This is a genomic window from Agromyces allii (assembly GCF_009749385.1).
Classification (GTDB): Bacteria; Actinomycetota; Actinomycetes; order Actinomycetales; family Microbacteriaceae; genus Agromyces; species Agromyces allii.
On the sequence record NZ_WBIN01000007.1, the window covers coordinates 1 to 55,367 of the forward strand.

General features: G+C 70.0%; 52 protein-coding genes and 1 tRNA gene (1 of these 53 running past the window's edge). 18 read left to right on the plus strand and 35 right to left on the minus strand.

Annotation, left to right across the window (positions count from 1 at the left end; translation table 11 throughout):
• Positions 1–17: 17 nt before the first annotated feature.
• Complete coding sequence (locus GQR16_RS09780; RefSeq protein WP_211373481.1) at positions 18–3,416, minus strand: PQQ-dependent sugar dehydrogenase; 3,399 nt, start codon at positions 3,414–3,416, stop codon at positions 18–20.
• Positions 3,417–3,959: 543 nt separating this feature from the next.
• Here GQR16_RS09780 and tatA point away from each other — a divergent pair.
• Both tatA and GQR16_RS09790 read left to right on the plus strand, forming a co-directional pair.
• Positions 3,960–4,298, plus strand: coding sequence for a Sec-independent protein translocase subunit TatA (tatA, locus tag GQR16_RS09785; protein WP_157414965.1), 339 nt, complete (start codon positions 3,960–3,962; stop codon positions 4,296–4,298).
• 2 nt (positions 4,299–4,300) lie between these two features.
• Complete coding sequence (locus GQR16_RS09790) at positions 4,301–4,756, plus strand: twin-arginine translocase TatA/TatE family subunit (protein ID WP_211373482.1); 456 nt, start codon at positions 4,301–4,303, stop codon at positions 4,754–4,756.
• Here the strand turns inward: GQR16_RS09790 and GQR16_RS09795 are convergent.
• The 9 genes from GQR16_RS09795 to GQR16_RS09835 all read right to left on the minus strand — a co-directional run bounded on the left by GQR16_RS09795 (position 4,702) and on the right by GQR16_RS09835 (position 13,264).
• On the minus strand, positions 4,702–5,541 hold the full coding sequence (locus GQR16_RS09795; protein WP_157414966.1) for a YidC/Oxa1 family membrane protein insertase: 840 nt from the start codon (positions 5,539–5,541) through the stop codon (positions 4,702–4,704). The genes GQR16_RS09790 and GQR16_RS09795 overlap by 55 nt on opposite strands.
• Before the next feature lie 99 nt (positions 5,542–5,640).
• Entirely contained in the window at positions 5,641–5,931 is a 291-nt protein-coding gene (locus GQR16_RS09800; protein WP_157414967.1) for a DUF6412 domain-containing protein, read from the minus strand.
• 166 nt (positions 5,932–6,097) lie between these two features.
• Entirely contained in the window at positions 6,098–6,361 is a 264-nt protein-coding gene (locus GQR16_RS09805; RefSeq protein ID WP_157414968.1) for a GlsB/YeaQ/YmgE family stress response membrane protein, read from the minus strand.
• Between the two features lie 70 nt (positions 6,362–6,431).
• Entirely contained in the window at positions 6,432–7,916 is a 1,485-nt protein-coding gene (locus GQR16_RS09810) for an aldehyde dehydrogenase (NADP(+)) (RefSeq protein ID WP_157414969.1), read from the minus strand.
• A 104-nt stretch (positions 7,917–8,020) separates the two neighbouring features.
• Positions 8,021–9,022: a proline racemase family protein gene (locus GQR16_RS09815; RefSeq protein WP_157414970.1), complete on the minus strand. Its 1,002-nt coding sequence runs from the start codon at positions 9,020–9,022 to the stop codon at positions 8,021–8,023.
• Between the two features lie 198 nt (positions 9,023–9,220).
• Positions 9,221–10,138 (minus strand): dihydrodipicolinate synthase family protein, encoded by a 918-nt coding sequence (locus GQR16_RS09820; RefSeq protein WP_157414971.1) that lies wholly within the window; start codon positions 10,136–10,138, stop codon positions 9,221–9,223.
• On the minus strand, positions 10,135–11,736 hold the full coding sequence (locus tag GQR16_RS09825; protein ID WP_157414972.1) for an NAD(P)/FAD-dependent oxidoreductase: 1,602 nt from the start codon (positions 11,734–11,736) through the stop codon (positions 10,135–10,137). Before GQR16_RS09825 ends, GQR16_RS09820 begins: the two co-directional genes overlap by 4 nt.
• On the minus strand, positions 11,733–12,056 hold the full coding sequence (locus tag GQR16_RS09830; protein WP_157414973.1) for a (2Fe-2S)-binding protein: 324 nt from the start codon (positions 12,054–12,056) through the stop codon (positions 11,733–11,735). Before GQR16_RS09830 ends, GQR16_RS09825 begins: the two co-directional genes overlap by 4 nt.
• Positions 12,056–13,264 (minus strand): NAD(P)/FAD-dependent oxidoreductase, encoded by a 1,209-nt coding sequence (locus tag GQR16_RS09835; RefSeq protein ID WP_157414974.1) that lies wholly within the window; start codon positions 13,262–13,264, stop codon positions 12,056–12,058. The genes GQR16_RS09830 and GQR16_RS09835 overlap by 1 nt, the downstream gene beginning before the upstream one ends.
• 111 nt (positions 13,265–13,375) lie before the next feature.
• Here GQR16_RS09835 and glsA point away from each other — a divergent pair, with 111 nt between their 5' ends.
• Positions 13,376–14,644: a glutaminase A gene (glsA, locus tag GQR16_RS09840; protein ID WP_211373483.1), complete on the plus strand. Its 1,269-nt coding sequence runs from the start codon at positions 13,376–13,378 to the stop codon at positions 14,642–14,644.
• A 283-nt stretch (positions 14,645–14,927) separates the two neighbouring features.
• Positions 14,928–15,275, plus strand: a complete 348-nt coding sequence (locus GQR16_RS09845; protein WP_157414975.1) for a hypothetical protein — start codon at positions 14,928–14,930, stop codon at positions 15,273–15,275.
• A gap of 40 nt (positions 15,276–15,315) precedes the next feature.
• Here GQR16_RS09845 and GQR16_RS09850 read toward each other — a convergent pair whose 3' ends face one another.
• Complete coding sequence (locus GQR16_RS09850) at positions 15,316–15,672, minus strand: Imm8 family immunity protein (protein WP_170298453.1); 357 nt, start codon at positions 15,670–15,672, stop codon at positions 15,316–15,318.
• Positions 15,673–15,763: 91 nt separating this feature from the next.
• Positions 15,764–15,958, minus strand: coding sequence for a hypothetical protein (locus GQR16_RS09855; RefSeq protein WP_157414977.1), 195 nt, complete (start codon positions 15,956–15,958; stop codon positions 15,764–15,766).
• 242 nt (positions 15,959–16,200) lie between these two features.
• Here GQR16_RS09855 and GQR16_RS09860 point away from each other — a divergent pair, with 242 nt between their 5' ends.
• The 3 genes from GQR16_RS09860 to GQR16_RS09870 all read left to right on the plus strand — a co-directional run bounded on the left by GQR16_RS09860 (position 16,201) and on the right by GQR16_RS09870 (position 18,643).
• Positions 16,201–17,373 carry an ATP-binding protein gene (locus GQR16_RS09860; RefSeq protein ID WP_157414978.1) on the plus strand — a complete coding sequence of 391 codons (1,173 nt, stop codon included), beginning with the start codon at positions 16,201–16,203 and terminating at the stop codon, positions 17,371–17,373.
• A 172-nt stretch (positions 17,374–17,545) separates the two neighbouring features.
• Complete coding sequence (locus GQR16_RS09865) at positions 17,546–18,169, plus strand: AbiV family abortive infection protein (RefSeq protein WP_246200739.1); 624 nt, start codon at positions 17,546–17,548, stop codon at positions 18,167–18,169.
• Positions 18,170–18,346: 177 nt separating this feature from the next.
• Positions 18,347–18,643, plus strand: a complete 297-nt coding sequence (locus GQR16_RS09870; protein ID WP_157414980.1) for a hypothetical protein — start codon at positions 18,347–18,349, stop codon at positions 18,641–18,643.
• Positions 18,644–19,084: 441 nt separating this feature from the next.
• Here the strand turns inward: GQR16_RS09870 and GQR16_RS09875 are convergent, their stop codons facing one another.
• Positions 19,085–19,468, minus strand: a complete 384-nt coding sequence (locus tag GQR16_RS09875; protein WP_157414981.1) for a CPCC family cysteine-rich protein — start codon at positions 19,466–19,468, stop codon at positions 19,085–19,087.
• A gap of 1,072 nt (positions 19,469–20,540) precedes the next feature.
• Here GQR16_RS09875 and GQR16_RS09880 point away from each other — a divergent pair.
• Positions 20,541–21,020: a hypothetical protein gene (locus GQR16_RS09880; RefSeq protein WP_157414982.1), complete on the plus strand. Its 480-nt coding sequence runs from the start codon at positions 20,541–20,543 to the stop codon at positions 21,018–21,020.
• A gap of 154 nt (positions 21,021–21,174) precedes the next feature.
• Here the strand turns inward: GQR16_RS09880 and GQR16_RS09885 are convergent, their stop codons facing one another.
• A complete protein-coding gene (locus GQR16_RS09885) occupies positions 21,175–21,714 on the minus strand; it encodes a GNAT family N-acetyltransferase (RefSeq protein ID WP_246200702.1) in 540 nt (179 codons plus the stop codon).
• A gap of 419 nt (positions 21,715–22,133) precedes the next feature.
• On the opposite strand from GQR16_RS09885, the gene GQR16_RS09890 reads away from it, so the two are divergent.
• On the plus strand, positions 22,134–22,553 hold the full coding sequence (locus GQR16_RS09890) for a hypothetical protein (protein WP_157414983.1): 420 nt from the start codon (positions 22,134–22,136) through the stop codon (positions 22,551–22,553).
• Positions 22,554–22,692: 139 nt separating this feature from the next.
• Positions 22,693–23,787 carry a class I SAM-dependent methyltransferase gene (locus GQR16_RS09895; RefSeq protein ID WP_211373484.1) on the plus strand — a complete coding sequence of 365 codons (1,095 nt, stop codon included), beginning with the start codon at positions 22,693–22,695 and terminating at the stop codon, positions 23,785–23,787.
• Here GQR16_RS09895 and GQR16_RS09900 read toward each other — a convergent pair.
• Together GQR16_RS09900 and GQR16_RS09905 are read right to left on the minus strand one after the other, a co-directional pair.
• The gene (locus GQR16_RS09900) at positions 23,769–24,245 is read right to left on the minus strand and encodes a hypothetical protein (protein WP_157414984.1); all 477 of its coding nucleotides are present in this window, start codon (positions 24,243–24,245) and stop codon (positions 23,769–23,771) included. The two genes, GQR16_RS09895 and GQR16_RS09900, sit on opposite strands and share 19 nt — an antisense overlap.
• A 57-nt stretch (positions 24,246–24,302) precedes the next feature.
• The gene (locus GQR16_RS09905) at positions 24,303–24,650 is read right to left on the minus strand and encodes a hypothetical protein (RefSeq protein ID WP_157414985.1); all 348 of its coding nucleotides are present in this window, start codon (positions 24,648–24,650) and stop codon (positions 24,303–24,305) included.
• A gap of 454 nt (positions 24,651–25,104) precedes the next feature.
• Here GQR16_RS09905 and GQR16_RS09910 point away from each other — a divergent pair, with 454 nt between their 5' ends.
• On the plus strand, positions 25,105–25,446 hold the full coding sequence (locus GQR16_RS09910) for a SecDF P1 head subdomain-containing protein (RefSeq protein ID WP_157414986.1): 342 nt from the start codon (positions 25,105–25,107) through the stop codon (positions 25,444–25,446).
• Positions 25,447–25,531: 85 nt separating this feature from the next.
• On the opposite strand, the gene GQR16_RS09915 is transcribed toward GQR16_RS09910, so the two are convergent.
• The 3 genes from GQR16_RS09915 to GQR16_RS09925 all read right to left on the minus strand — a co-directional run bounded on the left by GQR16_RS09915 (position 25,532) and on the right by GQR16_RS09925 (position 28,480).
• Positions 25,532–26,296 carry a GntR family transcriptional regulator gene (locus GQR16_RS09915; RefSeq protein WP_246200703.1) on the minus strand — a complete coding sequence of 255 codons (765 nt, stop codon included), beginning with the start codon at positions 26,294–26,296 and terminating at the stop codon, positions 25,532–25,534.
• On the minus strand, positions 26,286–27,758 hold the full coding sequence (locus tag GQR16_RS09920) for an aminopeptidase P family protein (protein ID WP_343032905.1): 1,473 nt from the start codon (positions 27,756–27,758) through the stop codon (positions 26,286–26,288). The genes GQR16_RS09915 and GQR16_RS09920 overlap by 11 nt, the downstream gene beginning before the upstream one ends.
• A gap of 125 nt (positions 27,759–27,883) precedes the next feature.
• Positions 27,884–28,480 carry a GNAT family N-acetyltransferase gene (locus tag GQR16_RS09925; protein ID WP_157415200.1) on the minus strand — a complete coding sequence of 199 codons (597 nt, stop codon included), beginning with the start codon at positions 28,478–28,480 and terminating at the stop codon, positions 27,884–27,886.
• 171 nt (positions 28,481–28,651) lie between these two features.
• On the opposite strand from GQR16_RS09925, the gene GQR16_RS09930 reads away from it, so the two are divergent.
• Complete coding sequence (locus GQR16_RS09930) at positions 28,652–29,572, plus strand: helix-turn-helix transcriptional regulator (RefSeq protein ID WP_157414987.1); 921 nt, start codon at positions 28,652–28,654, stop codon at positions 29,570–29,572.
• Positions 29,573–29,713: 141 nt separating this feature from the next.
• On the opposite strand, the gene GQR16_RS09935 is transcribed toward GQR16_RS09930, so the two are convergent.
• From GQR16_RS09935 to GQR16_RS09945, 3 genes are all read right to left on the minus strand, one after another.
• Positions 29,714–30,118: a (R)-mandelonitrile lyase gene (locus tag GQR16_RS09935; protein ID WP_246200705.1), complete on the minus strand. Its 405-nt coding sequence runs from the start codon at positions 30,116–30,118 to the stop codon at positions 29,714–29,716.
• Positions 30,119–30,170: 52 nt separating this feature from the next.
• Positions 30,171–31,157 carry an aldo/keto reductase gene (locus GQR16_RS09940; RefSeq protein ID WP_157414988.1) on the minus strand — a complete coding sequence of 329 codons (987 nt, stop codon included), beginning with the start codon at positions 31,155–31,157 and terminating at the stop codon, positions 30,171–30,173.
• 90 nt (positions 31,158–31,247) lie between these two features.
• On the minus strand, positions 31,248–32,294 hold the full coding sequence (locus GQR16_RS09945) for a zinc-binding dehydrogenase (RefSeq protein ID WP_211373494.1): 1,047 nt from the start codon (positions 32,292–32,294) through the stop codon (positions 31,248–31,250).
• Between the two features lie 123 nt (positions 32,295–32,417).
• Here GQR16_RS09945 and GQR16_RS09950 point away from each other — a divergent pair, with 123 nt between their 5' ends.
• On the plus strand, positions 32,418–32,783 hold the full coding sequence (locus tag GQR16_RS09950; protein WP_170298454.1) for a DUF2255 family protein: 366 nt from the start codon (positions 32,418–32,420) through the stop codon (positions 32,781–32,783).
• Between the two features lie 19 nt (positions 32,784–32,802).
• Here the strand turns inward: GQR16_RS09950 and GQR16_RS09955 are convergent, their stop codons facing one another.
• The 9 genes from GQR16_RS09955 to GQR16_RS09995 all read right to left on the minus strand — a co-directional run bounded on the left by GQR16_RS09955 (position 32,803) and on the right by GQR16_RS09995 (position 48,071).
• Positions 32,803–34,248, minus strand: a complete 1,446-nt coding sequence (locus GQR16_RS09955) for a DUF2252 domain-containing protein (protein ID WP_157414990.1) — start codon at positions 34,246–34,248, stop codon at positions 32,803–32,805.
• On the minus strand, positions 34,248–35,387 hold the full coding sequence (locus tag GQR16_RS09960) for a DUF998 domain-containing protein (RefSeq protein WP_157414991.1): 1,140 nt from the start codon (positions 35,385–35,387) through the stop codon (positions 34,248–34,250). Before GQR16_RS09960 ends, GQR16_RS09955 begins: the two co-directional genes overlap by 1 nt.
• Positions 35,388–35,515: 128 nt before the next feature.
• Positions 35,516–38,182, minus strand: a complete 2,667-nt coding sequence (locus GQR16_RS09965; RefSeq protein WP_157414992.1) for a family 78 glycoside hydrolase catalytic domain — start codon at positions 38,180–38,182, stop codon at positions 35,516–35,518.
• Positions 38,179–39,312, minus strand: coding sequence for a family 43 glycosylhydrolase (locus GQR16_RS09970; RefSeq protein ID WP_157414993.1), 1,134 nt, complete (start codon positions 39,310–39,312; stop codon positions 38,179–38,181). Before GQR16_RS09970 ends, GQR16_RS09965 begins: the two co-directional genes overlap by 4 nt.
• Positions 39,313–39,332: 20 nt before the next feature.
• The gene (locus GQR16_RS09975; protein WP_157414994.1) at positions 39,333–41,630 is read right to left on the minus strand and encodes a glycoside hydrolase family 3 N-terminal domain-containing protein; all 2,298 of its coding nucleotides are present in this window, start codon (positions 41,628–41,630) and stop codon (positions 39,333–39,335) included.
• 70 nt (positions 41,631–41,700) lie between these two features.
• Positions 41,701–42,705, minus strand: coding sequence for a Gfo/Idh/MocA family protein (locus tag GQR16_RS09980; RefSeq protein ID WP_157414995.1), 1,005 nt, complete (start codon positions 42,703–42,705; stop codon positions 41,701–41,703).
• The gene (locus tag GQR16_RS09985) at positions 42,702–43,913 is read right to left on the minus strand and encodes a family 1 glycosylhydrolase (RefSeq protein WP_157414996.1); all 1,212 of its coding nucleotides are present in this window, start codon (positions 43,911–43,913) and stop codon (positions 42,702–42,704) included. Before GQR16_RS09985 ends, GQR16_RS09980 begins: the two co-directional genes overlap by 4 nt.
• 107 nt (positions 43,914–44,020) lie before the next feature.
• A complete protein-coding gene (locus GQR16_RS09990; protein ID WP_246200708.1) occupies positions 44,021–45,418 on the minus strand; it encodes an MFS transporter in 1,398 nt (465 codons plus the stop codon).
• Positions 45,419–45,530: 112 nt separating this feature from the next.
• Positions 45,531–48,071, minus strand: coding sequence for a glycoside hydrolase family 2 TIM barrel-domain containing protein (locus GQR16_RS09995; RefSeq protein WP_157414997.1), 2,541 nt, complete (start codon positions 48,069–48,071; stop codon positions 45,531–45,533).
• A 191-nt stretch (positions 48,072–48,262) separates the two neighbouring features.
• On the opposite strand from GQR16_RS09995, the gene GQR16_RS10000 reads away from it, so the two are divergent.
• Positions 48,263–49,222: a LacI family DNA-binding transcriptional regulator gene (locus GQR16_RS10000; protein ID WP_170298455.1), complete on the plus strand. Its 960-nt coding sequence runs from the start codon at positions 48,263–48,265 to the stop codon at positions 49,220–49,222.
• Here GQR16_RS10000 and GQR16_RS10005 read toward each other — a convergent pair.
• Complete coding sequence (locus GQR16_RS10005; protein ID WP_246200710.1) at positions 49,219–49,953, minus strand: YqjF family protein; 735 nt, start codon at positions 49,951–49,953, stop codon at positions 49,219–49,221. The two genes, GQR16_RS10000 and GQR16_RS10005, sit on opposite strands and share 4 nt — an antisense overlap.
• A gap of 235 nt (positions 49,954–50,188) precedes the next feature.
• On the opposite strand from GQR16_RS10005, the gene GQR16_RS10010 reads away from it, so the two are divergent.
• Positions 50,189–51,028: an alpha/beta fold hydrolase gene (locus GQR16_RS10010; RefSeq protein WP_157415000.1), complete on the plus strand. Its 840-nt coding sequence runs from the start codon at positions 50,189–50,191 to the stop codon at positions 51,026–51,028.
• A 58-nt stretch (positions 51,029–51,086) separates the two neighbouring features.
• Here GQR16_RS10010 and GQR16_RS10015 read toward each other — a convergent pair.
• Positions 51,087–51,176, minus strand: a tRNA-Ser gene (locus tag GQR16_RS10015).
• A gap of 90 nt (positions 51,177–51,266) precedes the next feature.
• Positions 51,267–52,469 carry a flavin-containing monooxygenase gene (locus GQR16_RS10020; protein ID WP_157415001.1) on the minus strand — a complete coding sequence of 401 codons (1,203 nt, stop codon included), beginning with the start codon at positions 52,467–52,469 and terminating at the stop codon, positions 51,267–51,269.
• Between the two features lie 107 nt (positions 52,470–52,576).
• Between GQR16_RS10020 and radA the strand changes: the two genes are divergently transcribed.
• Complete coding sequence (gene radA / locus GQR16_RS10025) at positions 52,577–53,938, plus strand: DNA repair protein RadA (RefSeq protein WP_157415002.1); 1,362 nt, start codon at positions 52,577–52,579, stop codon at positions 53,936–53,938.
• Between the two features lie 202 nt (positions 53,939–54,140).
• On the opposite strand, the gene GQR16_RS10030 is transcribed toward radA, so the two are convergent.
• Entirely contained in the window at positions 54,141–54,560 is a 420-nt protein-coding gene (locus GQR16_RS10030) for a dehydrogenase (RefSeq protein WP_157415003.1), read from the minus strand.
• Positions 54,561–54,723: 163 nt separating this feature from the next.
• Between GQR16_RS10030 and GQR16_RS19590 the strand changes: the two genes are divergently transcribed.
• The gene (locus GQR16_RS19590; RefSeq protein WP_170298456.1) at positions 54,724–54,885 is read left to right on the plus strand and encodes a hypothetical protein; all 162 of its coding nucleotides are present in this window, start codon (positions 54,724–54,726) and stop codon (positions 54,883–54,885) included.
• A 49-nt stretch (positions 54,886–54,934) separates the two neighbouring features.
• Positions 54,935–55,367, plus strand: partial view of a fatty acid desaturase family protein gene (locus GQR16_RS10035; protein WP_157415004.1) — the 5' end (the start) only. The gene runs 704 nt beyond the window's last position; the window shows 433 of its 1,137 coding nt (coding positions 1–433); its start codon is at positions 54,935–54,937; its stop codon lies off the right edge, out of view.

Below are 55,367 nucleotides of genomic sequence, written 5' to 3' on the forward strand. Positions count from 1 at the left end.
GCGCGGCCCCCACAGGACTACTGGCGCACGGTCAGGCTGGCCGTGTCCGTGCTCTTGGCCACGCCGGAGGACCCGTCGTATGCCGCCTGGATCTGGTAGGAGCCGACTGCGAGCTTCGGCAGGGTGACCACGACGTGACCGGACGCGTCGAGCGTCCCGGTGACCGTCGCGACCGTCGCGGTGCCCTTGCGCACCGTGACCGTGACACCGCCGACGGGGACGATGCCCGTCGTCGAGTCGACCTGGATCTCCGCCTTGGCGGCGACCGCGGGCTTGACCGGGTCGGGCGAGACGGAGACGTCGGTGATCGACTTCGTCTGCGCGACCGTGAGTCGAGCCGTGCCGGCGGAGGTCTTGAAGACCTCGTCGGCGAGGTAGCTCGCCCGGATCGTGTGGGTGCCCACTGCGAGGTCCGCCGGGAGGGTGATGGTCGCCTTCCCGTCGGCGTCGAGGGTGCCGCGACCGACTTCGGTCTCGCCGATGGTGAGCTTGACCTCACCGGACGGCACGCCGCCTTCGCCGGTCACCTGGACGGACACGGGGGTCTCGTCGCCGTACGACGCCCGCGAGGAGCCGAGCGTCACGAGCGTGCGGCTGTCGACCGTGGGCTCGTTCGGCGCGTCGAGGTCGACCTTGAAGCTGACCTGTCCGACCGTCGAGACGTTGCCGCCGGTGTCGGTCGCGCGGTACCGCAGGTCGTACGTGCCCTTCGTCTGGAAGGTCACCCCGTACTGCTGGTTCGCGGCCAGGGCGGTCCACGTGGAGCCTCCGTTGGTGGAGTACTGCACGCTCGCGAGCGCGCCGTTGTCGGCGGGCTGCACGGCGAACCGGACCGGCTCGTTGAACACGCCGCCGACACCCTTCGGGGTGCTCGGGGTGAGCGTGTGCGCGACCGTCGGCGCCTTGACGTCCGCCACGCCCGGGCCGACCATCTTGATCGAGTCCACGGCGAGTTCGTTCGCCGAGGTCACGAACAGCTGGCCGCTGCCGGTGGGAGCCGTGAAGTTGATCGACACGTCCTTCCAGCCGGCGCCGCCGGGGATGGTCGCCGACGCGAACGGTGCCGCGGTGGCGCTGCCCCATCGGAGGTCGACCTTGCCGGCGCCGTTGGCGCGAACGACCGCTCCGGTGATCCCCGAGAAGCTCACGGGGTCGTAGCGGAGGAAGTCGGTCACGCCGCCGTCGGTGCCGAGGCCCCGAATGGCGGTGCCGCCCGACGCGGTCTCGTCCTCGTAGACGACGACGCCCTTGCGCTGAGTGGCGTACTCGGCTTCCTGCGTACGCGGGTTGAGCCGGACCGAGGCCTCACCCGTCGCTGCCGGGAGCCCGTTGGCCCCGTTGTCCGAGTAGGTCACGACGACCGCACCGTAGAGGTTGGCGCCGGCGCCGTGCTCGGGCGAGTTGGGGTCGGTCTTCCAGGCGCCGGTCGCTCCGGTGCCCGTCACCTCGGGGTGGGCGTGCTCGTCGTGGCCGAGTCCGTAGGTCCACGCGACGCGGTTCGATGCGGTCTCGGTGCCGTCTTCGGCATCGGCGGTGGTCACCTTGTACGGGACCGCCTGACCCCAGTCGAAGAAGCCGCCGTTCTCGGGGTACTGCACGGTGACCGCCGGTGCCTGGTTGCCGACCGAGACGACCTTGCTGGTGAGGCTGAACTTGCCGCCGGCATCCGTCACGCGCAGTCGTGCCGTGTAGGCGCCGAGCTCGGTGTACGTGTGGGTCGCCGTGGCGCCCTCGTACTCGAACGTGCCGTCGCCGTTGACATCCCACGCGTAGGTGAGCGCGGAACCCTCGGGGTCGGTGCTCGTCGAGGCGTCGAACGCGACCTGCACGGGTGCGGTCGAGGACGAGCCAGGCGTCGCCGTGAAGCGCGCCTGCGGCGCCTTGTTGCCCTGGGCGTAGTCGATCCGGTACAGACCCGCGTCGGGGTTGGCTCGGAAGAAGCCGTCGCCGTAGTCGAGCACGTACATCGACCCGTCGGGGCCGAACTCGATGTCCATCGGGTTGTCGTGGATCGGCTGCGCGGCGGCGGTGAGCGCGGTGTTCGGCAGGAAGTCCTGGATGTGCGTCACCTCATCGGCGTCCCAGTCGACCGTGAAGGCCGCGATGTAGTCCTGCGAGAACTCGCCCATGAACGCCTTGCCGTCCCAGTACTCCGGGAACTTCGCGGTCGAGGGGTTGTCGGCGTCGTAGTGGTACACCGGTCCGCCCATCGGGCCCTGGCCGGAGCCGGTTCCGAAGTTGACGAGCTCGTCCCACGGCTGGTCGCCGGGGTTGTCGCCGTAGTACAGCGTTGCGGGGCGGGCCGCCGGGATGGCGGTCAGGCCGGTGTTCCAGCGCGAGTCGTTGACCAGGTTCGCCGGGTCGAAGAACGCACCGGGCGTCGAGGTCGCGTAGTCCCAGTCGTTGTAGGCGAAGTTGTCGCCGGTCACGTAGGGCCATCCGCCGTTGTGCGGGTCGTCGAGACTCGTGGTGTTCCACTCGACGAGGCCCATCGGGCCGCGACCGGCGGTCGAGGCGACCGCCTTCGTCGCGTCGGGGCCGTAGTCGCCCCACGAGAGCGAGTTCGTCTCGGGGTCGACCTCGATGCGGAACGGGTTGCGCACGCCCATGATGAAGATCTCGGGCTTCGTCTTCTCGGTTCCGGGCGCGAACAGGTTCCCCTCGGGGATCGTGTACGTGCCGTTCTCCTCGACGTGGATGCGCAGGATCTTGCCGCGAAGGTCGTTGGTGTTGCCTGCGCCGCGTCGTGCGTCGAAGCCCGGGTTCATGTTCGGTGCGTCGTTGTTGGGCGCGAAGCCGTTGGCGCCGGGCGTGCTGGCCGGCGTGTTGTCGCCGGTGCTCAGGTAGAGGTTGCCGTCGCCGTCGAAGTCGATGTCCGCACCGACGTGGCAGCACTGGCCGCGCTGCACGGGCACGTCGAGGATGACCTGCTCGCTCGCGAGGTCGAGGCCTTCACCGGTCCACTGGAAGCGGGCGAGGCGGTTGACGCCGACCCATTGGTTCCAGTAGCTCGAGTCCGCGCCGGCCGGCAGCGAGTTCGGGGCCGATCCGGTCGGCGTGTCGGCCACGCCGTCGCCGTTCGCGTCTCGGGGGGCGTAGACCAGGTAGACCCAGCCGTTCTCCTCGAAGTCGGGGTCGATCGCGACCGTCTGCAGTCCGTCCTCGGAGTTCGCGTAGACGGGCAGGGTGTTGGTCACCGTGGTGGTGCCGGACGCCGGGTCGGTCAGTCGCACTTCGCCGTTGCGGGCCGTGTGCAGCACGGTGCTGTCGGGCAGCACTGCCAGGTCGATCGGCTCGCCCACGTTCTTCGTGAGGAGGATCTTCTCGTAGTTTCCCCAGTTGAGCGCCTCGGTGGCGCCTCCCTCGGATCCGTGGTCGACACCGTCGTGCGCGAACGCCGGCGTGCCGGTGATCATCAGCGCTCCGGCGGTGAGCGCGATGACGGGGACCAGGAGTCCTCGTCTGCGCGAACGCCTGCGGGTAGAATTCATCGTTGAACAGCTCCTGTCGGTTCTTGCCAGTCAGGGTTGTCTCACCGGGTCATCACCGCCGCTTCGATCGGTTTCAGGTGGTGGCCCGGGTCACATGTCAGTCGGTGGCTCTCATGGCCACGGGTGCGTGCTTCGCTCCCCTTTCGCTCGTCGTCGAGTCGCGGTGTCGTTCCGGACTTCTTCGTCTCGTCACGGTGCCCCCTGGGTCCCGTCTCGCGCTTGCCGGTCGCACGCTCTCCGGCATCGCTCAGCCGTCATCCTGTCCGAAGTTTCGCCGTTGGTCAATCAAAAGATGAATGAATTACGGTCAAGATAGTTAACTCGGTGCGCAGGCTTGTCGAACCTGCGCGCGCACCTATAGGATCCTCCGCAACAGGACGTCGTGGTCTTCATCGACGCGTGCCGTCCGTTCCGAATCCATCGACGCGGGGCATCAGCCGCCGCATCCGAGCCCGAAGGAGAGCCCAGATGCTCCAAGGACTGACCGGCTGGCACCTCGTGATCGTCGTCGCGGTGATCCTGCTCCTGTTCGGCAGCACGAAGCTGCCCGCCCTCGCCCGCAGCCTCGGCCAGTCGGCCCGGGCGTTCAAGGGCGAGATGAAGGCCATGCGCGAAGACGACGAGGCGGATGCCGCGGCATCCGCCGGCGTCGCAACCGCGTCCGCGGCGCCGGCAGCCCCTGTCGGCCAGGTCGCACCGAACGCGGCCGCGCCCGCAGCGGTGGTGCCCGAACCGGCGCCCGGCCTCGCCGGCGTGCCGGCTTCCGCCGCGGCAACCCCCTCACCGACTCCGCAACCCGCGCCGTAGCCATGACCTTCGGGCTCACCTTCGAGAAGCTCCTCCTCATCGGCATCATCGCGGCCGTGCTGGTGGGCCCGACCCGGCTTCCCGCCTACGCGACCGCGCTCGCGGGATTCGTCAAGAAGGTGCGCGCCTTCGCGACGACCACGACGGCGCAGGTGCGCGACGAGCTCGGACCCGAGTTCTCCGACGAGGACTGGCGCGCACTCGATCCCCGCCGGTACGACCCGCGCAGCATCATGCGCGCGGCGCTGACCGACGACGCCGAGCCCGGCCGGCCCGCCGTCTCGGCGTCACGGCCGGGCCCGGGCGCCGCAGAGGCACCGAGTGCGTCAGACGCCGCGAGGCCGGAGCCCACCGAGCCCGAGGCTCCGGAGCACGACCCGGGCCTTGACCCCGCGTACGCCCCTCAGGCCGGCAGCGCGGGCGGCGTCACCGGGGGCGCCGGCGGCACCGCCGGGTAGAGCCGGCGCAACACGAGCCGCTGCCCGAGCGTCCACGTGACGGTCACGAGCAGGTAGATCGCGGCTGCGAGCGGCACGAACACCGCCACGACGGCGGTGACGAACTGCAGCAGGCCGAGCACGTTGGTCATGCCGGCGAGCCCGGGCAGCTGCGACGACGCGTTCGGCCCGCCCGCGGCATCCGTCGTTCCGAGCATCGATGAGGCGGATGCCGTGCCCGCCGCCGCGACCGGTCGGAACGCCCGCCGGGTGACCTCGCCGACCAGGGCGATGAGCAGCACGATCGCGCCGAACACGGCGATGGTGGCGGGCGTCGCGGTGCCGGCTGCGAGGGATCCGGCGAGGCTCGAGCCGAGCGGCACGCCGAAGAGCGTGTGCGTGAGCAGGTCGTTCGGGTGCCCGGCGATGACCGGCAGGATGAACAGCGCGTAGATCACGCCGACCACCGGGATCTGCACGAGCATCGGCAGGCAGCCGGCGAAGGGCGACGTGCCCTCCTCGGCGTAGAGCGCCATCATCTCGCGCTGCAGGCGTTCGGGGTTCGCCTTGTGCTTGCGCTGGAGCTCGGCGAGGCGTGGCGCGAGCCGGGCGCGCGTGCGCTCGGCCTTCGCCTGCGAGACGCCCACCGGAATGAGGGCGGCCCGCACGAGCAGGGTCACGAGCACGATCGCGAGCGCGGCGCTCGCACCGCCCGCGAACGGTTCGAGCAGGTCGGTGAGGCCCATGAGCAGCGCGTAGGCGACGTCGAGCACGGCGGCGATGGGCGGAAAGGCGTAGAGGTCCATGAGGTTCCTTGCGGTCGGAGCGGAGCGGGAGTCCGTCTGGCCGCGAGAGCGCAGGGTCGCCTCGTGCCGCGCGATCGCGGGGTGGTGGGGCGGATGTCGCTACGCGGCCTGCAAGGCGCGGCCCGGCGCCCTGGGGCGCGGGCGACCTGCCGCGTCGGGGTCGCTCTGCGCGATGAGGCGCCCCGGATCGACCGTCTGGCGGTGCCGCAGCGATGCGCTGCTGGCGTCGGCGCCGACGAGCGAGGGAACCGCCCGGTACGAGGTCACGATGACCGCGATCGCGGCGATCGAGAGTGCACCGATGACGATGGCCGTGAGGTGCGCGTCGCCCGCGAGCTGCGGTTCGAGCACGCCCTGGATCAGGCGCAGCAGGGCGACGACGTGGTCCACGTGCGCCTCCTCTGCGGTCGTGATCTGGCCTTCACGCTAGCACCGCGATGACGGCGCGGTGGCAGGGCGATGGCGGCACGTCCCTGCCGGGCGGACGGCGAGGGGCGGATGCCGGTTCGCACCGGCATCCGCCCCTCGTGGTCGTGTGGAGCTCGAGCTCGGGAACTCAGGCCTTCCTGTTGCGCGTGATGAGCCCGTAGATGAGCAGCACGATGATCGAGCCCGCGATCGCGAGGAGCCAGGTGCTCCACGACCAGAACTCGTTGAGGCCGACGTTGAAGATGAGGCTGCCGAGCCAACCGCCGAGGAACGCCCCGACGACGCCGAGCAGCAGCGTGATGAACCAGCCGCCGCCCTGCTTGCCGGGGAGGATCAGTTTGGCGATGGCACCTGCGATGAGGCCGAGGATCAGAAATGCGAAGAAACCCATGATGTGCTCCTTACTTCCGTTGTTCCTCAACCAACCACTCGGCGCGCCCGCGCGCAAGGGCCTCGACGGGTCAGATGTCGTCGCCCCAGCCGGTCGACTCCCCCGCGGCCGAGACCGTCTGCGGGACGCCCCACGGGTTGGCCGTCTGCAGGGGTCCGGGCAGCAGCGCCTCGGGGGCGCCCTGGTAGGCGACCGGGCGCAGGAAGCGCGTGATCGCGGCCGTGCCGACCGAGGTCGACGAGTCGTTCGTGGTCGCGGGCCACGGTCCGCCGTGCTGCATGGCCGGCGTCACCGCCACGCCCGTCGGCCAGCCGCCGAACAGTACGCGGCCGGCGTGCTCGGTGAGCACGCGCACGAGCGCGCGGAGCTCGGCGCCGCCTTCACCGGTCGCGGCGTGCACCGTCGCCGTGAGGTTGCCGTCGAGCAGGGTCGGCACGAGGGCCGCGAGGTCGGTGCCCGGCTCGACCTCGACGAGCACCGAGAGCGGGCCGAAGGACTCCTCGAGGATCTCGTCGCGCCCCGCCGCGAGGTCGTCGAGCGAGACCGCGACGATCGTCGGCGTGACCCAGCCCTGCCCGGCGCCGTCGAGCTCGACGCGGCCCTCGGCCACCGGGCGCACGCCCGCGGCGGCCAGCACGGCCTCGCGGCGCTCGACGTAGCCCGCGGCGATGCGCGGGTTCAGCAGCCGGTGCGGGGCGACGGATGCCGCGGCATCCGAGATGCCCTGCTCGAGCCCGTGACCGGCGGGCACGAAGACGAATCCGGGCTTGGTGCAGAGCTGGCCCGCCGAGCCGCTGACGCTCGTGACGAAGCCCGAGACGATCTCGTCGGCGCGCTCGTCGAGCGCGGCCTGCGTGACGAACACGGGGTTGAGGCTGCCGAGCTCGCCGAAGAACGGGATCGGCACCGGGCGCGCGGCCGCGATGCCCGCCAGGAACTGGCCCGCCGGGATCGAGCCGGTGAACGCCCCGGCCTTCACGCGCGGGTCCTTGAGGATCTCGACGCCCTCCTCCTGGTCGGTGACGACCTGGAACACGCCGTCTGGCATGCCGGCAGCGGCGAGCGCGTCGGCGACGATCGCGGCCGTGCGCCGGGTGAGCTCGGGGTGGCCGGGGTGGCCCTTCAGGATCACGGGGCAGCCTGCGGCGAGCGCCGACGCGGTGTCGCCGCCCGCGACCGAGAACGCGAACGGGAAGTTCGACGCGGCGAAGTTCACGACCGGGCCGAGCGGCACGAGGTAGCGGCGCACGTCGGGGCGCGGGCCGAGCGCGAACCCGGGGTCGGCCGCGTCGATGCGCACGTCGAGGTACGCGCCCGAGGCGACCGTCTCGGCGAACAGGCGCAGCTGCACGGCCGTGCGGCGCAGCTCGCCGCGCAGGCGTGCCTCGGCGAGGCCCGTCTCGGCCATGCCGACCTCGACGAGCGCGTCGGCGTTCGCCTCGAGCGCGTCGGCCACCGCGACCAGGGCCCTCGCCCGGTCGCGCGGGTTCGTGTCGGCGAAGGGCTGCGCGGCGGCGGCCGCGTTCGCCGCGATGGTCTCGAGCTCGGGGGTCATCTGGTTCTCCTGCGTGGTGCGGTTTCGGTGCGTGCAGTGCAGTGCGGTTCGGTGCGTGCGGTGCGGTTCGGGCGGTTCGCGGGTCGACGCCGACGGATCGTGGGTCAGAACTGGAAGCCGGTCGGGAACGGGTCGCTCGGATCCAGCATGTACTGCGCCGTGCCCGTGACCCAAGCCCGGCCGGTGATCGTCGGCACGACGGCGGGGCGCCCGTCGACCTCGGTCTCGGCGATGAGGCGGCCGACGAACCGGCTGCCGATGAACGACTCGTTGACGAAGTCGGTGTCGAGCGCGAGCTCGCCACGGGCCCAGAGCTCGGCCATGCGCGCCGAGGTGCCCGTGCCGCACGGCGAGCGGTCGAACCAGCCGGGGTGGATGGCCATGGCGTGGCGCGACAGCGCGGCATCCGACCCGGGGGCGATGAACTCGACGTGGTGGCAGTGGTCGACGCCGTCGATGAACGGATGCCGCGGCGGCGCGCTCTCGTTGATGGCCGCCATGATCGCGAGGCCGGCCGTGACGATCTCCTGCTGGCGGGTGCGGTCGAACGGGAGCCCGACCGCGTCGAGGTCGACCATGGCGTAGAAGTTGCCGCCGAAGGCCATCGAGTACGGGATGGTGCCGTAGCCCGGCACCGCGATGCTCGTGTCGAGCGCCTCGACGTAGCTCGGCACGTTCTCGATCGTGACCGAGTCGGCGTGGCCGTCGCTCACCGCGACCCGCGCGATCACGAGCCCGGCCGGGGTGTCGAGCCGGATCTCGGTGACCGGCTCGACGACCTCGACCATGCCCGTCTCGACGAGCACGGTCGCGACGCCGATCGTGCCGTGCCCGCACATGGGCAGGCACCCGCTGACCTCGATGTAGACGACGCCCCAGTCGCAGTCGGGCCGGGTCGGGGGCTGCAGGATCGCACCGCTCATCGCGGCGTGCCCGCGCGGCTCGTTCATGAGGAACAGCCGCAGGTCGTCGAGGTGCTCCATGAAATGGAGTCGCTTCTCGTTCATCGTCGCGCCGGGGATGACCCCGACGCCGCCGGTCACGACCCGCGTGGGCATGCCCTCGGTGTGCGAGTCGACCGCCGAGATGACCCGGTTCGTTCTCATGCGTGCTCCTCCAGCCTGGTTCGGTGCGGGGCGTGGGGGGCCGGGGGGGGGGGCCCCCCCCCCCCCCGGGGGGGGGGGGGGGGGGGCTGCCCGGGGGTGGGCGGGCCCCCCCCGCTCCCCCCCGGGTGCTTCCTCTGGGGGGCCCCCCCCCCGGGGGGGGGGGGGGGGGGGGGGGCCGCGCGGGCGCGCCCCCACGGCTCAGCGGCTCGCGATGTGGTCGAGCGCCTTCTGCGTGTCGCGGCGCACCTGTGCCTCGTGCTCGGCCGAGAGCGGACCGCGCGGGGGACGCGTCGGTCCACCGTAGCTCTGGCCGGCGATGTCGATCGACAGCTTGATGGCCTGCACGAACTCGGTCTTCGAGTCCCAGCGGAACACGGGCACGAGCTGCGTGTAGAGCTCGCGCGCCTCGTCGATGCGACCGGCCGTGACGAGGTCGTAGATCTCGACGGCCTCCTTCGGGAACGCGTTGGGGTAGCCGGCGAACCAGCCGGTCGCGCCCACGACGAGCGACTCGAAGAGCAGGTCGTCGGCACCCGCGATGACGTCGATGTCGCAGAGCTCCTTGATCTCGAGCACGCGGCGGATGTCGGCCGTGAACTCCTTGATCGCGACGACGTTCTCGAGCTGGGCGAGCTCGGCGACGAGGTCGGGCACAAGGTCGACCTTCGTGTCGAACGGGTTGTTGTAGAGCATGATCGGCAGGCCGACCTCGTTCAGGCGCGTGTAGTGCTCGACGACCTCGCTGCGGCTCGCGCGGTAGATCGTCGGCGGCAGCGCGAGCACGCCGTCGGCGCCGTCGGCCTTGGCGTACTCGGCCCACTGCACGGCCTGGTGCCAGCCGACGCCGTGCACGCCCGCGACCACGAGGCCTCGTCCGGCGACGGTCTCGACGGCGACCTGGATCACCTTGCGGCGCTCGGCGTCGGTGAGGCTCGAGTACTCGCCGAGCGATCCGTTCGGGCCGACGCCGCGGCATCCGTTCTCGATGAGGAAGTCGCAGTGCGCGGCGAACCGGTCGTAGTCGACGGCGAGGCCGGCCGGTGCCGAGGCGTCTGCCTTGAAGGCGAGCGTGGTCGCGACGACGACGCCGCCGAGGTCGAACTTCTGGGTGGTCATGGGTGTCCCTTCTCGGACGGTCGGTGCGTGATGGTGTGCGGGTCTACGGGGCCACCGGGATCTCCGGGGGCGCGACCGGCCAGTTCGCCGATGCGCAGCGGCGAGGCGATGGGCCGACGATCGGTGGTGGCGGATGTCGAGGGTGAGCCGTCTACGGTGAGCGCCCCGGGTGCGCCGCCCGCGCCGATCAGCTCCTCGACCGTGCGTCCGCAGACGCGCCCCTGGCAGATGCCGAGGCCGGCGCGGGTCGTGAGCTTCATGGAGCGGAGGCCGCTCGCGCAGGTCGCCTCGCGGGTCTCGCGGAGGCGCCCGTACGGCACCTCCTCGCAGCGGCACACGATGGTGTCGTCCTCGAGCCACGAGGTCCAGCCGGGGCGGATGCCGTGCGCGGCCTCGATGCGGGCGGCGAAGCCCGTGAACGTGCGACGGGCGCCGATGGCGGCGGCGAGGTCCGCGTCACGGGTGGAACCGCCCGCGGCGACGTGGCCGGCGATCTCGCCCTCGGCGAGCGCCGCGTCGACGCCGCCGATGCCCGTGATCTCGCCGGCGGCGTACACGCCGGGCACACTCGTGGCCTGGCCCTCGTCGATGCGCACGAACCGCTCGGGCGTGAGCTCGCAGCCCGCGGCGATCGGCAGCTCGAGCCTCGGCGTGAACCCGTGGCTGACGCACACGGCGTCGGCCACGACGCGGCGCTCGGTTCCGGGGATCGACCGCCAGTCGGCGTCGACCTCGGCGATCGTGACGGCCTCGACGCGGTCGGTGCCGTGCGCGGCGACGACCGCGCGACCCGTGACGTACGGGATGCGGTGGCGCAGGTGGCTGCCGACGTACCCCGCGAGCTCGCCGCCCTTCTTCGCGGCGCCGACGAGCTGCCACGGCTTCGGCAGCCAGCCCCTGACGAGCGCGGCCGCACGGCTCGCCTCGTAGACGCCGAGCACCTTCGCCCCGGTGGCTGCGACCGACGCGGCGACCGGCAGCAGGAACGGTCCGGCGCCCGCGATCACGACGCGCTCACCCAGGGCCACCCGCTCGCCCTTCGCGAACGCCTGCGCGGCGCCGGCCGTGAAGACGCCCGGCAGGTCCCATCCGGGGAACGGCAGCGTGCGGTCGTGCGCGCCGGTCGCGAGCACGAGGGCGTCGGGGCGGAACGTGCGGCCACGTCGGGCGGTGCCGTCGGGCAGGCCCACGAGCACGTGCACGGCGACGGGGGCGGGCGCGGCCGCGGCCGCGGCATCCGTTCGCTCGCCGTCTGCACCGGGCGCCGCATCGGGCGTCGCGCCCGGCGCCGCACCGAACTGCTCGATGGCCCAGACCTGTGCGCCGAGCACGATCTCGCAGCCCGGGTCGCGGTCGAGCTCGGCGTGCAGCGCCGTGTAGGTCGACCAGCCGTGGTGCAGCGCGCGCTCGTTCGCCGAGGGGCGCGCGGCCGGCAGGTGGCGCCAGTACTGGCCGCCCGTGGCGTCGGCCGAGTCGAGGAGGATCACGGATGCCCCGCGCTCGCGTGCGGCCTTCGCGGCGGCGAGCCCGGCTGGGCCCGCGCCGACGACGAGCACGGTGCGGCCGGCGGATGATGCGGATGCGGCGCCGGGGCTCATCGCGCCGCCTCGGGGAGCTCGTCGTGCTGCGTCTCGACGACGTCGCCGTCGCTCGCCCGCCGTTGGCACGCGCGCACGTCGCGTTCGCCGTTGACCGTCACGATGCAGTCGAAGCACACGCCGATGCCGCAGAAGAGTCCACGCGGCCGGCCCTCGGCCGACGTCGTGCGCCACGCCAGTCGCCCGCGCGCGAGCACGACCCCCGCGATGCTCTGACCCTCGACACCGGCGATGGGCTCGCCGTCGACGGAGATGCCGATGGCCGTCTCGTCGCGGCGGCGGATCGGGTCGTGCCGCGAGGGCATCATGCGCGCGGCCATCAGGCGGCCTCCCCCTCTGGCTCGGCCGTTTCGCCGACGAGGTGCGGCGCGAGTGATGCGCGGTCGAGGCCGAACGGCGCGGGGTCGAGCGGGGGCGTCGTGCCGAGCATCGCGGCGACGATGAGGTCAGCCGTCGCGAGCGAGAGCCCGATGCCCGCGCCCTCGTGTCCGCTCGCGTGCCAGAGGCCCGGCGCCCGGTGGTCCTCGCCGATGACGGGCAGGTGGTCGGGCATGAAGGGGCGGAACCCGCCGTAGGTGCGCATGACCGATGCCTCGGCGAGGAACGGGAACAGACGCAGCGCCTTGCCCGCGACCTCGCGGATCACGTCGACGCGCAGGCGCTCGTCGAACCCGACCTGCTCGCGGCTGGAGCCGAGCAGCACCGTGCCGGCGGCGGTCGACTCGACGACGCTCGAGGTCTGGAGCGCGGCATCCGACGACTGGGTCGCGCCGAAGTAGTCGCCGTCGTAGACCTTGTGGAAGACGCGGTGCGGCATGCGCGTCGTGACGAGCACCATGCCGCGGCGGGGCTTCACGGGCAGGTGCACGCCCATGGCGCCGGCGACCTCGCCCGACCACGGGCCGGCGGCGATGAGCACGGCGTCGGCGCGCACGTCGCCCTCGGAGGTCGTGACGCCCGTGATGCGGCCGGTCGCCTCTCGCGTCGCGCCCGTCACGGTGACGCCCGTGCGTACGACCGCCCCGTTGCCTCGGGCCGAGGCGAGCAGCGCCTCGGTCGCGATGACGGGCTGCACCTGCGCGTCGTCGGGGTAGTGCACGGCGGCGGTGATCGCGGGATTCAGCCAGGGTTCGAGCGCGAGCGCGTCGGCGACGGACACCGGGCGGGCGTCGACGCCGGCCTCGCGCTGCGTGGCGGCGAAGGCCAGCAACGGCGCGGCACCGGCATCCGTCGTCGCGACGACCAGGCCGCCCTTGCGCTCGTACTCGAGTGGCGGGAACGCCGGGCCGAGTTCATCTGCCAGCTCGGCGACGAGGTTCGGCCAGAGCGAGGCGGCGTAGACCGCGAGGTCGAGTTCGGCGCCGGGACCCTTGTCGGAGACGAGCAGGTTGCCCTCGCCCTTCGCGCTGGTTCCGGATGCCGCGGCCCCGCGTTCGAGCACCGTGACGCGCACCCCGGCCATCGCGAGCGCCCTGGCGCAGGCCGCGCCGACGATGCCGGCGCCCACGATGACGACATCTGTGATCACGGGCGCTCCTCTCGTCGACGACTGGCGGTCAACAGTAATATGTCACATACCCACTGCGAGCACAACGGGTCGGTCCCCGGCGCCGCGCCCGCCCAGCCCTAGGCTGGCCGCATGGCCGCCGACGACACCGACCGGAGCACGCCGTCCCCGCTGAGCATCGCGCTCGCCTCGGTGCTCGAACGTGCGCGGCCCAAGACCTCGGGAGCCGTCGCCTCGTACATCCCCGAGCTCGCACTCGAGGACCCCGACCAGCTCGGCATCGCCCTCGCGAGCGTGCGCGGCACCGTGCACGAAGCGGGCGACAGCGACGCCGAGTTCACGATCCAGTCGGTGTCGAAGCCGTTCGTCTTCGCCCTGGCGCTCGAGCAGTCCGGTCTCGCCGAGGTGACCAGGCACGTCGGCCTCGAACCGAGCGGCGAGCCGTTCAACGCCATCAGCCTCGACGAACACACCGGCCGGCCACTGAACCCCATGATCAACGCGGGCGCCATCGTGACGAGCTCGCTCGTGCGCGGCGACCGGGCCGACGAGAAGTTCTCGGTCATCAGTGCCGGGCTCTCGGCATTCGCCGGTCGTTCGCTCGACGTCGACGAGGCCGTCTTCGCCTCCGAGCAGGCGACCGGCGACCGCAACCGCGCGCTCGCCTACCTCGCACGATCGGCCGGAACGCTCGCCTCGACCGCCGAGGTCGCCACCACCGCGTACTTCCGCCAGTGCTCGCTCACCGTCACGGCCCGCGACCTGGCCATCATGGCCGCGACGCTCGCGAACGGGGGCGTGAACCCGATCACGCGCGAGCGCGTCGTCAGTGAGGACGTCGCGCGCTGGACCACCGCGGTCATGACGAGCTGCGGCATGTACGACGCCTCGGGCGAGTGGCTCGTGCGCGTGGGACTTCCGGCCAAGAGCGGCGTCGGCGGCGGCATCGCCGCGCTCCAGCCGGAGCAGTTCGGCATCGGCACGTTCAGCCCCAGGCTCGACGCGCGCGGCAACAGCGTGCGCGGCGTCGCCGTGCTCGAGGAACTCAGCGAGCGGCACGGCCTGCACATGCTCGAGCACCGCGAGGCCCCGCTCTCCCCCATCGACGAGATCTCGGTCGGTGGCGCGAGCTCCGACGAGGTCGCCGGCGACGAGGTCGTCGCGATGCTCCGCGGTGACCTGAACTTCGGCAACGTCGAGGAGGTGCTCACCCGCCTCATGCCGCTGCTCGAGTCCGAGGGCCGGCTCGTGCTCGACTTCGGGGCCGTCACGCGCGTCGGCGCCCCCGCTGTGCGACTGCTGCTCTGGGCTGCGGATGCCGCGGGCCCGGCGCCCGACGGGCTCCCCCGCGTCGAGCTGCGCGACCCCGACGGCGTGCTCGACGTCGATCTCGCCGGCTGACGACCGGTCTTCTCCGCCTGCAGGTGTTCTTCTGCGCACGCACCCGTCGCCAACTGGTCCTCGATGGGACCGCGAGCCCTCGTCCCGAATGCCTCGAGGACTGAAAGCGCTGTTGCAGTACGCGTGCCCCTGCGGGCGTTTCCACCGGGCGGGGTAAACGGGCACCTCGTCACTCGCCTGGCTGAAGAGGATCATGCCGATGGCGAAAGCCTCCCACTACTCGACCGGCTTGCGGGCACATTGACTATCGATTCGTGATCGCGGCGACCGCTAGCATGCGGGAATGAGTACAACGCAGGCGGCCTCCGTCCCGACAAAGACCGTCGCGACACCGTGGCGCGGCTATGTCTGGGCGGCCGTCGGAGGCGTCATCGTGGTGCCATTCGTGCTCCTCTTCGCGTTCAACAACTATTCCGCACCCGACGACGCGGCGTTCGTTCGTATGGCCTTCTCGCAAGTCGCCGGCGGCACGATCGCCATCGCGATGATGTTCACCCTCGTCGCTGTGAGCGTGGTGAAGCGGACCAAAGCGGCAACGCCGGTGCTTGTCGTGGCTGCGCTCCTGGTCACTCAGTACGTGGCTATCTCGCTCTCAGCTGGAGCGGATTGGCTGCTTCAACATCTCGGCTAGCCCTGTCGCCGCAGAGCGATCCCTCAACAGGACCCCTCGATCAAGGTCGGTAATCCTCGAACTCCCAGTGGCCGAGTCGACCCAGGCGTTCCGCGATCTCGGCCCAGGTGTCTCCTTCCACGCACTCCACTCTCAGTGCGAGCCAGTCGTGGACGGCCCGCTTGTCGAACTCGTCGAGGTTGACGACTACGTGATGCCTAGCGTCATAGATACCACCGGCGGCGCTGCAAGCGCGGGCGAGCCATTCGGGCGTGCAAACGGTGATGTCGAAGCTCTCGTCGCCCGGGCCGTCAGTAGGGCCGACGATAAATCGAGCGTGGAGACTGAATTCTGTCGGCTCGGCGGAGAGGCTCGCCGGATCCGGCTCGAAGGCAAGGCTTCTCAAGGTCGCGCGCATGAGTCGATCGTGCCGCATGAAGTGGATGCGAGGGCGTCGACCATCCGATAGCCGGTCGCCCGCTGGACGATCGTCCAGCGGCCAAGCCTTCCTAGTAGTTGGGGCCGAGTTCGTCGCGTAGCCGGCTGGTGAGGCGCTCGAGGTGGTCGACGACCCCACTCAGGTCGCTGCCGTCGTCGTCGGTCGTGTCTACACTCATCCGCTGTCGCAGCGTCGCCACCGCTTCCGGGCCGATCCTGCCGGATAGCGTCATCACCCGCGCTGCATCGCAGAGCCGGGCGAGCATCCGAAGGTCTCTGACATCCAAGTTAGACGGGTCTCTCACGGGATCATCTTGCACGAGTCCAGCGACCCAGGACGCCAATTAGGGATCCCTACCGCGCACGAGCGGCTCAGAGCGATCGCGCGAAGTCCTGCAATTTCTGCAGGTAGGAGTGAACGGCTAACGGCCGCAGAGCGACTAGCAATATATGGAGCCGTATAGCGAATTGCTATACGGTTGTAGATATCCATATACAAGGGGGCCCGATGGATCCGGTTCGCAATCCTTACTCCCCTGGAGCCGGCCGCAAGCCTGCAGCGCTTGTAGGCCGGGATGAGTCATTGAAGGAATGGGCGACCACGCTCAAACGAGCCGAGGCTGGGCGCTCGAATCAGCCGTTTGTGCTGTACGGTCTCCGCGGCGTCGGTAAGACGGTCCTCCTTTCGGAGTTCCGTCGTAACGCGGCAAAACGGGACTGGATCGTCGCGCAGATCGAGGCCGGCTCTGGGAAAGCTTTGCGCGAACTGTTGGGTGAGGCCTTGTATGCGCCACTAGCCGACCTGGCCCGGCCAGCCGCAGGCCGCCGGCTCGTCAAAGCGCTCAAAACCGCCCTGAGCTTCAAAGCCTCCTACGACACAACTGGCACGTGGACTTTCGGTCTTGACCTGTCCGACGCTGCCGGCGGCGGAGCGGACACGGGCATCCTGGAGACTGACCTTCGAAAGCTCGTTGTGGACCTCAGCGATGCGGCTGAGGAGGAAGGCGTTGGTCTCGCCATCTTCATTGATGAAGCCCAAGACCTCGCCCCCGACGAACTGACAACCCTCTGCGCAATCGCGCATGCGGCAGCCCAAGACAACTGGCCGGTCGGATTTGCGTTCGCAGGGCTCCCCAGCTTGCCTCGGATGCTTGCCGAGGCAAAGTCCTACTCTGAGCGCTTCCATTACACACATGTGCGGGAGTTGCCTGCGGAGGCCGCGGCGGATGCGCTAGCCATCCCGGCAGCTTCGGAAGACGCCGACTGGGAGGACGACGCAGTGGATCTAGTCGTCGAGGCCTCAGGCCGCTATCCGTATTTCCTGCAACAGTTCGGGCAAGACACCTGGAATGTTGCCGTTGGCCCCGTCATCACGGTTCGGGACGCGGAGCTCGGCGTTGCGAAGGGGAACAACCAGTTGGACAACGGGTTCTTCCGCGCCAGGTGGGATCGCGCTACTCCAGCCGAGCAGCAGTACCTCCGGGCGATGGCTTATGACGGTGACTCAGGAAGCCAGTCGGGTGCGGTCGCCGATCGGCTCGGCCGAGCGGGGACAAGAAGCCTCGGCCCCACTCGCGCCAATCTCATCAACAAGGGATTGATCTACGCGCCAGAGCACGGCGTCGTGGCGTTCACTGTCCCGGGCATGCCCGCGTTCATTAATCGGCAGGCGGACCTCTGAGAGACGTAGTCGTCGAGCGAACCGCTCAAGGATCCGCTATCGGACAAACCGAGGCGAGCGAGCCACCCAGTTCCGTCGCAGGATGCCGAATCTCTAGCCATGGCTCAACGCCCTGACCGGGCTGGGCTGTAGCACGGCGCGCGGCAATGACCTCTAATCTGGCAACGTGACGATGCTGACGCCGACGACCGCTCGGGCATTGTGGCTGGCACTCCTCGAAAACGCAGCGCGGATCGTCATCGATGCAGACGCCCTGTTCCCATCACCACGCGCGCAGGCACTTATTGTCCTTGCGCAGGAGGAAGTGGGCAAGGCGGTCTGGGTGTCTAAGTCGTTCCGGGACGCTTGGTACCACGGTGACGAGACGCCGCGTGAGGTGCCCCAACTGAGTGAAAAGGCAGCTAACCACCTCGCAAAACTCATAGCGGCCGCAGATTTCGGGACCGACTTCGTCGAGGTCCCGGGCAATACGGAGCCTGTAGAGATTGAACTAGTGAAAACCCATGCTCCCGAAATGCTCGACGCCTATCTGAAGAGGCTCGCCAAGGAGGACAACGAGGCCAAGATGAGTGGCTTCTACGTCGATCTCCGAGCGGACGGGTCCTTCACGGTGCCGCATGCGATCGAAAGGCCACTCTTGCGGTCTCAGATTTGGGAAACCGCCGACATGCTCCAGTGGTTCCTGAGCGAAGACCACCTTCTAGCCAGCATTACGGGCAAACCGGTCTCCTCGACCAAGGAAGTTGAGTCACTGCTCACAGTTGTCCTGGCACACGGACCGGGCGACGGACTCTGAGTATCAGCGGCGCTGACTCAGATGTCGGAGCTGCACCAGCTGGTCAGCTGGCACCCGCGCCTCGGGCCGAGCCCCGTCATTATGAATGCCCGGTGAGCGATCCGCCTCCGGGCGTCCGGTCGACGACCGGCATGCGAGCTTGTCGTGAAGGCGCCACCGGCCCGCTAACGTCAGGGTATGGAACGGTGGAACGGATTGACGATCGACGCCGGGGAACTCCGGGAGGTGTTCGAAAGGTTGATCACTCATCTGGAGCAGACACGAGGCGCGTCTGTCACCCTGCACGAGGACTACTTCTACTCGATGCCATACCCGGAAATCTACGACGTGACGACGCCACCGCCGTCGCCGACGATCGGTCAGCTCACCGAATCGTGGGCCAACCTCCAAGGCACCAAAGACATCGACGCCACCGTCACGTTCGAACTGGTGTGGCTAGGCGACCTTCTCAAGGCGCTCGGGCACTTGGCGTAGGTGGTCCACATCCCGACGAATGGATTCGCCCCGTGACTCTTCGAGGTTCGTACCCCGGTATCTCAGGTGAGACGAAGTCGTTGTGTGCATCCACGTTTTTGACCGGAGCCGCCCGGTTCTCTACGTGACCCGCCCAGATGGAGACTGGTGCGCACTCTGTGGAGACGATCATCTAAACGACGCGGGCTCGTACCGAGTCGTCGGTATCGGGCACCTGATCACCTACGACCCAGCGGTGGTGGAGGTCCTGGATCTGGCCCCAAACCAGGAAGCGGAACGTGCGGCGGTTGGGGAGCCGTGGACTCGATCAGAGTTCTGATGCCACCTGACTGTCGAGCCGTGAGATGCGGCCACAACTCTCGGACGACCACGGATCGAACGTTGGGTTACGTTATCCGCGGATCGATGACCGATCGCTTAGCGAGATTCGGGGCGCGTGCTTCAGACGCGCGCTCTCCAGAAGGTTGGTCGCCACCAGTACAGAGAGGTGAGGTCTTCCGGCCAAGGTGTGGTGGAGGGCCACTCCGTCTCGAAGGAATCCAGCCGAGTGTCGATCGCTCGCCATGCCCGCTCGCGGGCCTCGGCCGGTGTCGCATCGCGGACCATTCCAACGAAGCGTTCCTCCATCGCGCCGAGCGTTGAGTAGTTCCGTTGGCTCTCAACGAGAGAGGTGCGGTTTGCGCCTCCCGCAAGGTTGGGCCACCTCAGTTGGATGGCATCGTCTTCCCAGTAGCAGACATCGCAGATCTCGTAACTCCCCGGAGGTTCGCTGAAGAGCAAGTGGCCACAGCATGGGCACGGGAATCGAAGACTGGTTGCAACCACGAAACCAAGAGTGAGCGCTCGGTTCGGACAGCGTCAAGTGGGAGCGTTGCGGAGAGATCGGCCCGCAGATACTCGAGAGGTCACGGGTTCAAGCACCGACTGACGTCGTGTCTACCGACTAGCGTCGACGGCCAAGCACTAGAAGCAGGATGCCGGTCGCTAGGAGCACCAGCCCGCTCAACCACACGAAAAGGACGAGAACGGTATTCCAGGACCCAATGTCGGCGATGGGTAGGCGTCCTTGGCTGGCGTAGAACGTAGCGATCAGGGCGGGCCCACCGATGAAGCCGAGAGCTCCGAAGATAAGGAGCGTGAGACCCCAAGCAGCGAGTGCTGCACTCCGTGTCGCCGTCGCAGCGGATGGGTCCATAGGGCTGAGGAGAGCGCCGGCGCGCCGGAACTCGAAGCCGTCGAGCACCCGCCATCGGCTGGCGGTTGCGTCGTTGGACGATCCATGAGCGGGCGCCCGCAGGCGGATCTGGTGCGAAGATTGGCGGCGAGAGGAGACGGGTCGATGGAACTAAGTGGTTCGCTGTGGGATCTGACCCCGCTGAAGGCAATCGGGATGGCGTCGATCTCCATCTTCGCGATCGCTGTCGGCGTTTTGGTCGCCACTCAGCGTTCGAGGATACGTACCCGGTTTGCTGATGCTTGGGGTGGCGGCGGGGCGTTGCCCGCGCTCGTCGTGGTGCTCGGGGCACGCTCTTCCTCCTCGCTGGGATCGGGATCGCCGCATTCCTCGTTGTTCTCGTGGTCCTCAACGGATGAGGATTCCAGACCTCAGCCCTCTCTCGCCATCGGGGTCGAAGTTCAATGCCGTGTTTTGCGGGGCCATGGCGTTGATCGGCGTGTTGACGGCACTTTCTGGCGCATCCTTCGGATGGGCGGTAGCTGGAGCCTTTGGTGCTCTCGATCTCGTGTTCATCGCGATGGCTGTGTGGGTGCACCGTTCTGAACCTCATTGAATGGTTCATTCCAGCTAGCCGAAGACAGCTGATTGTGCCGTGGTCCGACCGCCCGCGGGCGGATCCTCCTAGGAGCATGGAGCGACACCTGCAGTAGGTTGATCGCCATGAGAGCAGTCGATACTGCCGCGTCAAACCATGACCGCCCGGCGATCGACCCAGCAGACACCAACAGCATTGCCAGGGTCCGGTGGTATCGACGCCGAGCGCCGGCCGATTTCGACCGTTTCCTCCGCGGCGTCTGGTGGACCGGGCACGGGCAACTCTTCATCGCCGCAGGACTCCCAGTCATCGCCGTCATCTTCGTCGGCGTCGGCGTCGGGTTCGCGAACCGTGAGATGACTTGGTGCGGAGTGTTCGCCCTGGCGATGGCTGTCCCGTTCTGGTATTCCGGGATGCTCCTTCGCGGCACCGCCGGGTTTCTCCCGCCTGGGCCGGGCCGGCTCAACGTCTTCCAATGGGTCGAACGGGTCGTGGTCCTTGCGATTGTCGTTCTGACCATTGCGTTCATCGCGATCGTCGGCGTCATCTTCGCAGTCTTCGTGATCTGGCAGGTCGTGGCGGCGGCCTCAGTCGGCCTGCACTAAGCGTTCAGCCGATGCGACAACCGATGTCCTATAACTGGATCGCTGATCGGACAGGCGCAAGCGGATCGGTTTGCGCGCAGCTACAGACTCACTCTCAGTTGTGGCCGGCAGTACCGGCGCCAGCCTGACTGTCGAGAGACGGGTAAGACCCTTGTCAAAGGGCCTTCCTGAGAAGAAGCGAATTGCCGTGGACTTCGTCGTCCTCATGCTCACCTGTGCTTTCGAAACCCAGTTTCTCGAGAACGCGCAGCGACGCCCCGTTCCACGCTCGAACGGTCGAAGCAAGGTGCCGGTATCCAAGCGCACGTGCCCGATCGACGACCGCACCGGCAGCCTCGGTCGCATACCCGTGATTCCAGAACTCTCGAAGGAACTCGAACGCAAGCTCGGGCTGCTCAGGGCGGCCGACGGTGTTCTCGATGAGCCCGCAATATCCGAGATCAGTCTCAGTACCTTTCAATCGCACGACGAGCAGACCGGGCGCCGGCACTTGCTCGTACTTTCGTGACCAGACCTGCAACTCAGCGACGCTGGGATGACCGTCACGGGTGAGGCGGCGGTGAGCGGGAACGCGAGGATCGCGTTCCGCCCAAAGCTGACGGTGAAACGGAGCGTCCGCGATCTGCCACGACCTCAGCAGCAGACGCTCGGTCTCAATGACCGGCATGGTCGACGGTGCATCGTCCCGATCCATGCGGCAATTCTGGCAGGCCGGCCTTCCGTCCCCAGCATTGCATCCGTCACCAGACGTCCGAAAGCCGACCGGCTACTTGTGATGAGATGAGCCCGTGTTCTCTCACGCACAGGTCGAAGCCGTTCGAGCCGCCTTCTCATTGGCCGGGTACGACGGGGTGCTCCGGGTTATGCCGCCGAGTTCTAGTTTCAGCGATCGAGTCTTCGTGATCCCCGCCGAACATCAGCCGCTCTCAGGAGACGAGCACCTTCTCGAAAAGGTTCTCTCCGCCGTCCTCGGTTTGCCCGCACTCGTCACTACGGACGTCGGCGCCCCCAGCGAACCATTCGATGCGGGTCGCTAGGGTCTCGCTCGCCGATCCCTCGGCGAAACAGTGCCACGATCGGCGTGCTGGTCGCACGTGCATCTAGGCTCGCGTCATGATTCAGTCCGGGCGCGCCTCACTGACGGTCGTGTCGAGGGAGACCGAACCCACGCTCATCTCCGAGATCCTCGGCCTGGAACCGACGAGCATGAAGCTCCGAGGTTCCGCGAGCCGTTCTGGTCGGCTGTTGGACCACAACGTGTGGACAATGGACATCGACCACAGTCGCAACACGGAAGACGACCAGACAGGGACTCGAGCGCTGCGTGAACTCGTCGCAGCTGCCCGCCCGGGAGTCGGTCAGTTTCAGCTCCCTTCAACGGACTGTTCTGCGAGGATCTGGTGGTCCGCGGACTCTGACTCAACGCAAGGCGGCTTTGTACTTCCCGTCGAGCTCGCTGCAGGGATCGCCGAGCTCGGTGTTGACGTCTACGCGACCGTCTACCTCGACGATGGTTCGAACAGCGGCGAGTGACCCTCGCGCACCCGCAGGCGGATCTGCACGCGGGCCGTCCGGTCGACGACCGTTGGTGGGCGCCGAAAGCCTGGTGGACGCGTGGTGCGAGTTCTAGCATGGCGCTGGTTGATGCCGTCAGAGCAACCGGGGGTGCGCGATGGACGACACGATGGATCGTGACGGCGACAAGGCCGATGAGCAGGTGGTCGAGGACTTCGCGGGGTGGGTGTTCGACAGGTTCCTCGGCGGGATGGAGACGCTCTCCATCCATATCGGTTCCAGCCTTGGGCTCTACGCGGCGCTCCGCGGTGCGCCGGCCACGGCGGCCGAGCTCGCCGCGCGGACCGGCATCGATCAGCGGTACGCGCGCGAATGGCTCGAGCAGCAGGCGACGGCGGGCATCCTCGACGTCGACGGCGAGGGCGACGACCTGAGGTTCCGTCTGCCCGCCGCGCAGGCTGAGGTGCTCACAGACCGCACGTCTCTCGGGTATTCCGCACCGCTGGCGGACATGTTCGCCGCGGTCGCGCTGCGAGTGCCAGACCTCACGGACGCCTACCGGTCGGGTCGAGGCGTTCCGTGGGCGGCGTTCGGCGCTGCCGTGCGCGATGGTCAGGGCGACATCAACCGTCCGTGGTTCGAGAACGTGCTTGCGAACGCGCTCGCATCCGTCCCGCGGGTGCACGAGGTGCTGTCGCGACCGGATGCCGGGATCGCCGATGTCGCGTGTGGTCACGGGTGGTCGACGATAGGTCTTGCCCGGGCGTACCCGGATGCAATCGTCGACGGGTTCGACATCGATGCCCCCGCCATCGAGGCGGCACACGAGCATGCCGCAGGGCTCGAGAACGTGACCTTCTCCGAGCTTCGAGGAGAGCAGCTCGCCGACGAGGGCGAAGACCGCTACGACGCCGCGTTCGTCTTCGAAGCACTGCACGACATGCCGGACCCCGTCGCCGTCCTCTCCTCGATCAGGCGCGCGGTCCGATCCGACGGTGTCGTGGTCGTGATGGACGAGGCCGTCGCCGAGACGTTCTCGCCGCCCGGCGACGACATCGAGCGGGCGATGTACGGATACAGTCTGCTGATCTGCCTCCCTGACTCGATGTCGATACCGGACTCCGTCGCGACCGGCACCGTCATGCGACATCCGACCCTTGAGCGCTACGCACACGAAGCAGGCTTCTCGGCAGTCAGTATTTTGCCGATCGACGGGTTCGCCGCCTTCCGGTTCTACCTGCTCGAGCGCTGAGCACCTCCCAGCCCGCACCGAGGTGCCGCAGTGCACCCGCCGGGCGACGCTGTGCGTGGTGACCAGGCTGTCAAATCGCTTCCGAGTTGAACCCCCTCGATGACGCCGGCCGGAGCGTAGACGCCAGCTGACAGGCTCGGGATCATTCCGCCGAGTCCGTCTGGCTCGAACTCGACGCCGCTCGTCGCCAGCAGGGCTGCCACCGCATCGAGCGGCTCGCCGAGCAGCTGCACACGCTCGCACGCGATCCGCGCCGGCTCGAGGAATTCCATCATCGTCACGACGCCCGCGGCAGAGTAGGTGACGATCACACCGATCTCGATGAAGTGGTCGGATTCCTCGCTCAGCGGCGTCCGACGAAACGTTCGGTATGTGCCGAGCGTCCGTCTGATCTCGACACGATCCTGGCCAAGACTCGCGACGCTGGTCGAACGCGAGCTGATGATCTGAATCGTCATATCTGCAACCGCGCAATCACTTGGAGAGTGGCTCCCTTTGGGATGCAGGATGCGCGGTCAGCCGATTCGTTGCAGGAGCAGATCGGACGCCATCGACAGGACCACAACTGAGTACTGGATGACGAGCAGTGCCGCGACGATGAGAACAGGCGTCGCTGCCCTGGTGCGCCGGATCAAGCTCAGGGCGACCAGGGCCAGCATTGTCACGATCGCGATCGTGCTTCCAGCTACTTGCGCGAACGCCATCCGCACGAATGCGGCGTCATCTGGTGCTGCATAGGAATTGAAGGCGAGCCCGAGCGCCAGGGGCACGACCACCACACCGACGACCGCTGTCCAGATGTAGCCGCGCCACGGCTTGACGACGCTCCGCGGTGCATCAACGTCGGTGCGAACTGCGCTCATGACCGAATGTTAGCGGCCATCTTGAGGGGAATTCCGCGGCGGCGGTGTTCGAAAGAGCGTTCAGCGGCCATGACCTCGGCCTTCCGCCGGTGTTCTCTGGCGAGGGAACCTGGGACGCGACATCGGCCATCAACGTGAGGATCGTCTACGAACTTGCGGCCGCGGCAGACCGCATCAGCGGTGATCGCGCGTGCGGATCCTGCACTGGGCCAGGCACGTCCCACGTCGTCGCAAAGGTAGCGTTGAGCTTCCGAGCGGGTTGCTCTGGGATCGAGGAGGAGCGTCGATGGGGTCTCGGGTCTGGAAGCTGTCGGCCGTCGGGCTGCTCATCGTGGCGATGAGTGGATGCACCGCAGGCGACGGCCCCGGAGAGGGCTCGTCGACGACCGGGGGCGGCATCGAGATGGCCGTCTCTCAGACGTGCACTGCGGGATCCGCGGCGGAGTGCGTCTCGGTGCACGGCGAGTACGTGATGGTCGTCGAATCGGACTTCGTTCACGCCGGCGTCGAAACGGCGGAGGCCGTTTCGGATGGCAGCACCGATGCGGTCGACGTGACGTTCGACGAAGACGGAGCGAGCGTCTTCCAGACGCTGACCGCTGAGGCCGCCCGATCCGCGGGCACCGCACGCCTGGTGATCAAGGCGGGCGATGAGGTGCTGTCTGCCGTCACGGTGGTCGAACCGATGCAGGGCGATACCGCCGTGATCGCCCTCCCGTCGGGCGTCGACCCCGATGAGGTGGCTGCGGTGATTCGCGGCTCATCGTCGGACGACGCCGGCCGCTCGGCGAACTGACGCGGACCACCGCCAGTGCCCGTCGACCCGCGGACGCCGGCCCGCGGCATCCGCCCCACGGGCAGAGGAGACGCGCGAACCGCGCCTACTCGGCCTCGGGGTTGCCGGCCCACCAGCCGAGCGTGTGGTGGATGTGCCGGTGCATGAGGGCGCGTGCAGCGGCCGCGTCGCCGTCGGCGAGGTGTTGCAGCAGCTCGAGGTGCTCAGCGGCGGACTCGTCGAGCGCCTTCGTCTCGAGCATGTCGGAGAGGCCCACGAGCCGGGTTCGCGAGCGCAGGTCGGCGACCGTGTCGACGAGCAGGCCGTTGCCGAGCAGGCGCGTGAGCGCGAGGTGGAAGGCCAGGTCGGCCTCGAGGTAGGCGCGCAGGTCGCCCGTGCTCGCGCCGACGACGATCTGCTCGGCGAGCGCCTGCAGCCCGGGCAGCTGCTCGGCCGGGAAACGACGCGCGAGCTCCTCCATCGCGGGCGGCTCGAGCAGTTGGCGCACCTCGACGATCTCGCGCAGCACCTCGGGACTCACGGTCGTGACGCGGAAGCCCTTGTTGCGCACGGGCTCGACGAACCCGCGGCTCTCGAGGTCGAGCATGGCCTCGCGCACGGGCGTGGCCGAGACGTCGAACTGGGCGGCGAGCGTCGGCACGGTCAGGAGTTCGCCCGGGGCGAGCTCGCCCGAGATGATCGCCGCCGACAGTGCCTGCTCGACCCGCGCGCGCAGGCTCAGCTGCGGTTCGACGGGGCGGATCGCCGTGACGGCCATCTCGATGTCCTCTCTGTCGGCGGGGTCTCGCACGCCGGGGTCGAGCGCGCCGTCGTGCCGCGCCTCGGCGTCGCCGTACCGGTCATTGCGCACGCATCCACGCCTCGATGCCGGCCGCGTCGATCGGCAGCGCGGCCGACAGCACGTCCGAGCCGTCGGCCGTGACCAAAATATCGTCCTCGAGGCGAACACCGATGCCCCGCAGCTCGGGCGGCAGGGTCGTGTCGAACGCGTGGAAGTAGAGGCCGGGCTCGACGGTGAGCACCATGCCGGGGGCCATCGCGGCCTGCTGGTACGCCTCGTAGCTCGAGTGCGCGCAGTCGTGCACGTCGAGCCCGAGGTGGTGGCCGACGCCGCAGACGAGGTAGCGGCGATGGTGCTGCCCCTCGGGCGAGAGCGCCTCGTCGACCGAGACGGGCAGCAGGCCCCAGTCGGCGAGCCCGTTCGCGATGACCTCCATCGAGGCGGTGTGGAAGTCGCTCCACGGGCGGCCGGGGCCGACGGCCGCGAGTCCGGCGCGATGCGAGCGCTCGACGAGGTCGTGCACCTCGCGCTGGGCGGTGCTGAACGTGCCGGAAGCCGGGAACGTTCGCGTGACATCCGCAGTGTAGAAGGTGCGGTTCTCGACGCCCATGTCGAGCAGGAGCAGCTCGTCGCGCTTGACCGGGCCGTCGCACCGCACCCAGTGCAGGGTCGGCGCGTGCTCGGCCGAGCCGACGATGGTCGAGTACCCGGGGCCGTTGCCGAACGTGCGCGCATAGCGGTCGAACGTGCCCTGAAGCCAGCGTTCGCCGCCCCACTCGATCGCGTTCGGGATCTCGCGGATGACGCTGCGGAACCCCTCGACCGTCGCGTCGACCGCGCGGCGCAGCTCGCCGATCTCCCAGTCGTCCTTGATCATGCGGAGTTCGGAGAGCACCCGCCCGAGCTCCGTCGAGCGTCGGATGCCGCGGAGGGCCGCATGCCCCGAGTTCGCCGTGCCGAACAGCAGCACGTCGTCGCTCGGCCGCACGAGGTCGTCGAGACGCTCGAGCGGCTGCGCCTCGAGGTCGAGCGCCGCCGCCCAGTCGGACGCGTCGGGCGCCGATCCGACCCAGAGCTCGCCGTGGGCTGCGTCGCCGAAGAAGTCGGGGTTGCCTGGGTAGGCCGGGGCGGGCACGAACAGGGTGGCGTCGTGGCCCGACCCCGCGGGCGTCAGCACGACGACGGCGTCTTCGGCGGAGCATCCGGTCAACCAGAAGAAGTCGCTGTCGGGGCGGAAGTCGTAGTTGGTGTCGTTCGCGCGCACGGGCGCCCGGCCGGCCTCGACGACGATCGTGCGACCCGGCAGCGCCGCGCTCAGCCTGGCCCGGTGGGCCGCGGAAGCCGCGGCGACGCCCGGTTCGACGGGCGGCGTGCGGTCGGGGGCGTCCCATCCGGTGGCCATGTACTCGAGGAACGCCGGCACCTCGCGCAGGCGCGGCAGACGCGGATCGCGGGTCGCGGGCACCGGCATCGAGGAGGCCGAGGGGGTTCCGGTGGGGTGCTCGTGCGTGAGCGCGCCCGGTTCGTTCATCGTGGGATTCTCCTTCGACTCCTCGGTGTAATGGGTGACATACTACGCTGCGGCGGCGCACGACGCTCGCGGAGTCGGGGATCAGTCGTCCAGCAGGTGGAGACCCGTCGTCGAGCCGGTGAGGATCAGTCGTCGAGCAGCCGCTCGAAGAGCACGTGATCCTGCCAGCGCCCGGCGATGCGCAGGTAGCGGTGCGCGAGGCCGATGCGCCTGAACCCGTTGCGTTCGAGCACGGCCTGCGAGGCGGCGTTGTGCACGAGGGTGCCGGCCTGCACGCGGTGCAGCCCCGCCCGGCGCGCGGCGTGCAGGGCGACGCCCACCGCCGTGGTCGCGAGGCCGCGCCCGGTGAACGCGCCGTCGATCCAGTAGCCGAGGTTCGCGTTCTGGAACGCACCGCGCACGAGGTCGGAAAGGTTGATGCGCCCGATGATCACGGGCTGCTCGGTCGCGCCGGTCGCGACGGTCGTGCCGGTCGTGCCGGTCGTGCCGGTCGTGCCGTCGACGAGCACCAGCGGGATCGCCGTGCCCGCATCGACGCGATCGAGCAGCGCGAGCACCTCGCGCTCGTGCGTGGCGTCCTTGAAGAACGACTCGGCACGCTCGGGCTCCCACGGCGCGAGGTGCTCGCGGTTGCGCCGGTAGGCCGCGGCGAGCGCCGGCCCGTCGCCCGCGGCGAGCGCGCGCACGACGATTCCGTCGCCGAGTTCGACCGGTTCGAGCATCGCGCGCCACCTCTCGTCGGCCACGGACACCTCGACGAGACGGGGGTGCGGATGCCGCGTGGCAGCGAACCACGCTAGCAGCAGGCCTTGCGGCCCACCGCGGCATCCGCCCGATCGAGGAGGTACCCGCAGGGCCTCCCACGCGAGCGCCCGCCGACGTAGCGTGGACGCATGGGAGACGTGCGCGCAGACATCCGGGAGTTCCTGAGCTCCAGGCGCGCCCGCATCACGCCCGACCAGGCCGGGCTCCCGGCCTACGGCGGCAACCGGCGCGTACCCGGCCTCCGCCGCGAGGAGGTCGCGATGCTCGCAGGCGTCTCCGTCGACTACTACGTGCGCCTCGAGCGCGGCGACCTGGCCGGCGCATCCGAGAGCGTGCTCGACTCGCTGGCCCGCACGCTGCAGCTCGACGACGCCGAGCGCGAGTACCTGTTCGACCTCGCCCGCGCGGCCGGGCCCGCCCCGCGACGCGCGTCGAAGGCGAAGCCCTCGGTGCGTCCGGCCGTGCTCCAGGTGCTCGACGCCTTCGGCGACGCCCCCGCGTGGGTGCGCAACGGCCGGCACGACATCCTCGCCGCGAACCGCATGGCGCGCGCGCTCTACTCCCCCGTCTTCGACGACCCGCGGCGGCCCGTGAACACGACCCGCTTCGCCTACCTCAACCCCGCGGCCCGCGAGTTCTGGCGCGACTACGACCAGATCACGCACGACGCCGCCGCCATGCTGCGCCTCGAAGCCGGGCGCAACCCCCACGACCCCGAGCTCATCAAGCTCGTCGGCGAGCTGTCGACGCAGAGCGAGCTCTTCCGCGAGCGCTGGGCGTCGCGCGACGTGAAGTTCCACCGCAGCGGGCGCAAGCGGCTGCACCACCCCGTGGTCGGCGACCTCGACCTCGACTACGAGTCGATGGATCTGCCGAGCGAACCCGGCCTCGTGCTGAACGTCTACACGGCGCCCGCCGGGTCGACGTCGGCCGATGCGCTGGCGCTGCTCGCCTCGTGGGCCGCCACGAACGAGGCCGTCCTGGCGGAAGCCGCACCCACGGCACCCACGGCACCCACGGCACCTCAGCCTGCCTCGCCGGCCGAGTAGCCGCGCACGCACGAGTAGCCGCACGCACGGGAGGAGTTCGGCGCGAGCGGAGGACGTTTCCCGCGAAACGTTCCTCCCCTGCCGCCCAACGCCTCCCACGAGGGCGAGCGGAGCGAGCGGATGCCGCGGGCGGCCCGGAACCTACGGCGCCGGGTACTCCTCGGCCGTGAGCTGCTCGCCCCACTCGGTCTCGGGCTCGCCGCCGCCGGGCGCCTCCCACAGCGCGAGGTGGCACATGAAGTTCTCGGCAGTGGCACCGTGCCAGTGCCATTCGCCGGCGGGCGTGTACACGGTGTCGCCGGGGTGCAGCTCGATGAGCTCCTCACCTCGGCTCTGCACGTAGCCCAGCCCCTCGGTCACGTGCAGGGTCTGGCCGACGGCGTGCCGGTGCCAGGCGGTGTGCGCTCCGGGCGTGAATCGAACGAGGTTCAGCCGGGTGCGCGAGGGCTCCTCGCCCGCGTAGTAGGCGTTGAAGTAGACGTCGCCGGTGAACCAGGCCTCGGGGCCCTTCACGGTCGGCGTCTTGGGTTGCATGCGAGTGCTCATGGTGTTCTCCCTGGTGGTTCGGTGTTCGAGGGCGGATGCCGGTGGCCGGCCCTCAGAGCCCGACGGCGGCCATGCCGGCCTCGTCGTAGCGGTTGCCGGCGACGCCGAGGCGGTCGACGAGCGCGTCGAGGTCGGCGATGTCGTCGGCCGAGAGGGCGATCGCGGTCGCTCCCGCGTTCTCGTCGATGCGCTCGCGTCGGCGCGTTCCCGGGATCGGCACGATGAACGGGTGCTGCGCGAGCAGCCACGCGAGCGCCACCTGCCCCGGCGTCGCGCCGCGGGTCTCGGCGAGCGCGCGCACGTGGTCGACCAGCGCCTGGTTGGCGAGCAGGTTCTCTCGCTCGAACCGCGGCACCCGCGCGCGGATCTCCCCGGCACCGAACGTCGCGTCGGCCGCGACGGCCCCGGTCAGGAATCCCTTGCCGAGCGGGCTGAACGGCACGAACCCGATGCCGAGCTCGGCGCACGTCGGCAGCACCTCGGCCTCGGGGTCGCGGGTCCAGAGGGAGTACTCGCTCTGCACGGCCGTGACCGGGTGCACGGCGTGCGCGCGGCGGATCGTGCCCGCCGCGGCCTCCGAGAGCCCGAAGTGGTGCACCTTGCCCTCGGCGACGAGTTCGCCGACGGTGCCGGCGACGTCCTCGATCGGCACCTCCGGGTCGACGCGGTGCTGGTAGAAGAGGTCGAGCGCGTCGACGCCGAGGCGCCGCAGCGAGGCATCCGCCACCCGCCTGATCTGCTCGGGGCGGGAGTCGACGCCGCGCATCTGCCCGTCGACGAGGTTGAAGCCGAACTTCGTCGCGACGACGACCTGGTCGCGTATGGGCGCGACGGCCTCGCCGACGAGCTCCTCGTTCACCCAGGGCCCGTAGACCTCGGCGGTGTCGATGAACGTCACGCCCTGTTCGACGGCGTAGCGCAGCACGCCGATCATGTCGTCGCGGTCACCGGGGTTCGGCCCGTAGCTCATCGACATGCCCATGGCGCCGAGTCCGACGGCCGACACCTCGAGTCCCTGGCCGAGTGTGCGTGTGTGCATCAGTTGCTCCTTCGTTCGGTGATCCTTCTCGTGTTCGGATGTCGCTGCAAGGCCGTGCGGTCCGCAGAGGCCCGACCGGGACATCCGCCCTCAGAACGCGACCATGACCTTCAGCGCCTCGCGGGCGTCCATGGCTGCGTAGGCGGCGGGCACGTCGTCGATCGAGACGGTCCGGTCGAACACGCGGCCGGGGTCGAGGTCGCCGCGCAGCACCTGCCCGATCGCGTCCTCGAGGTAGGCGCGCACGGGCGCCGGTCCGCCGGTGAGGGTGGCATTCTTGCCGAAGAGCGAGCCGAAGCCGATGGGCGCCGACTCGTACTGCGGCACGCCGACGCGCGAGATGACACCGCCCGGGCGCACGATGCCGTAGGCCTGCTCGTAGGCGGGCATGTGGCCGACGGCCTCGAGCACGACATGACTGCCTTCACCGCCCGTGAGTTCGAAGACCTTCGCGATGCCCTCCGCGCCGCGCTCGGTGACGACGTCGGTCGCGCCCCACTCGACGCCGAGGTCGGTGCGCGCGGTGTGGCGACCCATGAGGATGATGCGCTCGGCACCGAGCCGCTTCGACGCGAGCACGGCCGAGAGGCCGACCGCACCGTCGCCGATGACCGTGACCGTCTTGCCGGGTTCCACCCTGCCCATGTGCGCGGCGTGGAAGCCCGTGAGGTAGACGTCGGAGAGCGCGAGCAGCGATGCGAGGAGCGACTCGTCGGCGGTCGTCGGGTCGACGCCGGGCACGACGACGAGGCTGCCGTCGGCCTGCGGGATGCGCGCGAGCTCGGCCTGCAGGCCGCCGTTCGCGCCGCCGTACCATCCGCCGTGCACGCAGGAGGTCTGGAAGCCCTCGCGGCAGAACACGCAGGTGTTGTCCTGGAAGGCGAACGGCGCGATGACGAAGTCGCCGGCCTTGACGGTCGTGACGGCGGAGCCGACCTGTTCGACGACCGCGATGAGCTCGTGGCCCATCGCCGTGCCGTGCTCGCCGTGCGGCATCGAGTGGTACGGGTGCAGGTCGCTGCCGCAGACGCAGGACCGCACGGCACGCACGATCGCGTCGGTGTCGTGGCGGATGATCGGGTCTGGAACGGTCTCGACGCGAACGTCGCCGGCGCCGAACATGAGGGTGGCTTTCATGTGTTCCATCACACGCTCGTCGGCGTGCGCACGGGAGTCCCTGCCGAGACCGGTACTCCCAGACCCTGCCTCAGGCCGCCCGGTCGGAGGATCATGGGCGACGGATGCCGCGAAAGGACCATCATGAGCACCTGGACCCCCGAAGAACTCACCGCCCTCGACCGCGCCGGCGAGATCCGCGTCGCGGGCCGCCGCGACGACGGATCGCTGCGAACGCCCGTCATCATCTGGCACGCCGTCGTCGACGGATCCCTCTACGCGCGCTCGGTGCGCGGACCGGAGGGCGGCTGGTACCGCGGCGTGACGCGCAACTCCGAGGGCACCGTCAGCTGGGGCGGGCAGACCCGCGACGTCACCTACACGCGCGACGACTCGCACGACGCCGCGCTCGACGACGCCTACTTCGCGAAGTACGGCCGCGGCTCGGCGACGCAGTCGCTCATGAAGCCCGAGGTCAAGGCGACGACGCTGCGCATCGACCCGAAGTAGCGCGCGCCTCGCGCCCGGATCAGGCCGGCGTCGCCTCGATGCGCCCCGCCGCGATCGCGGCCGTGAAGGCGGCGTAGTCGAGGTCGTTCTGGTCGGCGTACGCCTCGGCGAAGGCCGAGATCGACTCGTCGAACACATCGGAGGTGCCGAGGTAGGCGGCGAGCTGCACGCGGTCACCGCTCCGCCCGTGCGCTCGGGCGAGGGTCTCGCCGCACACCCTCGCGTAGAGCGCGGCGCCCCGCGGAACCATGACCTCGGGGTCGAGCGAGCCCTTCCAGTCCTTGAGCTGGCGGATGTAGAAGTCCCGCTGCACGCCGCTGTCGTCGGGATACCCGCGCTGCCACCCGAGGAAGATGTCGCTCGACGCCTGCATGACCCGCTGGCCCCGCACGACGCGCTCGCCGTGCTCCTCGTACTCACTGGCGCCGAGGAACCGCTCGAGCACCGAGGCCTGCGCCTCCTTCGCCTGCAGGAAGATCGGGTCGGCGTCGTCGCGCCCCTTCAGCAGCACGACCCATGTGCGGGTGCCGACGCTGCCGACTCCCGGCACCGTGCGCGCCATGTGCACGTACGAATACTCCGCGATCGGATGCCGGTCGGTGGTGAGCGTGCGCTGGTAGGCGTGCAGCGCCGCCTGCATCTTCGACTCGGTCTCCTCGTGGTCGACGGTCGCGATGTCCTCGACAGGAACGATGAGCGGCGGATCCGCGGCGATCCGCATGCGGCCGCCCTCGGTCGTGACGAGCTTCGAGAAGACCTTCATGCGGTCTTGGGTGAACGCCTTGGCGACGACGGACTCGAACCGCTTCATCTGCTTCTTGCCGAGGTGGTCCTGGTCGACCGCGCGACGCACGAGCTCCTGAACGTGCTCGACGGGAACCGTGTCGTACCAGGCGTCGAGCACCGAGGCCCCCGCCGATCGCAGGATCTGCTCCCGGTACCCGCGCACCGCCGCGAGACGGGCGGTGCGGCGATCGTCGTCGTCGAACCCGCGATGGCGGGCAGCGATCTCGATGCTCGCGACGAGGCGCTTGACGTCCCATTCGAACGGCCCGGGCAGGGTCTCGTCGAAGTCGTTGATGTCGAACACGAGCCTGCGCTCGGCCGAGCCGAACACGCCGAAGTTCGACAGGTGCGCGTCACCGCAGAGCTGCACGGTGATGCCGCTGTCGGTCGCGGCATCGAGGTCCGCGGCCATGATCACCGCGGCGCCGCGGTAGAAGGTGAACGGCGAGACGCTCATGCGCGCGTGCCGCAACGGGATCAGCAGCGGGTCGCGCGTCTCGGCTTGGGCCTCGAGCAACGCGACCGGATCAGGCCTCGTCGAGGTCGGCTCCCACGTCGCGTGACTGCGCCGCGGGGTGTGCGCACGGGCCGCCCGCCCGGACTCGCGTCGCGCGTCGAAATCCTCGGACTTCGGATCCAGCCGTGCCGTCGCCGCGCGGTCGCGGGCCCGGTCGCTCATTACCCCACCGCCTCGGGCTCGGGCCGGTCGACCGGGACGCCGGCCCCCGCCGCATCGGCGGAGGCCGCGGCATCCGTCGACGCGATCGAACCGGCGGTACGGAGGAACACGATGAGCCAGGCGAAGATGAGCGCGAAGGCGACGAGCTCGACCGCGGTGAGGTTGTAGTAGCCCGAGAGGAAGAAGACCGCCAGCACGATGATGACGGCGACGAAGACGTAGCCGAGCAGGAGGAAGACCCGCGGCATCGTCGGCACGAGCGACCGCAGCGCGATCACGAGCACGACGTAGACGATCGCCATGCCTGTCGCCGAGAGGTTGTGGATCTCGAGGAACTCGTCGACCGGGAAGATGCCCACGCACGCGAGCATCACGCCCATGACGATGAGCGCCAGCCGAACGAGGTTGCGCCCGCGCAGCTCAGCCGGCGTGCGCGTCGGCAACCAGGCCGTCGCGTAGTGGGCGACCGTGGTCACCATGACGCCCGCGATGATGAGCGTGAGGTTGAAGGTCAGCGCCGAGATGTCGTCGCTGATGCCGAGCGTGCTGAGGTTCTTCTGCCACCAGAGCGGATCGCTCGCGCTCAGCGTGCTCGCCAGCGTGCCGACGACGAGGAACGCGGCCAGCACGATCGACAGCACCATCGGTGTGATGTTGACCGCGGACAGGAACGAGGCGTAGGCGGTGATCGCCATGACCGCGCCGACGAGGATCGCCGCCGTCACCGAGTAGAGCAGGGCCCCCTCGAATCCCGCGGCGAACACGGCGGCGAGCCCGACCCAGCCCAGCAGGGCGATGATCGCGTGCGCGAGGCTCAGCGCGGCGACGTCGAACCAGTGCAGGCGCCGCAAGGTGGGAGCCCCCTGCTGAGCGCGATCGGGCCCCAGCCGTTGCGTCCTCCGCAGCACGCAGCCGAACAGGAAGGCGAGCAGTGCCGCGATGGCCGCGCCGATCGCGGCGGCATCGCCGAAGGAGCCTCGACCAGAGATCGGCAGGTCCCGTCCCCAGAACAGGAACAGCCCGGGCACCGCGCCGAGCACGAACGCGCCCGCACCCACGAGCAGCGCGGTGGATTCGCGAGCCTCTGCATCGCCGATCGGGCGACGGAGAATTCGGGCGAGGGATGTCGACTGCGTCATCGGGCACCTCCAGCGGAATGAGCGCGCCCGGAGGCGAGTGCGCTCCCTGCTCGGAGCGTACCGCCACGAGGGTGTCGAGCAGAAGATGCCGCGTGCGGTTCACCCAGGATGGCCCGTTCGCGAACTCCTCAAGCGGTTCTCCCCGGAGTCTCGACGATGCGGCGTTCGGGCATGCCGAGTGCCTCGTTCGCGGCCAACCGGTACTCGAACGTGCCCGCACCGACCGCGTGCACGTCGCCGGTCGGGAGACGGATGTCGGCGCTCGTGTTCGAGGGCACGACGACCGTCACGAGCAGCTCGCCGTCGACGAACTCCCACGCACTGCGCACCTCGCCCGAGGGGCTCGCGTAGCGCGCCGACGCGGACGTCAGGCTGCCGCCGGGCACGGGCGCGATCGTGAAGTGCTGCGCCCCGTCGACGCGGATGCCCGCGACAGTGTCGAAGAGCCACTGGCAGACGGCGCCCGGCGAGTAGTGGTTCAGGCTCTCGGTGCCCTCCCAGTGCTCCCACACGGTGGTCGCGCCGGCCTCGACCTCGGCGAGCCAGCTCGGCGCCTGCGTGTTCTCGAGCATGCGGTACGCGACATCCGCCCGCCCGGCCTCGGTCAGCACCGGCAGCACGAACGGCGTCGAGAGGAAGCCCGTGCCGATGGTGTGGCCGCGGCTCTCGACGGCCTGCACGAGACGGCGTTCGAGGCGCTCGCGCACCTCGCCGTCGACGAGGCCGAGCGCGAGCGGGCGCACGAGCTTGGCCTGCCGGTCGGTGTCGATCGTGCCGTCGGCGAGGAAGAGGTGGGCATACGCCTGCTTCGCCCCGTCGGCGTACTCGGTGAAGCGCGCGGCGTCGGAGGTCTCGCCCAGTGCCGTCGCGATCTCGGCGAGGTGGGTCATCGTGTAGTGCAGGTAGGCGGTCGCCTCCTCGGGCCTGCTGGGCTGGGATCGGGCGGTCACCGGGTCGAGGAACTCCGCGGGCTCGAGCCACTCGCCGAGGTGCAGCCCCTTCTCGTAGACGAACCGGTTGTACGGGTTCGCGCGTGCTGCCGCGCGGTCCTTGTGGCCCGTGCGGCCGATCATGAAGTTCGCGTACGCGCGCATCATCGGGTAGAACTCGCGGATGAGCTGCTCGTCGCCGTAGCGCTTCCAGAACCGGTAGGGCACCAGCACCGCGGCATCCGCCCAGCCCACGGAACCACCCGTGGTGTCGTACATCATCGCGAGACCGCTGTACGGCACGACCGCCGACAGCTTGCCCGACTTCGCCTGGTTGTCGGCCAGGTCTCGCAGCCACTTGCGGAAGAAGGCCGCGACGTCCATCAGCGAAGCCGCGGTGTCGAAGAACACCTGCGCGTCACCGGTCCAACCGAGGCGTTCGCGGGTCGGGCAGTCGGTGGGCACGTCGAGGAAGTTGCCCTTCATGCTCCACCGGGTGTTCTCGAGGAACCGGTTCACGGCCGGGTTCGAGCACTCGAACTCGCCGGTCTGATCCAGGTCGGAGTACACGGCGATCGCACGGAAGTCGGATGCCTCGAACGCGACGTCGGTCTCGATGAGCGCGTAGCGGAACCCGAACACCGCGAACTCGGTCTTGTACCGGTTCTCACCGTCGGCGCACGTGAAGTCGATCTCCTGCTTGGGCGTCGGCTGCAGCTCGCCACGGATGAGGCTCTTCTTCTCGGTGAGGAGGAGCATCTCGGTCGCCCGTCCGAACTCCGTGGCGGGCTTCTCGAGCTGGAAGTTGCCCTGCGTGAACTCGCCCGCCTCGTCGAGCGTTTCGCCGAGGCGCAGCTTCAGCTGCTGCCCACGCTCGGCCGTCACGGTGAAGCCGACGAAGCCCGCGATGTTCTGCCCGAAGTCGAGCACGCGGGCTCCCGACGGGGTTGTGATGAGGGTCGACCTGAAGACCTCCTGCTCGCGCGGCTCGACGTTGTCGGACGCCGTGGGCACGATGCCGGGCTTCACCACATGAGCCCTGCGGGCGTAGGTGGGCTCGAGGTTCGCATCGACGATCTCGCCGTCCTCGAGGTCGGCGAACCGCAGCGGGCCGTCGTTGCTCCATGCGAACGAGCCGTCGCTGTTCACGACTTCGCGCCGCCCGTCGACGTACGTGATCTCGAGCTGGGCCAGCAGTTTCGTCTGACGCCCGAACAGGTTCGTGATGCCATAGGCGCCGACCGATCCGCGGTACCACCCGTCGGCGAGACGGAACTCGAGCCGGTTCGCGCCCTGTTCCCCTGCGAGCAGGTCCGTCACGTCGTACGTCTGATACTGCAGGCGCTTCCGGTAGTCGGTGCTGCCCGGCGCAAGGCGGAACTCCCCCACCCGCCGGCCGTTCAGGTGCGCGTCGTAGACACCGCAGGCCGTTGCGTAGAGACGTGCTCGCGCCACCGGCCCGCGCGTGCGGAATCCCGTGCGGAAGCAGTCGACCGGATGCCGCGCGTGCTTCTTGAGGGCGACGTCGCCCGCGATCCAGGTCGCCGTCCAGTCCTGCGGGGCGAGCAGGCCGAGCTCGAACCACGTCGATGACGGCTCGCCCGCGGCATCCGTCTCGTCCCAGAGCTCGACCGACCACTCGACGCGGTCGCGGCTCGTGAGCTCGGCGCCGTCGTACGCGATGTGCGCCATGCGGTTCGAGGCGACCCTGCCGGAGTCCCACACCGTCTCGCCGTCGCGCGTCGCCTGCACGCGGTAGGCGGTCTGCTCGAGGCCGCCCTCGCAGTTCCAGGAGAAGCGCGGGCGGGCGATGCCGAGCCCGAGCGGCCGGTCGAGGTACTCGGTGCGGAGTCGGACGGCTCTCATGCGTAGTCCTCCGGGCTCCACTCGTCGAGCCAGTCGATGGTCGGGATGTCGCCGTCGAAGCGGATCGGCAGCCACACGTAGTCGGCGATGGCCGTGTTCTCGCCGTTGGCGAGCGACATGACGGCCGCGAGGTTCTCGGCTCCGGGCGGGCGCGGGGCGCCCTGCATGCGCGCGGCGATCGCGTCGAACACGTTCGGCAGGTCGTCGGGGAGCTCGGGCAGCCAGCGGTCGGCGAGCGCGATGTAGAGGTCCTGCTTGCCGGGGTGCTTGAACACCGAGCTGATCTGCGACCGGAACGACGTGCGGGTCTCGTCGCCCGGGTGGGCGTCGCCGAGCACGGTCCACGGTCCGTGCATCGCCTCGGCACTTGCGAACTCCGACGGATTGGGGAAGTACCCGGTCGTGCTCGAGGTCACGAGGTAGTGGCGACCGTCGCGCGTGAAGTGCGCGGGCGCCTCGCGGTTGAACGGCGGGCCGGAGTGGTGGAAGTGCACGCTGTGCTCCCCCGAGACATCCGTGTACTCGTCGGTGAGCTCGGCGACGACGAGGTCGGTGTGCACCTTCTCGAAGACGTAGTACGCGGTGCCGGTGGCCGGGTCGACCGTGAGGTCGAAGTCGCCGGCGTCCATGCCGAGGGGGCGCAGGCCCGTGCGCACGATCTCGTAGGGGCCGAGCAGGTCGTCGGCGACGAGCACGGTCGACGCCTGCGTGGCCTGCTCGTCCTCGCCCATGATCTTCAGCCAGCAGACGAACTTGCCGGTCGCATCGTTGAAGAGGATGTGCGGCCGATCCATCTTCTGCGCCGGATGCAGCGGCGAGGCCGGGTCGTCGAGCACCGGCGGGATGATCAACCCGCGGTCCTCCCAGTTGACCAGGTCGGTCGAGGTGTACGCGCGCACGCCCCAATGCCAGTTTCCGCTGCCCGGGGTCGTGTGCTCCTTGTTCTCGCCGTACCAGGTGAACGTGCCGTCGTCACCGGCGAAGATCGACCCGCCATGCGCCTGGATCCGCTCGCCCTTCGTGTCGAGCCACACCTGCCCGGGCCGGATCGTGGCCTGCCGGTCGAGTTGCTCGGCCTGCTCGGCCTGCTCGGCCTGCTCGGCCTGCTCGGCCTGCTGTTCGATCGTCATCTCGGCGTCTCCTCGTTCGGTCATCGGTGGTCGGATGCCGCGGCGACCGTGAGCACGGTCGCGAGGTCGGCCGTCGAGCTGCCGCCGACCCACACGTCGAGCGTGGTCGCGTCCTGCACCCAGTCGCCGGTCGCGGCGCTCCAGTGGCGGAGCTCGGCGGGGCCGAGGTCGAAGGTCACGGTGCGGGTCTCTCCTGCGGCGAGGGTGACGCGCTCGAAGCCCTTGAGTTCGCGCACGGGGCGCGACGACGTGCCGTACCGCTGGTGGATGTAGAGCTGCACGACCTCGTCGGCTTCGCGATCGGAGGTGTTCGTCACGTCGACCGACACGGTGGCGGTCTCGCCGACGGCGATCTCGTCGCGGTCGAGGCGCAGCGCGTCGTACGCGAAGGTCGCGTAGCTCAGGCCGTGGCCGAAGGGGTAGAGCGGCGTGGACTCCTCGTCCCAGTAGCGCTTGCCCTGGTTCTGCGGCTCGAACGTGCGCAGGTGCGAATACACCATCGGCACCTGGCCCACGTGGCGCGGCCAGGTGAAGGGCAGGCGCCCGGCCGGCGAGGTGTCGCCGAACAGCACGGAGGCCACGGCGTCGCCGCCGCGTGTGCCCGGGTACCAGGCCTGCAGGATGGCCGGCACGTTCGCGTCGGCCCACCGCAGGTCGAGCGGGCGGCCCGACATCACGACGAGCACGATCGGGGTGCCCGTCGCGGCGATGCGCTGCAGCTGCTCGAGCTGACGGCCGGCGAGCTCGAGCGTCGATCGCGAGGCGTTCTCGCCGATCTGGTTCTGGCGCTCGCCCACGACGACCACGGCCACGTCGGCCTCGGCCGCCACGGCGACCGCGCGCTCGATCTCAGCGTCGTCGTCGTAGTCGGCCGGCGTGTTCACGACGGTGGGGTCCTGCCGGTCGAACATCGACGGGAACACGCGCGAGGGGATGCCGGCGCCGGCCGCGTGCTCGACCCGTACCGAGTCGCCGACCCGGGCCCGGATGCCCTCGACCAGGCTCACCGTCTCGTCGGTGTCGTGCACGAAGACCCACGGTCCGAGCGTGTCGCGCTTGCTGTCGGCGAGCTGTCCGATGACGGCGATCGAGCCGAGCGCGGCGGCGTCGAGCGGCAGCGCGGCATCGTTCTTCAGCAGCACGGCGGTCTGCTCGGCGGCGGACTGCGCCAGGTCGCGATGCGACGGGGCGTCGAGGACCGCCGCGACGGCCTCCTCGTCGACGTACGGGTTCTCGAAGAGCCCGAGGCGGAACTTCGCCTCGAGCACGCGACGCACGGCAGTGTCGAGCACGGCCTCGTCGACGAGACCCTGCGCGACGGCATCCGGCAGGGTGCCGAAGGCCGGGTCGAACATGCACATCTCCATGTCGAGGCCGGATGTCAGGGCGCGAGCCGCGGCATCCGTCGCCGACGCTGCGAAGTGCTGGGTCTCGAGTGACTTGACCGCGTTGGCGTCGGAGACCACGAAGCCGTCGAAGCCCAGCTCGTCGCGCAGCACCTGGTTGAGCAGCCATGGGCTGCCGCTCGCGGGCACGCCGTTGAGGTCCATGTAGGCGCTCATGACGGTCGCGGCACCCGCGGCGACGGCCGCCTGGAAGGGCGGGAGGTAGACGTTCCGCAGCTCCGAGTCGGAGATCTCGGCGTCGTCGTAGTCGCGGCCGCCGCGGGCGGCGCCGTAGCCGGCGAAATGCTTGGGCGTCGCGAGCACGCTCTCGGCGCCGAGGTCGCCCTGGAAGCCGCGCACCTGCGCCGCGGCGACCGCCGAGCCGAGGTACGGGTCCTCGCCCGCGCCCTCGATGATGCGACCCCACCGCGGGTCGCGCGCGATGTCGATCATGGGCGCGAAGCTCCAGTGGATGCCGATCGCCCTGGCCTCGCGGGCGGCGACCACCTGCGAGCGCTCGATGACCGCAGGGTTCCACGACGCCGCCTGCGCGATCGGCACCGGGAAGATCGTGCGGAGTCCGTGGATCACGTCGAATCCGAAGATGAGCGGAATGCCGTGGCGGGTCTGCTCGACCGCCAGGCGCTGCAGACGGTTCGCCGTGGCCGCGTTGGTGACGAAGAGCGCCGAGCCGGCGGTGCCGTTCGCGATCGCCGCCTCGACCATCTGCGGCTGGCGGATGAAGGCCTGGTGCTCGGGCGGCACCGTGCTGAGGTCGAAGTCGGCGGGCAGTTCGCCGACCGAGCCGAAGTAGAAGTACTGGCTCAGCTGGCCGGCCTTCTCCTCGAGGCTGAGGCGCGAGAGCAGGTCGTCGACGCGCTCGGCCACGGGCAGCGCGGTGTCGCGGTACGGGAGGACGCGGAGGTCGGTCATGGTGTCTGGTCTCTCAATCGTGGATCGGTCGGGTCGAAGTACGGGTCGGTCTCGTGATCGGCGGGTGCGCTCAGCGGATCTGCGCGAAGATCTCGTCGATGGTGCGGAACACGGCGAGCGTGTCGGCGGCGGTGTGCACGGGGTGCTCGGTCACGCCCTCGGCGATGGCGCCGATGACGGCGCGCAGCATCGGCACGTAGCCGCTGCCCTCGCGCGGGAACTCGACGAGGTCGGGCGTGCGGAAGATCTGGCGCATGCCGCCCGCATGCACCTCGAGGTCGGTGGTCGCCCAGAACGGCGGCGTCAGCGTGAGCCAGCCCTTCGGCCCGCCGACGGATGCCGTGAGCTCGGCGAACTCCGACATCGAGCTCGCGCACTGGGCGTATCGACCGTCGGCGTACTCGAGCGTGAAGTGCTCGGCGATGTCGAGCCCGTCGTCGCGCACGGTTCCGGAGGCGTGGACGCTCGTGGGCTCGCCGAACACCGAGTGGGCGAGCGTGATCGGGTAGATGCCCTGGTCGAGCAGGGCGCCGCCGCTGCGCGCGACATCCCACTTGCTGCTGTCGCCCTCGTTCGGGAACGGGATGCCGAAGGTCGCCCGCAGGTTGCGGGGCTCGCCGATCGTGCCGTTCGCGAGCTCCTCGTGCAGGCGGACGAAGACCGGGCTGAACTTCATCCACATGGCCTCCATGAGGAAGAGTCCGCGCTCTGCGGCGAGCGCGAACAGATCGGCCGCTTCGGCGGCGTCCATCGTCATGGGCTTCTCGACGAGCACGTGCTTGCCGGCGAGCAGTGCCGCGCGGGTCATCGCGTGGTGCGTCGCGAACGGGGTCGCCAGGTAGATCGCGTCGATCTCGGGGTCGGCGAGCACGGCGTCGTAGTCGCCCGTGGACGCCGGGATGCCGAACTCCTCGGCGAACGCTGCGGCCTTCGCGGCGTCGCGGCTCTGCACGATGACGACCTCGGCGCCCTCGCAGGACTGCAGGTCGGGCACGACGCTGCGCGAGATGGTGCCGGTGCCGATCGCGGCCCAGCGCTGCGGCACGCCCGCGCCCGCGCCCGCGCCCGCGCTCATGATCGCTCCGGCAGGCTCGCCCCATTGCTGCGGGCGATGTCGCCGAGCCACGCGAGGCTGGGCTTGGGGTGGCGCGCGAAGTCCGCGCGGTCGACGGCGATGAGCCCGAAGGTGGGCTCCCAGTGGCCCCACTCGAAGTTGTCGAGGGCCGACCAGTGCAGGTAGCCGCGCACGTCGATGCCGTCGGCGACGGCGTCGCGCAGGCCCTGCAGTGCGCCCGTCGTGTAGGCGATGCGCTGCTCGTCGTCGGCCGTGGCGATGCCGTTCTCGGTCACGAGCACGGGCAGCCCGGTGACGGCGGCTGCGTGGCGGATCGTGATGCCCAGCGCGTCGGGCCGGTAGGCCGCGCCGGTCAGTGTGTTGTCGGGGTGCGGCGGCGCGGGCACCATGCCGGTCGCGTCGATCTCCTGCGTCGAGTACGACTGCACGCCGATGAAGTCGTCCCCACGTGCGCCCTCGAGGTAGAGGTCTTCACGGGCGTGGCGTTCGCTTTCGAGGTACGCCTCGTTCTCGGGCTTCGCCCACAGGGCGAGGTTCGCGACGGTCCAGCCGATCTTCGCCGACGTCTTCGCGCGGAGCACCTCGCGGGCCGCGTGATGGGCGTCGACGAGTCGCTGCCCGACCTCGAGCGTCGGCCGCGGGATCACGATGCCCTCGCCCGGCTTCACGGTCGGGGTGTCGAACGCGGGCACCGCGTCGGGGTTGATCGCGCGGGCCATGAGCACCATGAGGGCGAGCATGTTGGGCTCGTTGATCGTGCAGATCCACTCGACGCCGTCGAGGATCTCGGTGACCCGGGTCACGTACGCCGTGAACCGGTCGAGGGCGGTCTCGCCGAGCCATCCGCCCTCCTCGACGAACCAGCGCGGGCTCGTGAAGTGGTGCAGCGTGACGACGGGCGTGAGTCCCAGGCCGATCGCCATGTCGATCATGCGGCGGTAGTGCGCGAGCTCGGCTCGTGAGAACTCGCCGGGCAACGGCTCGACGCGCGCCCACTCGATGCCGAAGCGGTACGACGTGAGGCCCGCATCGGCGAGCAGCCGCATGTCCTCCTTGTACCGGTGGTAGCCGTCGACCGCGTCGCCGCTGAGGCCGAGATGCGGCATCCGCTGCTCGTACACCCACCAGTCGCTGTTGAGGTTGTTGCCCTCGATCTGGTGCGGGGCCGTTGCAGCGCCCCAGAGGAACGGGGTCGGGAAGCCGGTCATGTCGTCGTGCCTTTCGATGCGGGGTCGAGCTGGAACAGGTGCATTCGGACGTCGGATGCCGCGGGCAGCCGGCCGTCGGCAACGGCCGCCCGCGGCATCCGCTCGCCCTACTTCGCGCTGCGCACGAAGATCATGACGATGTTGCCGCCGATGAGCGTGCAGGCCGCCGCGACGATGAACAGCAGCCCGAAGTTCTTGTCGGCGCCCTCGACGCCGATCAGCAGCAGCGGGGCCGCGACGATCGGCGCGATCGCCTGGGCGATGGTCGTGGAGTACCCGTTGATGCCCATGTAGCGGCCGGCCTCGGTGTCGCGCTCGGGCAGCACGTCGAGCACGATCGCCTGGTCCACCGCGGAGAACACGCCGAGGCCGATGCTGGTGACCACCGATCCGACGATGAGCACGGTCGCGTTCGAGCCGCCGAAGGCCATGACGATGGCACCCGCGGTGAACGCGAGACCCGCGAGGAGCACGAAGAAGCGGCGACGCTTGAGCTTGTCCGACAGGAATCCGCCGAGGATGGCGCCACCGGCCGTGGCGACCACGCCGAACAGCGACAGGATCGTGATGAGCCCGCCGATGTCGGCGACCTGGCCGCCCTCGCTGAGGCGCGACGCGAAGAACAGCGTCGTGAACGTGGTCGCGAACGTGACGCCGAACATGAAGAAGAGGCGGCCGAGCCAGTTCCACGCGAAGTCGGGGTGCTCCTTGGGGTTGAAGACCATGTCCTTGAGGGCGCGGCCGAGCGTGAGCTTCTGCTCGACGACGAGGTCGCGGCTGCTCGGCTCCTTGACGAGCGTGACCCAGAGGGTCAGCGCGACGGCGCCGATGAGACCGGGCACGAGGAAAACGAGGAAGCTGTTGCCGATGAACGCGCTGGCGATGCCGACACCGAGCACCGACGCGATCATCTGCGTGAAGCCGCTGAGGCCGGCGACCTTGCCGCGCTGCTCCTCGGGCAGGCGGTCGGCCTGCGAGAGCAGCAGCGAGCTGAGCACGGTCGCCCAGCCGAGCTGGGTGACGACCCAGGCCAGGGCGAGCACGGGCACGCTCGGCGCCGCCGCCATCAAGGCCAGGCCGATCAGGCCGACGATCGTGCCGCCGATCGCGAAGGGGCGACGGCGGCCGAGGCGCGACCGCGTGCGGTCGCTCCACATGCCGACGAGCGGCTGCGAGATCGCGGCGGCGATGGCTCCGACGCCGACCACGTAGCCGAGCAGTTCGATGTTCTCGGGCGCGAGCTCCTGCACGCGGAGCGACAGCGAGATGCCGATCGGGGCGACGAGTGCGGCGTACGAGCCGAGCGTCGCGATGATCAGCAGCCAGATGTAGCCGGCGCTGACCCGCTCGCGCACGATGACCGAGCCGGTCGGGGTCACGTCGTCGAAGTCGGGCTCGCCTGCGCCGACCATGCGGCCGAGGGGGCCGCCTTCGGCGTCGGCGAGCGCGGCGCCCAGCGGGTCGGCGCCCGGCTGGGGGGTGCCGGTGTCGAGGTCGTTGTTCATGATGGGACTCCTTTGTCAGGTGGGGCTGGGGTGGTGCGGGGGTCTGGTGGGTGGTGTCGGTCCGGCCGGGCGGACGGGCGGGCCGACCGGGCGGGCCGGGCCGGTCGGGCGGCTAGTCCACGTTGAGGGCGACGGATGCCGGTGCGCACCCGTCCGCCGTCACGGTGACGGTGATCTCGCCGGCGCCCGTCGGGCGGACGATCGCGAGCGCCCGCCCGTCGAAGGTGCGGTGCTGCGGAGCGGTGAAGCCCTCCTCGGTGATCGGTGCGCCGCTGCCGAGCGCGAGCACGGCCGGGCCGACCACGGTCACGGTCACGGTGCGGTCGTGCGTGGCGTGCACGGTGCCGTGCTCGTCGGTCAGTTCGATCGCGAGGTAGGCGAGGTCGGTGCCGTCGGCGCGCAGGCTCGTGCGGTCGGCGAGCACGCGGAGGTCGAGGGTCTCGGATGCCGCGGCCAGCGCGGTGCGCCCGGTCTCGACGCCGTCGCGGTAGGCGACCGCGACGAGCTCGCCCGGCCGGTAGACCGTCTCGAAGTCGGCGCGGAACTTCCGCGACTCCCCCACCGTCGCGCGGCCGAGGGGCGCCCCGTCGAGCCGCAGCTCGACCTCGTCGGCGTCGGCGTAGACCTCGACGTGGATGGGGCTGCCCTCGAAGCCGGCCCACGACCAACTGCCGATCGAGTCGGTCCAGGCCCAGGGCGTGGCGACGGCGATGTCCTTGCCGTGGTGCTCGGGCCGCTGCACGGCGATGTAGGGCTCGGAGCGCAGGCCGAACACGATCTCGCGGTAGTACGACGCCGGGCGGCGGAAGCCCGTGATGTCGAGGTCGCCGCACCAGGCGGTCAGGCCCGGGAACCCGGTCGCGAACGAGGCCTGGCCGCGGGCGCCGTCGTCGGCGTACTTGACGACGCCGATGCCCGTCTCGCCGAGGTAGTCCCAGCCGGTCCAGGTGAAGTCGCCGAGCACGTGGCTGTTCGCCGTGACGAGCGCCCAGTTCTTGTCGATGTCGGTCGGCCAGGTCTCGGCGCCCACGATGATGCGGTTCGGGAACAGCTCGCGGTCGAGCTCGTAGCGCGCATCGCCGTAGTTCATGCCCGCGATGTCGAGCACCGCGAACGACTCCTCGACGCGTTCGGTCGCCTGCGGCGAGGCCTGGATGCGGCTCATCATCTGCCCGAACCCGGCCATCATGCCGTTCACGCCCGCGGGGCCGGCGTCCGCGGCCGCGGCCCGGTTCGCCTGCATCATCGGGATGATCGTGTCGAGCATCGAGACGAACCCGTTGATGCCGTTGGTGATGTACCGGGTGTCGTCGAGCGAGCGGATCTTCTCGGCCAGCCTGCGCCCGATCGCGGCGCCGAAGCGGTTGCCCGTCTCGGGGATCTCGTTGCCGATCGAGTACATGATGACGCTCGGGTGGTTGAAGTCCTTCGCGACGAGCGCCTCGAGGTCGCGCTCCCACCACTGCGAGAAGTCGGAGGCGGTGTCGAAGTCGCTCTTGCCCGAGGTCCACATGTCGAAGCTCTCGTCCATGACGAGCATGCCGAGCCGGTCGCAGGCCGCGAGCAGGGCGCTGCTGGCGGGGTTGTGGGCGCTGCGGATCGCGTTGAACCCCGCGTCCTTCAGGGCCTGCACCCGGCGCTCCTCGGCGCGGGCGATCGAGACGGCGCCGAGCGGGCCGTTGTCGGAGTGGATGCACGCGCCGCGCAGCTTCACCTCGCGCCCGTTGATGCGCAGGCCCTTCTGCGGGTCGAGCTGCAGGGTGCGGATGCCGAAGCTCACCCGTTCCTCGTCGATGGGGCCGTCCGTGGCATCCGGCCCGCCGACCTCGGTGAGCTGCAGGCGCAGCGCGTACAGCGACGGGTCCTCGACGCTCCACAACGCGGGGCTCGGAACCGGGAGCCGGAGTCGCGCGACCTGGCGCTCACCGGGGAGGAGCGTGACCGGCGTGCTGCCCGAGGCGACCTCGGCGATGTCCTCCTCGACGACGGCCGCGCTCAGGCGCACCGTCGCGGTGACGGGTCCGTCGTTCTCGACCGTCACGGCGACCTCGACGATCGCACGATCGGCATCGACATCCGGGGTCGTCACGCGAACGCCGTCGTGCGCGATGTGCAGCGGCGCCTTGGTGATCAGGCGCACGTCGCGGTGGATGCCGGCACCCGCGTACCAGCGGCTGTCGAGGTGGGTGCGGCACTCGACCCGCACCTCGTTCTCGGCGCCGAAGTCGACATAGGGGTCGATGCGCACGGCGAAACGCGAGGTGCCGAACGCGTGCTGCCCGGCGAGGGCGCCGTTCACGTAGACCATCGCGTCGCGGTAGACGCCGTCGAACTCGAGCAGCATGCGGGAGCCGCGAGCCTCGGCGGGCACGGTGAAGGTCTTGCGGTACTCGAACGAGCCGCCGCCGAAGTACGCCGTGGTGTCGCCGCGCGGTGCGTCGGCCGAACGCTCGGTGCCGATCAGCGCGTCGTGCGGCAGCAGCACCTCGGTCCAGCCGGTGGCGCCGGCGCCGCCGAGCTCCTGGAAGGCGGTCACCTTCGTGCGGAAGCTCCAGCCCGTGTTGAACGCCACCCGCGAGGGGTCGACGCGATCCGGGGCGGTCACGGTCTCGGTCTCGGTCTCGGTCTCGGTCTCGGTCTCGGTACTCGTCATCGAGGGGCTCCAACTTCATCGGCGGGTGGTGCGGGCGGCCGGATCGATGGATCAGGTATCGCGCGTTACTTCGAGGAGTAAACCACAACAGGTAACGCGCGTCAACACCGGATCTCCAGCGCCTCGAGACCTGGATGCCGGTTCGACGGCGTTCTGGGTTACGCGCGTCAACCCGCGATAGGCTTTCGCGCATGATCACCACCAGCGAAGACGTCGCCAAGCACGCCGGCGTCTCGCGCGCGACGGTGAGCCAGATCCTGAACGGCCGCGGCCAGCGCTTCGCCGAGGCCACGCGCGACCGCGTGAACCAGGCCGCTCGCGAGCTCGGTTACGAACCGTCGTCGGCCGGCCGCACCCTCGCACGCGGATCGAGCGACTTCGTCATCGCGCTGATCCCCCACACCACCTTCGGCCCGACACTGCAGGACTTCTTCAGCCGCATGACCGACGAGCTCGCCACGCACGGCCTCACCCTCGTGCTGCGGCTGTCGACGCCCTCGGCGGCCTCACTCGGGCGCGTCATCGCCAGCATGAAGCCGGCCGCGGTGTTCTCGCTCACCCGCTTCACCGACGAGGAACGCGCCCTCATCGGCAGCCGTGGCGTGCTCGGTCTCGACCCCGACTCGACGGGCGACACCGACTACAACCACGCGATCGGCCTGCTGCAGGGCCGCACGCTCATCGCGCACGGGCACCGCCGGCTCGCCTTCGCGCACCTGGCCGACGCCCGCCAAGACCCGTTCGGCGCCGACCGCGAGCTCGGCCTGCGCGACGCCTGCCTCGAGGCCGGACTCCCCGAACCCGAGTCGATCGGGCTCGACGTCACCCCCGACGATGCCGCGCGCGCCCTCGACGAGCTGAGCGGCACGGGCATCGCCGTCGCCTGCTACAACGACGACGTCGCCACGGCCCTGCTCTCGGCGGCGACCCGGCGCGGCTGGCGCGTGCCCGAAGACCTCGCCCTCATCGGCATGGACCACACCACGCTCGGCCGGCTCACGCTGCCGCCGCTCACGACGCTCGACTTCGACCTCGAGACCGCGGCCGAGGCCGCCATCGAGCGCATCCTCACGACCACCGGCCACGCGGACGCCACGCAGCACCCCCAGCGTCACGCCGCGCTCCGCGTGGTGCCCGGCGGCTCGATCTAGCCGAACCGCGCGAACACGCCGGGGCTGAACAGCACGGAGTCGGGCGCCGCCCCGACGACACCCGGCAGGCCCGCCGCCGCGACGAGGTCGTCCGTCAGCGACGTGAGGATCGCGGGATGCAGCACCCATGGCTCATGGGCATTCGGATGCCACCGCGTGCGGCCGAGTCGTCGGGTGAACATGGCCCAGCGGGCCGTCAGGAACGCCGATGTCTCGTCCTGCGCGATGCGGGAGCGGTCGACGGTCGCCTCCATCGCTGCGGACGCGCCGCTGCCGTGGCGACGCGACCGATAGGCGACCCGGTCGCCGTCGACGCCGCCGCCGTCGCCGCCGCCATGGACGCCGCCCGAGGTGTCGGCCCAGACGTACGGAAGCGAGAACGTCGCCCGGGCCGCGAGGACGGCAGCCAGCCGGGACGCCTCGAGCGAGCGGAACACGACCCCGCGACGCCCCGCACCGTCGACGGCGTACAGGCGGACGTTGATCTCGACGAAGTCGCTGATGAGCGGCACCGGGCCGACCGGACCGAGCCTCGCCTCACCGAGCCGGAACGCGATGAGCCCGACCCAACTGCTGCCGTCGTGCAGGTCGGGACGCGTGCCGGCCGGGAGCAACGGCGCGACGCGTTCGGCGTCGACCCGCCAGTGCACGAACAGCGCGTCGCTCCAGCGCTGGCTCGCGATGGCGCGCTCGATGCGGTGGGGCGGGGTGGCGCTGATCGGTTCGATCACACGCCACAGCGTAAGCGCACGCCCAGCGCGCGTCGACGCGACATCCGCTCGATGGATCGCACGGATGCCGTGACACCCTTCGCCCGGAGTCGGCCCAGCGCGGGTGCGCCGTCGGCGACACGACTACGCGACCCGCGTGGTTCGGTGACGCGTGCGGCGGCAGGAGCATGTGCGTGACGGCGGAGTCCGTTCCCGGGCATCCATCGCCGTCGCCCATCGATGCGAGGAGACCACCATGCCCACCACACCCGCCAGCGGTCGCAGGCGCCCGCTGCGCATCGCGCTCGCGCTCGTCGGCGCCGCCGCCCTGACCGCCGTGTCGGTCGCACTCCCGGCCGCGGCCATCGAGAGCGCGCACCGCCCTGCGCCGGCCCCCAAACCGACCGTCGTGCTCGTGCACGGCGCATTCGCCGACTCGTCCGGCTGGAACCAGGTGACCGAGCGCCTGCAGAAGCGCGGCTTCACCGTGCTCGCGGCATCGAACCCGCTGCGCGGACTCACCACGGACGCGGAGTACATGAAGTCGATCCTCGCGACCATCGAGGGGCCCATCGTCCTCGTCGGCCATTCCTACGGCGGTGCGGTCATCACGAACGCCGCGACGGGCAATCCGAACGTCGTCTCGCTCGTCTACGTCGCCGCGTACGCGCTGGATGCAGGCGAACGGCTCATCGACGCGAACGAGCTCGGCGGCGGCCACTCCGTGCTCGGGGACCACCTCGTGATCCGCCCGTACCCCGGCGCAGCGGAGGGAGATGCCGACGGGTACATCGATCCCGCTTTCTTCCGCGAGCTCTTCGCCGCCGACCTGCCGAAGAAGGACACGGCCGTGATGGCCGCATCGCAGCGGCCGGCGGCGCTGCAGGCCCTGTTCACGCCGTCGGGCGAGCCCGCCTGGAAGACGATCCCGAGCTGGTACATCGTCGCCTCGAAGGACAACACCATCCCGCCCCAGGCCGAACGGGCGATGGCCGCACGGGCCGGGTCGAAGACGACCGAGATCCGCAGTTCGCACGTGGTCATGATGAGCCACCCCGGCGAGGTCACCGACGTCATCCTCGACGCCGCGAAGTAGCCACGCCACGCCGGAACGGCGAACGCCCCGCCTCCTGGAGAGGAGGCGGGGCGTTCTGTGGCGGTACCGGTGGGATTTGAACCCACGGTGCGCTTTCACGCACACAACTTTTCGAGAGTTGCACCTTCGGCCGCTCGGACACGGTACCGAGGTCAATAGTAGGCGACTCTGCCGAATCGACCAAAACGAGCGGCCGGGCCCCCGACCGGACGACCCGCATGACCCGCAGCGCGGTTGGTCAGGCCAGTTGGTCGGCCACGAGCGCGGCATCCTCCCCGACCCCGATGAGCAGCGGCGACTTGCGCCGGCGGAGCCACGGCACCCCCACGAACCAGAGTCCGTCGGCCGCACGCCCGACCGCGGCATCCTGGATCGGGAACCCCGTCTCGTCGAACGCACCGGGCACGTCGACCCAGTCGTAGGCCGGTCGGAAGCCGCATGCGACGAGCACCACGCCGAGGTCGCCGAGCGTCGGCACCTCCGCCGTCTCGATCGGCGCATCGAGCGGCTCGGGCGGATGCGGGTCCGGCAGGCCGCGCGCGGCGGCGGCCTTGCGCGCGAGGTCGCAGATGAGGCGGAACCCGGCATCGCCCGCCACGAGCGTCTCGGCGAGGTCGTCGGCGACGACGAGCCTCCCATCCTCGACGCCGAGCACGCGCCCGACGAGGCCCACGCCGTCGCCGGCGAGCGTGCGGAGGCTGAGGTCGTGCCCGCCGCCCGCCCCGGTGGCGAGCGGGTTCGCGGCCAGACGCACGGCGGGCGACGGCTGGTCGGCGAGCACCTGCTCGAAGAACCCCGCGTCCTCGAGCCAGTCGAACCCGTCGCGACCGGCGATGCGGCGCGGCATCGAGGGCGCCCGCCCGGGCGCGATCGTCACCTCGCGTCCGGCCGCATGCAGCTCTTCGGCGATCTGGCATGCGCTCTGCCCGCCGCCGATGACGAGTGCGGGTCCGGCGGGCAGTGCGGCCGGCGAGCGGTACTCGGTCGACATGACGACCGGCGCCTGCCGGGCGAGGTCGTCGACGAAGGCGGGCCGGTGCGGCCGCTGGTACGCCCCCGTGCAGACCACGACCCTGCGCGAACGGATGTCACCGGCAGGCGACCTCGCGACGAATCCCGCCTCGTCGTGCTCGAGCCGATCCACCGCGTGGTGCTCCTGCACGGGGGCATCGAACGAGGCGGCGTATCCCGTGAGGTGGTCGACGATCTCGTCGCGCGGGAGGTAACCCCCCGGATCAGTGCCGCGATACTCGCCGCCCGGCAGCCGGATCGCGCTGTTCGGCGTCACCAGGCAGAAGGAGTCCCACCGCCCCGCCCATGCCGACCCGATGCGATCACCCTCGAGCACCACGTGTTCGACGCCGCGCTGCGACAACTCGTGGCTGACGGCGAGTCCGGCCTGACCGGCTCCGATGACGAGCACGTCCACGTCCGCGGACATGTGCACAGGCTAACCCCCTGATGCGGCATCCGCACCCCGAGATGGCCGGCCGCGCGTGGAGCGCCCGTGCGTCGACCGATGTCGGCGGCCGCCCGTACGCTCGCACCATGGCCAAACCCGCATCCGCGTACCGTTGCACCGAATGCGGCTGGAGCACCGTCAAGTGGGTCGGCCGGTGCGCCGAATGCCAGCAGTGGGGCACCGTCGTCGAGGCGAGCGAGCAGACCGGCATCACGCGCGCGCTGAAGCCCGTCGCGATCGGCGCCTCGCAGGTCGCACGTTCCATCACCGAGGTCACGACCGAAGAGCGCGGGCACTGGCCGAGCGGCGTCGGCGAGTTCGACCGCGTGCTGGGCGGCGGCATCGTGCCCGGCGCGGCCATCCTGCTGAGCGGCGAGCCCGGGGTGGGCAAGTCCACCCTGCTGCTGGATGTCGCGGCGCGCGTCGCGGCCTCTGGTCGGCGTGTGCTCTACGTGAGCGCCGAAGAGTCGGTCGCCCAGGTGCGCCTGCGCGCCGGCCGAACGGGCGCGATGCAGCCCGAGCTGTTCCTCGCCGCCGAGACCGATCTCGCGACCGTCATCGGCCAGGTCGACGCCGTGCAGCCCGAGCTCCTGATCGTCGACTCCGTGCAGACCGTCACGAGCTCCTTGAACGACGGCATCGCGGGCCAGCCGGGTCAGGTGCGCGAGGTGGCCTCGACCCTCATCCGTCTGGCGAAGGAGCGCGAGCTGCCCGTGCTGCTCGTCGGCCACGTCACGAAAGACGGCACCATCGCGGGCCCGCGCCTGCTCGAGCACCTCGTCGACGTCGTATGCCAGTTCGAGGGCGACCGTCAGACCGCCCTGCGTTTCGTGCGCGCGCTCAAGAACCGCTTCGGCCCCACCGACGAGGTCGGCTGCTTCGAGATGACCGGCGACGGCATCAGCGAGGTGCCCGACCCCAGTGGGCTGTTCCTCAGCCGCGGGGCCGCCGTGAGCGGCACGTGCGTCACCGTCGCACTCGAAGGGCGTCGCGCGCTGCCCGTCGAGGTGCAGGCGCTCGTCGTGGCCACCAAGGCGCCGCAGCCCCGTCGCGTCGTCAACGGGGTCGATCCGTCGCGCGTCGCGATGATCCTCGCCGTGCTCGAACGCCGTGCGGGCCTCCGCCAGATCGGCGAGCACGACGTCTACGTCTCCACGGTCGGCGGGGTGCGCCTCATCGAACCGGGTGCCGACCTCGCCATCGCCATCGCCATCGCGTCGGCCATGCGCGACCGCGCCGTGCCGCACGACCTCGCCGCCTTCGGCGAGATCAGTCTCGCCGGCGAGGTGCGCCCCGTCAGCTCGGCCAAGCAGCGCGGCAGCGAAGCCCGCCGGCTCGGCTACACGACGATCCTCGACGTCGAGGCCGGTAGCGTGCAGGCCGCCGTCGGCCGGGCGTTGGCCGCCGCCACCACCGAGCGCGAACGCGAGCTCGACGCTGCCTTCTAGCGCCCGGCTCGCAGACACGCTCCCGCCCGGCGGGCGGCACCCTCGCGCGCCCACCGCATCAGCCGCACGCCCTCTGCATCATCCGCGCTGACACACCCGCGGGAGGAGATCGGCGCGAGCGGAGGATCGTTCGGCGCGAGAGCTTCCTCCGCTCGCCCCGAGCTCCTCCGCTCGCGATCAGCGCAAGCAGCAGCGCCTCAGCTCAGGCCTCGAGCGCCCTCAACAGTTCCGCCGGAGGTGCCTGCATCGGGTGCGGCCCCGCGATGTCGAGGAAGACCGTCGTGATCGTCGACTCGTGACGCTTCAAGAAGGTGCGCAGCCACGCCGGGCTCTGCAGGCCGACCGCAGGCGGCAGGTTGTCGGGCTTGTTCGCGGCGTCGCTGAACAGCAGCAGCGCCACGTCGCCGGTGGCCGGGTCGCGGTAGGTCCACACCTCGCCGCCGTCGAGCGGCTTGTCGCGGGGCCCGGGCTTGATGAGCGGCACCACGGTGTTGCCGTGGCGCAGGGCGAGTGCGACCGCCGCGATGTCCTGCTTCTCGAGCGCCGCTGCGAGCGCCTCCGAGCGGAACTCCACGGATTCCGCTCCCTTGCCCGACTTGCCCGACTTCTTGCGCTGCGCCATCCCTCCAGCGTACCCAGCCGATCCCGAACCGATCCGCACGTCCGTGCCCGAGAGCAGACGCTCACCATCTCGGCCGACCCGCTGCTGCCCCGTCTCGATCTCGGCGCATGGGAGCTTGCTGCTAATTTCCGAGGGTTGCTCATCTTCGGCGTAGCCTGAAGGCATGTGGACCTCGATCGTCATTCCCCTCGCCGCATATACGGTGACGGCGATCGTCGGGTTCGTCTTCGAAGGCCTCCTCTGGCTGGCAGTGATCGGGATCGTCCTCTTCATCGGCACGCTCGTCGTCGGCATCCCGAGACGGCACGTACGACCGTCGGTGTAGGTCCTGGTCTCCACGAACGCCCCGAACGGGGCTTCTGAGGAGGTGCGTCATGGCCATCGACGCAGGACGACTGATCGCGACGCACGCCAGGACCGCTCCCGACCGGGACACCGCCGCGAACAGCGATTTCACCGATCTCGCGCGGCTCGTCAGGTCGGCGGGGCTGATGCGCCGCCGATACGGGTACTACTGGACGAAGCTGTCCGCGGTACCGGTGCTGATCGGCGCGGCCGTCGCCGTCTTCATCTGGATCGGCGACACGTGGTGGCAGATGTTCACGGCCGCCGCGTTCGCGTTCCTGTTCACGCAGATCGCGTTCCTCGGACACGACGCCGCGCACCGCCAGATCTTCCGCTCCGGCCGCTGGAACGACTGGATCAGCCTGATCCTCGGGGATCTCTTCGTGGGCATGAGCTACGGATGGTGGCAGCACAAGCACACCCGGCACCACGCCAACCCGAACCGCATCGGCGCCGACCCCG

What these genes read in the sequence shown, in the direction of transcription:
- GQR16_RS09780 (WP_211373481.1), bottom strand. Translation starts at nt 3,416, where the DNA reads ATGATCACCGGCACGCCGGCGTTCGCGCACGACGGTGTCGACCACGGA.
- tatA (WP_157414965.1), top strand. Translation starts at nt 3,960, where the DNA reads ATGCTCCAAGGACTGACCGGCTGGCACCTCGTGATCGTCGTCGCGGTG.
- GQR16_RS09790 (WP_211373482.1), top strand. Translation starts at nt 4,301, where the DNA reads ATGACCTTCGGGCTCACCTTCGAGAAGCTCCTCCTCATCGGCATCATC.
- GQR16_RS09795 (WP_157414966.1), bottom strand. Translation starts at nt 5,541, where the DNA reads ATGGACCTCTACGCCTTTCCGCCCATCGCCGCCGTGCTCGACGTCGCC.
- GQR16_RS09805 (WP_157414968.1), bottom strand. Translation starts at nt 6,361, where the DNA reads ATGGGTTTCTTCGCATTTCTGATCCTCGGCCTCATCGCAGGTGCCATC.
- GQR16_RS09810 (WP_157414969.1), bottom strand. Translation starts at nt 7,916, where the DNA reads ATGACCCCCGAGCTCGAGACCATCGCGGCGAACGCGGCCGCCGCCGCG.
- GQR16_RS09815 (WP_157414970.1), bottom strand. Translation starts at nt 9,022, where the DNA reads ATGAGAACGAACCGGGTCATCTCGGCGGTCGACTCGCACACCGAGGGC.
- GQR16_RS09820 (WP_157414971.1), bottom strand. Translation starts at nt 10,138, where the DNA reads ATGACCACCCAGAAGTTCGACCTCGGCGGCGTCGTCGTCGCGACCACG.
- GQR16_RS09825 (WP_157414972.1), bottom strand. Translation starts at nt 11,736, where the DNA reads ATGAGCCCCGGCGCCGCATCCGCATCATCCGCCGGCCGCACCGTGCTC.
- GQR16_RS09830 (WP_157414973.1), bottom strand. Translation starts at nt 12,056, where the DNA reads ATGGCCGCGCGCATGATGCCCTCGCGGCACGACCCGATCCGCCGCCGC.
- glsA (WP_211373483.1), top strand. Translation starts at nt 13,376, where the DNA reads ATGGCCGCCGACGACACCGACCGGAGCACGCCGTCCCCGCTGAGCATC.
- GQR16_RS09845 (WP_157414975.1), top strand. Translation starts at nt 14,928, where the DNA reads ATGAGTACAACGCAGGCGGCCTCCGTCCCGACAAAGACCGTCGCGACA.
- GQR16_RS09850 (WP_170298453.1), bottom strand. Translation starts at nt 15,672, where the DNA reads ATGCGCGCGACCTTGAGAAGCCTTGCCTTCGAGCCGGATCCGGCGAGC.
- GQR16_RS09855 (WP_157414977.1), bottom strand. Translation starts at nt 15,958, where the DNA reads ATGCTCGCCCGGCTCTGCGATGCAGCGCGGGTGATGACGCTATCCGGC.
- GQR16_RS09860 (WP_157414978.1), top strand. Translation starts at nt 16,201, where the DNA reads ATGGATCCGGTTCGCAATCCTTACTCCCCTGGAGCCGGCCGCAAGCCT.
- GQR16_RS09865 (WP_246200739.1), top strand. Translation starts at nt 17,546, where the DNA reads ATGCTGACGCCGACGACCGCTCGGGCATTGTGGCTGGCACTCCTCGAA.
- GQR16_RS09870 (WP_157414980.1), top strand. Translation starts at nt 18,347, where the DNA reads ATGGAACGGTGGAACGGATTGACGATCGACGCCGGGGAACTCCGGGAG.
- GQR16_RS09880 (WP_157414982.1), top strand. Translation starts at nt 20,541, where the DNA reads ATGAGAGCAGTCGATACTGCCGCGTCAAACCATGACCGCCCGGCGATC.
- GQR16_RS09885 (WP_246200702.1), bottom strand. Translation starts at nt 21,714, where the DNA reads ATGGATCGGGACGATGCACCGTCGACCATGCCGGTCATTGAGACCGAG.
- GQR16_RS09890 (WP_157414983.1), top strand. Translation starts at nt 22,134, where the DNA reads ATGATTCAGTCCGGGCGCGCCTCACTGACGGTCGTGTCGAGGGAGACC.
- GQR16_RS09895 (WP_211373484.1), top strand. Translation starts at nt 22,693, where the DNA reads ATGGACGACACGATGGATCGTGACGGCGACAAGGCCGATGAGCAGGTG.
- GQR16_RS09900 (WP_157414984.1), bottom strand. Translation starts at nt 24,245, where the DNA reads ATGACGATTCAGATCATCAGCTCGCGTTCGACCAGCGTCGCGAGTCTT.
- GQR16_RS09905 (WP_157414985.1), bottom strand. Translation starts at nt 24,650, where the DNA reads ATGAGCGCAGTTCGCACCGACGTTGATGCACCGCGGAGCGTCGTCAAG.
- GQR16_RS09920 (WP_343032905.1), bottom strand. Translation starts at nt 27,758, where the DNA reads ATGAACGAACCGGGCGCGCTCACGCACGAGCACCCCACCGGAACCCCC.
- GQR16_RS09925 (WP_157415200.1), bottom strand. Translation starts at nt 28,480, where the DNA reads ATGCTCGAACCGGTCGAACTCGGCGACGGAATCGTCGTGCGCGCGCTC.
- GQR16_RS09930 (WP_157414987.1), top strand. Translation starts at nt 28,652, where the DNA reads ATGGGAGACGTGCGCGCAGACATCCGGGAGTTCCTGAGCTCCAGGCGC.
- GQR16_RS09935 (WP_246200705.1), bottom strand. Translation starts at nt 30,118, where the DNA reads ATGAGCACTCGCATGCAACCCAAGACGCCGACCGTGAAGGGCCCCGAG.
- GQR16_RS09940 (WP_157414988.1), bottom strand. Translation starts at nt 31,157, where the DNA reads ATGCACACACGCACACTCGGCCAGGGACTCGAGGTGTCGGCCGTCGGA.
- GQR16_RS09945 (WP_211373494.1), bottom strand. Translation starts at nt 32,294, where the DNA reads ATGAAAGCCACCCTCATGTTCGGCGCCGGCGACGTTCGCGTCGAGACC.
- GQR16_RS09950 (WP_170298454.1), top strand. Translation starts at nt 32,418, where the DNA reads ATGAGCACCTGGACCCCCGAAGAACTCACCGCCCTCGACCGCGCCGGC.
- GQR16_RS09955 (WP_157414990.1), bottom strand. Translation starts at nt 34,248, where the DNA reads ATGAGCGACCGGGCCCGCGACCGCGCGGCGACGGCACGGCTGGATCCG.
- GQR16_RS09960 (WP_157414991.1), bottom strand. Translation starts at nt 35,387, where the DNA reads ATGACGCAGTCGACATCCCTCGCCCGAATTCTCCGTCGCCCGATCGGC.
- GQR16_RS09965 (WP_157414992.1), bottom strand. Translation starts at nt 38,182, where the DNA reads ATGAGAGCCGTCCGACTCCGCACCGAGTACCTCGACCGGCCGCTCGGG.
- GQR16_RS09970 (WP_157414993.1), bottom strand. Translation starts at nt 39,312, where the DNA reads ATGACGATCGAACAGCAGGCCGAGCAGGCCGAGCAGGCCGAGCAGGCC.
- GQR16_RS09975 (WP_157414994.1), bottom strand. Translation starts at nt 41,630, where the DNA reads ATGACCGACCTCCGCGTCCTCCCGTACCGCGACACCGCGCTGCCCGTG.
- GQR16_RS09980 (WP_157414995.1), bottom strand. Translation starts at nt 42,705, where the DNA reads ATGAGCGCGGGCGCGGGCGCGGGCGCGGGCGTGCCGCAGCGCTGGGCC.
- GQR16_RS09985 (WP_157414996.1), bottom strand. Translation starts at nt 43,913, where the DNA reads ATGACCGGCTTCCCGACCCCGTTCCTCTGGGGCGCTGCAACGGCCCCG.
- GQR16_RS09990 (WP_246200708.1), bottom strand. Translation starts at nt 45,418, where the DNA reads ATGAACAACGACCTCGACACCGGCACCCCCCAGCCGGGCGCCGACCCG.
- GQR16_RS09995 (WP_157414997.1), bottom strand. Translation starts at nt 48,071, where the DNA reads ATGACGAGTACCGAGACCGAGACCGAGACCGAGACCGAGACCGAGACC.
- GQR16_RS10000 (WP_170298455.1), top strand. Translation starts at nt 48,263, where the DNA reads ATGATCACCACCAGCGAAGACGTCGCCAAGCACGCCGGCGTCTCGCGC.
- GQR16_RS10010 (WP_157415000.1), top strand. Translation starts at nt 50,189, where the DNA reads ATGCCCACCACACCCGCCAGCGGTCGCAGGCGCCCGCTGCGCATCGCG.
- GQR16_RS10020 (WP_157415001.1), bottom strand. Translation starts at nt 52,469, where the DNA reads ATGTCCGCGGACGTGGACGTGCTCGTCATCGGAGCCGGTCAGGCCGGA.
- radA (WP_157415002.1), top strand. Translation starts at nt 52,577, where the DNA reads ATGGCCAAACCCGCATCCGCGTACCGTTGCACCGAATGCGGCTGGAGC.
- GQR16_RS10030 (WP_157415003.1), bottom strand. Translation starts at nt 54,560, where the DNA reads ATGGCGCAGCGCAAGAAGTCGGGCAAGTCGGGCAAGGGAGCGGAATCC.
- GQR16_RS19590 (WP_170298456.1), top strand. Translation starts at nt 54,724, where the DNA reads ATGTGGACCTCGATCGTCATTCCCCTCGCCGCATATACGGTGACGGCG.